Origin of the sequence: Comamonas sp. B-9, from assembly GCF_000410635.1 — a bacterium.
In the GTDB taxonomy this organism is placed as follows: domain Bacteria; phylum Pseudomonadota; class Gammaproteobacteria; order Burkholderiales; family Burkholderiaceae_C; genus Comamonas.
Genome location: NZ_APCR01000324.1, coordinates 1 through 57,544 on the forward strand (window position 1 = coordinate 1; position 57,544 = coordinate 57,544).

49 protein-coding genes and 1 riboswitch (1 of these 50 cut by a window edge) are annotated in these 57,544 nt (G+C 63.8%); of the genes, 18 read left to right on the plus strand and 31 right to left on the minus strand.

What is annotated here, in order from left to right; genetic code table 11:
- From H928_RS0103130 to H928_RS0103140, 3 genes are all read left to right on the plus strand, one after another.
- On the plus strand, nt 1-1,198 hold a 1,198-nt coding region (locus tag H928_RS0103130), incomplete at its 5' end, for a thioredoxin family protein (RefSeq protein WP_021025202.1).
- Nucleotides 1,199-1,316: 118 nt separating this feature from the next.
- Nucleotides 1,317-1,694, plus strand: coding sequence for a DUF4440 domain-containing protein (locus H928_RS0103135; RefSeq protein WP_021025203.1), 378 nt, complete (start codon nt 1,317-1,319; stop codon nt 1,692-1,694).
- A gap of 163 nt (nt 1,695-1,857) precedes the next feature.
- Entirely contained in the window at nt 1,858-2,484 is a 627-nt protein-coding gene (locus H928_RS0103140) for a LysE family translocator (RefSeq protein WP_021025204.1), read from the plus strand.
- Nucleotides 2,485-2,565: 81 nt separating this feature from the next.
- Here H928_RS0103140 and H928_RS0103145 read toward each other — a convergent pair whose 3' ends face one another.
- Nucleotides 2,566-3,474 carry a LysR family transcriptional regulator gene (locus H928_RS0103145; RefSeq protein WP_021025205.1) on the minus strand — a complete coding sequence of 303 codons (909 nt, stop codon included), beginning with the start codon at nt 3,472-3,474 and terminating at the stop codon, nt 2,566-2,568.
- 128 nt (nt 3,475-3,602) lie between these two features.
- Here H928_RS0103145 and H928_RS0103150 point away from each other — a divergent pair, with 128 nt between their 5' ends.
- Nucleotides 3,603-4,784 carry a M20 aminoacylase family protein gene (locus tag H928_RS0103150; RefSeq protein WP_021025206.1) on the plus strand — a complete coding sequence of 394 codons (1,182 nt, stop codon included), beginning with the start codon at nt 3,603-3,605 and terminating at the stop codon, nt 4,782-4,784.
- 21 nt (nt 4,785-4,805) lie between these two features.
- The gene (locus H928_RS0103155; protein WP_021025207.1) at nt 4,806-5,813 is read left to right on the plus strand and encodes a tripartite tricarboxylate transporter substrate binding protein; all 1,008 of its coding nucleotides are present in this window, start codon (nt 4,806-4,808) and stop codon (nt 5,811-5,813) included.
- 915 nt (nt 5,814-6,728) lie between these two features.
- Here H928_RS0103155 and H928_RS29960 read toward each other — a convergent pair.
- Both H928_RS29960 and H928_RS0103165 read right to left on the minus strand, forming a co-directional pair.
- Nucleotides 6,729-8,321 (minus strand): hypothetical protein, encoded by a 1,593-nt coding sequence (locus tag H928_RS29960; RefSeq protein ID WP_021025208.1) that lies wholly within the window; start codon nt 8,319-8,321, stop codon nt 6,729-6,731.
- 418 nt (nt 8,322-8,739) lie between these two features.
- Nucleotides 8,740-9,603, minus strand: coding sequence for a transglutaminase family protein (locus H928_RS0103165; RefSeq protein WP_027010494.1), 864 nt, complete (start codon nt 9,601-9,603; stop codon nt 8,740-8,742).
- A gap of 297 nt (nt 9,604-9,900) precedes the next feature.
- Between H928_RS0103165 and H928_RS0103170 the strand changes: the two genes are divergently transcribed.
- On the plus strand, nt 9,901-10,389 hold the full coding sequence (locus H928_RS0103170; RefSeq protein ID WP_021025210.1) for a hypothetical protein: 489 nt from the start codon (nt 9,901-9,903) through the stop codon (nt 10,387-10,389).
- Between the two features lie 62 nt (nt 10,390-10,451).
- On the opposite strand, the gene H928_RS0103175 is transcribed toward H928_RS0103170, so the two are convergent.
- From H928_RS0103175 to H928_RS0103215, 9 genes are all read right to left on the minus strand, one after another.
- The gene (locus H928_RS0103175) at nt 10,452-10,784 is read right to left on the minus strand and encodes a DUF3325 family protein (protein ID WP_021025211.1); all 333 of its coding nucleotides are present in this window, start codon (nt 10,782-10,784) and stop codon (nt 10,452-10,454) included.
- Nucleotides 10,781-12,505 carry a PepSY domain-containing protein gene (locus H928_RS0103180; RefSeq protein ID WP_021025212.1) on the minus strand — a complete coding sequence of 575 codons (1,725 nt, stop codon included), beginning with the start codon at nt 12,503-12,505 and terminating at the stop codon, nt 10,781-10,783. The genes H928_RS0103175 and H928_RS0103180 overlap by 4 nt, the downstream gene beginning before the upstream one ends.
- Entirely contained in the window at nt 12,502-12,828 is a 327-nt protein-coding gene (locus H928_RS0103185; RefSeq protein ID WP_043338446.1) for a DUF3649 domain-containing protein, read from the minus strand. The genes H928_RS0103180 and H928_RS0103185 overlap by 4 nt, the downstream gene beginning before the upstream one ends.
- 263 nt (nt 12,829-13,091) lie before the next feature.
- Nucleotides 13,092-14,315, minus strand: coding sequence for an MFS transporter (locus H928_RS0103190; protein WP_021025214.1), 1,224 nt, complete (start codon nt 14,313-14,315; stop codon nt 13,092-13,094).
- Entirely contained in the window at nt 14,299-14,841 is a 543-nt protein-coding gene (locus H928_RS0103195) for a Chromate resistance protein ChrB (protein ID WP_027010497.1), read from the minus strand. Before H928_RS0103195 ends, H928_RS0103190 begins: the two co-directional genes overlap by 17 nt.
- Before the next feature lie 162 nt (nt 14,842-15,003).
- Nucleotides 15,004-15,258, minus strand: coding sequence for a hypothetical protein (locus tag H928_RS0103200; RefSeq protein WP_148293016.1), 255 nt, complete (start codon nt 15,256-15,258; stop codon nt 15,004-15,006).
- A 398-nt stretch (nt 15,259-15,656) separates the two neighbouring features.
- Nucleotides 15,657-16,688 (minus strand): NAD(P)-dependent oxidoreductase, encoded by a 1,032-nt coding sequence (locus tag H928_RS0103205; RefSeq protein ID WP_043338442.1) that lies wholly within the window; start codon nt 16,686-16,688, stop codon nt 15,657-15,659.
- A 158-nt stretch (nt 16,689-16,846) separates the two neighbouring features.
- The gene (locus H928_RS0103210; protein ID WP_021025218.1) at nt 16,847-17,425 is read right to left on the minus strand and encodes a TetR/AcrR family transcriptional regulator; all 579 of its coding nucleotides are present in this window, start codon (nt 17,423-17,425) and stop codon (nt 16,847-16,849) included.
- 517 nt (nt 17,426-17,942) lie between these two features.
- Entirely contained in the window at nt 17,943-19,829 is a 1,887-nt protein-coding gene (locus H928_RS0103215; protein WP_148293017.1) for an Ig-like domain-containing protein, read from the minus strand.
- Between the two features lie 429 nt (nt 19,830-20,258).
- On the opposite strand from H928_RS0103215, the gene H928_RS25875 reads away from it, so the two are divergent.
- Genes H928_RS25875 through H928_RS0103230 form a run of 3 tightly spaced genes read left to right on the plus strand, consistent with a single transcriptional unit; the run spans nt 20,259 to nt 22,578 of the window.
- A complete protein-coding gene (locus H928_RS25875; protein WP_021025220.1) occupies nt 20,259-20,912 on the plus strand; it encodes a TetR/AcrR family transcriptional regulator in 654 nt (217 codons plus the stop codon).
- Nucleotides 20,909-21,589, plus strand: coding sequence for a type 1 glutamine amidotransferase domain-containing protein (locus H928_RS0103225; protein ID WP_021025221.1), 681 nt, complete (start codon nt 20,909-20,911; stop codon nt 21,587-21,589). Before H928_RS25875 ends, H928_RS0103225 begins: the two co-directional genes overlap by 4 nt.
- Before the next feature lie 11 nt (nt 21,590-21,600).
- Nucleotides 21,601-22,578, plus strand: coding sequence for a zinc-binding dehydrogenase (locus tag H928_RS0103230; protein ID WP_021025222.1), 978 nt, complete (start codon nt 21,601-21,603; stop codon nt 22,576-22,578).
- Nucleotides 22,579-22,593: 15 nt separating this feature from the next.
- Here the strand turns inward: H928_RS0103230 and H928_RS0103235 are convergent, their stop codons facing one another.
- From H928_RS0103235 to H928_RS25880, 5 genes are read right to left on the minus strand one after another with little or no spacing between them, the layout of a single operon-like run.
- Complete coding sequence (locus H928_RS0103235) at nt 22,594-23,358, minus strand: DeoR/GlpR family DNA-binding transcription regulator (protein ID WP_021025223.1); 765 nt, start codon at nt 23,356-23,358, stop codon at nt 22,594-22,596.
- 47 nt (nt 23,359-23,405) lie between these two features.
- The gene (locus H928_RS0103240) at nt 23,406-24,302 is read right to left on the minus strand and encodes a dihydrodipicolinate synthase family protein (protein ID WP_021025224.1); all 897 of its coding nucleotides are present in this window, start codon (nt 24,300-24,302) and stop codon (nt 23,406-23,408) included.
- A 9-nt stretch (nt 24,303-24,311) separates the two neighbouring features.
- The gene (locus tag H928_RS0103245; protein WP_021025225.1) at nt 24,312-25,448 is read right to left on the minus strand and encodes an iron-containing alcohol dehydrogenase; all 1,137 of its coding nucleotides are present in this window, start codon (nt 25,446-25,448) and stop codon (nt 24,312-24,314) included.
- A gap of 20 nt (nt 25,449-25,468) precedes the next feature.
- Nucleotides 25,469-26,467 carry a 4-hydroxythreonine-4-phosphate dehydrogenase PdxA gene (gene pdxA, locus H928_RS0103250; RefSeq protein ID WP_021025226.1) on the minus strand — a complete coding sequence of 333 codons (999 nt, stop codon included), beginning with the start codon at nt 26,465-26,467 and terminating at the stop codon, nt 25,469-25,471.
- Nucleotides 26,464-27,819 (minus strand): four-carbon acid sugar kinase family protein, encoded by a 1,356-nt coding sequence (locus tag H928_RS25880; RefSeq protein ID WP_021025227.1) that lies wholly within the window; start codon nt 27,817-27,819, stop codon nt 26,464-26,466. The genes pdxA and H928_RS25880 overlap by 4 nt, the downstream gene beginning before the upstream one ends.
- 384 nt (nt 27,820-28,203) lie before the next feature.
- On the opposite strand from H928_RS25880, the gene H928_RS25885 reads away from it, so the two are divergent.
- Nucleotides 28,204-29,202, plus strand: a complete 999-nt coding sequence (locus tag H928_RS25885; RefSeq protein WP_021025228.1) for a tripartite tricarboxylate transporter substrate binding protein — start codon at nt 28,204-28,206, stop codon at nt 29,200-29,202.
- A gap of 166 nt (nt 29,203-29,368) precedes the next feature.
- Here H928_RS25885 and H928_RS0103265 read toward each other — a convergent pair whose 3' ends face one another.
- From H928_RS0103265 to H928_RS0103300, 8 genes are all read right to left on the minus strand, one after another.
- Nucleotides 29,369-30,580, minus strand: a complete 1,212-nt coding sequence (locus H928_RS0103265; protein WP_021025229.1) for a S41 family peptidase — start codon at nt 30,578-30,580, stop codon at nt 29,369-29,371.
- 35 nt (nt 30,581-30,615) lie between these two features.
- Nucleotides 30,616-32,073 (minus strand): deoxyribodipyrimidine photo-lyase, encoded by a 1,458-nt coding sequence (locus H928_RS0103270; protein WP_021025230.1) that lies wholly within the window; start codon nt 32,071-32,073, stop codon nt 30,616-30,618.
- A 75-nt stretch (nt 32,074-32,148) separates the two neighbouring features.
- On the minus strand, nt 32,149-32,901 hold the full coding sequence (locus H928_RS0103275) for an ABC transporter ATP-binding protein (protein ID WP_021025231.1): 753 nt from the start codon (nt 32,899-32,901) through the stop codon (nt 32,149-32,151).
- 30 nt (nt 32,902-32,931) lie between these two features.
- Entirely contained in the window at nt 32,932-33,765 is an 834-nt protein-coding gene (locus H928_RS0103280) for an ABC transporter permease (RefSeq protein ID WP_158400442.1), read from the minus strand.
- Between the two features lie 14 nt (nt 33,766-33,779).
- Nucleotides 33,780-36,368: a phytanoyl-CoA dioxygenase family protein gene (locus H928_RS29965; RefSeq protein ID WP_021025233.1), complete on the minus strand. Its 2,589-nt coding sequence runs from the start codon at nt 36,366-36,368 to the stop codon at nt 33,780-33,782.
- Entirely contained in the window at nt 36,365-38,767 is a 2,403-nt protein-coding gene (locus tag H928_RS0103290) for a glycosyltransferase (protein ID WP_158400444.1), read from the minus strand. The genes H928_RS29965 and H928_RS0103290 overlap by 4 nt, the downstream gene beginning before the upstream one ends.
- 315 nt (nt 38,768-39,082) lie before the next feature.
- Nucleotides 39,083-40,018 (minus strand): UbiA family prenyltransferase, encoded by a 936-nt coding sequence (locus tag H928_RS0103295; protein ID WP_158400446.1) that lies wholly within the window; start codon nt 40,016-40,018, stop codon nt 39,083-39,085.
- A complete protein-coding gene (locus tag H928_RS0103300; protein ID WP_021025236.1) occupies nt 40,011-42,992 on the minus strand; it encodes a hypothetical protein in 2,982 nt (993 codons plus the stop codon). The genes H928_RS0103295 and H928_RS0103300 overlap by 8 nt, the downstream gene beginning before the upstream one ends.
- Before the next feature lie 391 nt (nt 42,993-43,383).
- On the opposite strand from H928_RS0103300, the gene H928_RS25895 reads away from it, so the two are divergent.
- The 3 genes from H928_RS25895 to H928_RS0103315 are packed head-to-tail and all read left to right on the plus strand — an operon-like array spanning nt 43,384 to nt 45,889.
- Entirely contained in the window at nt 43,384-44,442 is a 1,059-nt protein-coding gene (locus tag H928_RS25895) for a UDP-glucuronic acid decarboxylase family protein (RefSeq protein ID WP_021025237.1), read from the plus strand.
- Nucleotides 44,372-45,286, plus strand: a complete 915-nt coding sequence (locus H928_RS25900; RefSeq protein ID WP_158400448.1) for a glycosyltransferase — start codon at nt 44,372-44,374, stop codon at nt 45,284-45,286. Before H928_RS25895 ends, H928_RS25900 begins: the two co-directional genes overlap by 71 nt.
- Nucleotides 45,287-45,889, plus strand: a complete 603-nt coding sequence (locus H928_RS0103315; RefSeq protein WP_021025239.1) for a hypothetical protein — start codon at nt 45,287-45,289, stop codon at nt 45,887-45,889. It begins immediately after the preceding gene.
- A 33-nt stretch (nt 45,890-45,922) separates the two neighbouring features.
- Here the strand turns inward: H928_RS0103315 and H928_RS0103320 are convergent, their stop codons facing one another.
- Genes H928_RS0103320 through H928_RS0103345 form a run of 6 tightly spaced genes read right to left on the minus strand, consistent with a single transcriptional unit; the run spans nt 45,923 to nt 51,912 of the window.
- Nucleotides 45,923-46,708: an SDR family oxidoreductase gene (locus H928_RS0103320; protein WP_021025240.1), complete on the minus strand. Its 786-nt coding sequence runs from the start codon at nt 46,706-46,708 to the stop codon at nt 45,923-45,925.
- A gap of 1 nt (nt 46,709) precedes the next feature.
- Entirely contained in the window at nt 46,710-47,747 is a 1,038-nt protein-coding gene (locus H928_RS0103325; RefSeq protein WP_021025241.1) for an ABC transporter substrate-binding protein, read from the minus strand.
- A gap of 40 nt (nt 47,748-47,787) precedes the next feature.
- Nucleotides 47,788-48,573 carry an ABC transporter permease gene (locus tag H928_RS0103330; RefSeq protein WP_021025242.1) on the minus strand — a complete coding sequence of 262 codons (786 nt, stop codon included), beginning with the start codon at nt 48,571-48,573 and terminating at the stop codon, nt 47,788-47,790.
- Nucleotides 48,570-49,316: an ABC transporter ATP-binding protein gene (locus H928_RS0103335; RefSeq protein ID WP_021025243.1), complete on the minus strand. Its 747-nt coding sequence runs from the start codon at nt 49,314-49,316 to the stop codon at nt 48,570-48,572. The genes H928_RS0103330 and H928_RS0103335 overlap by 4 nt, the downstream gene beginning before the upstream one ends.
- An 11-nt stretch (nt 49,317-49,327) precedes the next feature.
- Nucleotides 49,328-50,830 carry an acyl-CoA reductase gene (locus tag H928_RS0103340; protein WP_021025244.1) on the minus strand — a complete coding sequence of 501 codons (1,503 nt, stop codon included), beginning with the start codon at nt 50,828-50,830 and terminating at the stop codon, nt 49,328-49,330.
- The gene (locus H928_RS0103345) at nt 50,830-51,912 is read right to left on the minus strand and encodes a long-chain-fatty-acid--CoA ligase (protein ID WP_021025245.1); all 1,083 of its coding nucleotides are present in this window, start codon (nt 51,910-51,912) and stop codon (nt 50,830-50,832) included. Before H928_RS0103345 ends, H928_RS0103340 begins: the two co-directional genes overlap by 1 nt.
- A gap of 64 nt (nt 51,913-51,976) precedes the next feature.
- Nucleotides 51,977-52,068: riboswitch (TPP riboswitch) on the minus strand.
- A 375-nt stretch (nt 52,069-52,443) separates the two neighbouring features.
- On the opposite strand from H928_RS0103345, the gene H928_RS0103350 reads away from it, so the two are divergent.
- The 5 genes from H928_RS0103350 to H928_RS25910 all read left to right on the plus strand — a co-directional run.
- Complete coding sequence (locus H928_RS0103350) at nt 52,444-53,256, plus strand: class II aldolase/adducin family protein (RefSeq protein ID WP_148293018.1); 813 nt, start codon at nt 52,444-52,446, stop codon at nt 53,254-53,256.
- Between the two features lie 99 nt (nt 53,257-53,355).
- A complete protein-coding gene (locus H928_RS0103355) occupies nt 53,356-54,918 on the plus strand; it encodes an ABC transporter substrate-binding protein (protein ID WP_027010502.1) in 1,563 nt (520 codons plus the stop codon).
- A 118-nt stretch (nt 54,919-55,036) separates the two neighbouring features.
- Nucleotides 55,037-56,011: an ABC transporter permease gene (locus tag H928_RS0103360; protein ID WP_021025248.1), complete on the plus strand. Its 975-nt coding sequence runs from the start codon at nt 55,037-55,039 to the stop codon at nt 56,009-56,011.
- Nucleotides 56,012-56,025: 14 nt separating this feature from the next.
- Nucleotides 56,026-56,925 carry an ABC transporter permease gene (locus H928_RS25905; protein WP_021025249.1) on the plus strand — a complete coding sequence of 300 codons (900 nt, stop codon included), beginning with the start codon at nt 56,026-56,028 and terminating at the stop codon, nt 56,923-56,925.
- Nucleotides 56,926-56,951: 26 nt separating this feature from the next.
- On the plus strand, nt 56,952-57,544 hold the start of the coding sequence (locus H928_RS25910; protein ID WP_043338468.1) for an ABC transporter ATP-binding protein. 1,078 nt of this gene lie beyond the right edge of the window; only the first 593 of its 1,671 coding nucleotides appear in the window; its start codon is at nt 56,952-56,954; its stop codon lies off the right edge, out of view.

The window sequence follows — 57,544 nt, forward strand, 5'->3', positions numbered from 1 at the left end:
CGGCCGGCGCGCCGCAGGCGCCGCGATGCTGGCCGCCGTGCTGGCCGTGGCCACCGGGCTGGACAGCCGCCTGCTCGCACAATCAGGCGCATTGAACGGCTTGGGCAGCAATGGGCTGGAAAGCAGCCTGCTGCAAGCGGCCATGCCTTCGGCCCAAGCGGCCGAGCGGGCGGGCAGTACCGCAGCACAGCTGGGTGATGGCGCCCCTTACACCAGCTCCCTGCCGGTGGAATCGACCCGCCCCAGCCTGGACGGCGGCACGCAATGGCTGAACGCCGAGCCGCAGTCCATCCCCGCGCTGCGTGGCAAGGTGGTGCTGGTCAATTTCTGGACCTACTCCTGCGTCAACTGCCTGCGCACGCTGCCGTATGTCAAAGCCTGGGCGCAAAAGTATGCCGATCGCGGCCTGGTCGTGGTGGGGGTGCATGCGCCCGAGTTCGCTTTCGAGAAGGACCGCAGCAATGTCGAAAAGGCCTTGCAGCAGCTCAAGATCAGCTACCCCGTCGTGCAGGACAACGGGTTTCGCATCTGGCGCGCCTTTAACAACCAGTACTGGCCGGCCCTCTACCTGGTGGATGCCCAAGGGCGGGTGCGCCACCACCAGTTTGGCGAAGGCGGCTATGCGGCCACCGAGCGTGCGCTCAACGAGCTGCTGCGCGAAGCCCAGGCGCCATCGGCGGCAACGGCACCTGCGTCTACTGCCAACACGGTCCCCGACACCCAGGGCTTGGGCATGGCCGCCGACACCGCCAGCCTGCGCAGCCCGGAGCTCTACCTGGGCTATGACAAAGGCGGCAGCCTGCGCCTGGCAGGCCGCCCCGTCCCCGACAAGGCAGCGGACTACCAGGCCGCGTCGCTGCGCCTCAACACCTGGACCTTGCAGGGCAACTGGACCTTGATGCCCGAATTGGTGCAAGCCAATGAGGCGGGCGGGCGCTTGGCGCTGCGCTTTGAGGCCCGCGATGCCAACCTGGTGCTGGGCGCTGCCGGTGCTGGCCCCTTGCGGTTTAGGATCACCATCGATGGCCAGCCCCCGGGCAGCCACCACGGCAGCGATGTCGATGCCCAGGGCTACGGCCAGGTCGATGCCACGCGGCTCTACCAGCTGGTGCGCCAGCAGGGCCCAGTGAAGCAACGCACAGTGGAGATCGAGTTTCTGGATGCGGGTGCACAGGGCTATGCGTTTACGTTTGGCTAGTGCTGGCCCTCGTGCAAGTGCTCGTGCTGGTGCTGGTGGGTTGGCATGGCGCGCCTGCTAGGATGCCTGTTGCCCCTCGCGGGCAACCAGCACCAACAACACCTACAGGCACGCGCGCATGGACCCCACACTCACCCAGCAGCTTTCACAACGGGAAGCCCTGCTCCACCGCCCGGAGATCCGCAACCAGCCCTGGCGCGTGTCGCAGCTGCTGCACCCGGCCTTTGAAGAGACAGGCCGCTCCGGCCAGCGCTATACCCGAGAGCGGGTACTGGAGGCGCTGCGCAATGAATTGGACGCCGCCGAGATCGTGGCAGACGGCTATGCGGCTACCGAGCTGGCACCCGGCGTGGCGCTGCTCACCTACCGCAGCGCGCAGCGCGATGCGCAGGGCCTGCGCAGCAAGCACACGCTGCGCTCGTCGATCTGGTTGCTGACAGATGGCCATTGGCAGCTGCGCTACCACCAGGGCACACCAGCCCAAGATATTTGGTAGTGGATGGCTGGTCGCGCAGGCAGCGACGCACGACAGACAGCGCCCGGGGGCGATTCGCCGTACCATGGCACAGCGCCAGGGCCCGCTCACCAACATAGTCGCCAGTACCCGGCGCGTGACTCCCGCCCGATCCCCCTTTGCCCCGCCGCCACCAGGAGCCTCCATGCCGATCGAACTGTGGTTTGCCTTTGTCGCAGCATCTGCCGTGCTGCTCATCATTCCGGGACCGACAATTCTCACGGTCATCAGCTATTCGATGGCTCAGGGGCGCCGCGCCAATGTACCGCTGGTCGCAGCAGTGGCGCTGGGCGATTCGACGGCGCTGGTGGTGTCGCTGTTGGGGCTGGGGGCGCTCTTGGCAGCGTCGGCCTGGTGGTTCACCGTCGTCAAATGGGCAGGCGGCCTCTACCTGCTCTACCTGGGCATCAAGCTCTTGCGCGCTGGCATCTCGCCGTCCGAGCTGGCTGCCGCGCCTGCCTCCAGCTCCCGCTGGAAGCTATTTGCCAATACCTACCTGGTCACGGCGCTCAACCCCAAAGGCATTGTGTTCTTCGTGGCATTTCTGCCGCAGTTCATCAGCGCCGAGGCACCGCTTGGGCGCCAGCTCTGGATTCTGGCCCTGACCTTTGTCGTGATGGCCACCCTCAACGCCACGCTCTATGCCGCCTTTGCATCGTCTGCCAGAAAGCTGCTGTCCTCACCCAGGTCGTTGCGCTGGTTCAACATGGCAGGGGGTGGCCTGCTGTCGGCCGCCGGGGTCTGGGCGCTCTTGGCGCGGCGGCCAGGCTAAGGCTCAGAGCCGAGGCTTGCGGCCGGTAGGCCGCCCGCTTGCGCTGCCCCGTTGCACCGCCCGTCCCGTCGCGGCGCCACATCAAGCCGCCGAAAACGCCGCCAGCATATGGCGCAGCAATTGCGACGCCACCGGCGACAGCGGCCGGCCGCTGCGGGTGACCACATGCAGCTGGCTGTGGTTGAGCACCGGGCTGGCCAGCGGCAGCGACACCAGCGTATCCAGCGCCACCCCTTGGAGCGGAATGGAGCGCGGCGTCATGATGTAGCCCAGACCCATCACCGCAAAATCCCACAGCACCTTGAAGGAGTTGGTGGTCAGCATCGGCTGCAGGCGGATGTTCTCCTCCAGCTCGGCGGCCTGGATGTGCTTGCGCACGCCAAAGGATTCCTCCAGCGCCGCGCCCGGGTAAGGCGCCAGATCGGCCAGGCTCAGCGGGCCCTGGTGGCTGGCCAGCGGGTGGCCCTTGCGCACATGCACCCGCACGGGGGCCAACCGGGCATGGTGGGAGCGCAGGCGCGCATCGGCCGGCGGCTGGAACACGATGCCGATATGTGCCCGGTCCTCCAGAATGCACTGCACGGCCTCTTCGGTGCCCGCCACCTTGATGTGGTAGCGCACATCGCCATGGGCTTTGATAAATGGCTGCAGCACCGGCGCCATCACCATATCCAGCGTACCCTCGCCCAGCACCAGGTCCAGATGGCCGGATTGGGCGTTCTTGAGGCTGTTGACCTCGGCGACAAAGGTGTCGTGCAGGTCCTGCTGGCGGCGGGCAAACAGCGCCAGCATGCGCCCGGCATCAGTCACCACCACGCCCCGGCCGCGCCGCTCCAGCAGCACCAGGCCGGTGTCCTGCTCCAGCCGGGCCACCGTGCGGCTGACCATCGACGGGTCGACCGCCAGCACCTCAGCGGCGCCGCGCACCGAGCCGGTTTCCATGATCTGCAGCAGGCACAGCGCCCGCTTGCGGTCCAGCACATCGTCCATCCCCAGGTTCAACATCGCTTGCCTCCGCCCATTGTTGCGATTGTTGCAACGTTTGATTGCCGGCGTTGTCATGGACGCGACGGATGGCAGTTTCGATAATGGTTTGACTTTTTTGTGACGGCCCCACCATGAACGCACCCATCAAACCCTCCTTGCTATCTGCCGTACAGGCTCTTGCGCCTGAGTTTGTCGGCATCCGCCACCAGATCCATGCTTTCCCCGAGCTGGCGTTTGAAGAGCTGCGCACCAGCGACCTGGTGGCCGAGCGCCTGCAGTCCTGGGGCTATGAAGTACACCGGGGCCTGGGCAGCACCGGCGTCGTGGGCCGCCTCAAAAAAGGCCAGGGCAGCCGCAGCATCGGCATTCGCGCCGACATGGATGCGCTGCCGATCCAGGAAAAAACCGGCCTGCCCTACGCCAGCACCCTGAGCGGCAAGATGCATGCCTGCGGCCACGATGGCCACACGGCCATCTTGCTGTGCGCGGCGCGCTACCTGGCCGAATCGGTGGACTACAGCGGCACCCTGAACCTGATTTTTCAGCCAGCGGAAGAGAACGAAGGCGGCGCCTTGCGCATGGTCGATGACGGCCTGTTCGAGCAGTTCCCCTGCGATGAAATCTATGCGCTGCACAACACGCCAGGCCTGCCGGTGGGCCAGATCGGCATGATCACCGGCCCGGCGATGGCCTCGTTTGACCGCGCCACCGTCACCCTGACTGGGCGCTCGGCGCACGGCGCCATGCCCCACCATGGCATCGATGTGATGCAGGCGGCTGCCAGCATCGTGCTGGGCCTGCAGTCGCTGGTCAGCCGCGAGGTCGATGCCCTCAAATCGGCCGTCATCACCGTGGGCTCGATCCAGGCGGGCGCCACCTACAACATCGTGCCCGAGAGCGCGACGATCAAGATCGGCATCCGCGCGCTCAACCCCGAGGTGCGCAACCAGATCGAAACCCGGCTGCGCGACTTTGTCAGCGCCCAGGCGCAGAGCTACCAGCTCAAGGCCGATCTGCTGTACGAGCGCAAGTACCCGGTGCTGGTCAACCATGCCGCGCAAACGGAGCGTGCCCGCGAAGTGGCCGCAAAACTGCTGGGCGCCGACAACGTGGTCACGCGCGGCCCGGTCATGGGCAGCGAGGACTTTGCCTACATGCTGGAGCACCGCCCCGGCGCCTATGTGCGGCTGGGCAATGGCCTGGGGCAGGACGGCGGCTGCATGGTGCACAACCCGCTGTATGACTTCAATGACAAGGCCCTGCCCATCGGCGCGGCCTTCTGGGCCAGCCTGGCACACAGCTATCTGCAATAACCCCCACCTAGCGAGAGCACCATGACCGCAACCCATCGCCGCCAGTTCCTTCAATACGCCAGCCTGCTGGCAGGCGCCCCGTGGCTGGCCACACAACCGGCCTGGGCCGCCGATGGCTACCCCAGCAAGCCCTTGTCGCTGGTGGTGCCCTACCCAGCAGGCGGCGCCAGCGATACCGCCGCCCGCATCTTTGGCGAATCCATTGGCAAGACGCTCAAGCAGCAGGTCGTGGTCGAGAACTACGGCGGCGGCACCGGCCTCATCGGCGCCAACAAGGTCTTGAGCGCGCAGGCCGATGCCTATACGTTCTTCCATGGCTCGATCAACGAGGTGTTTCTGGCGCCCATGCTCAACCCCTCGGCCCGCTACGCACCCAAGGATTTCAGCCTGGTCGCGCCGATCAGCGAAGCGCATATCGTGCTGCTGGCCCGCAATGGCCTGCAGGCCGATTCGCTGGACAAGGTGATTGCGCTGGCCAAGCAAAGCAGCGCCAAGCCGCTCACCTACGCCACCGTGGGCATTGATTCCATCTACCACCTGATGGGCGAGGCCTTGGCAACGCGTGTGGGCGCGCCCTTGCTGCATGTGCCCTACAAGGGCGGTGCCCCCGCCTTGCAAGGTGTCGCCGGTGGCGAGGTGGACCTGGCTATCCTCCCCTACCAGACCAGCTTTGATGCGATGCAGGCCCAGGGCCGGCTCAAGGTGGTCACCAGCTTCTCCAAGGAACTGCCCTCCCCCCTGGCCCATATCCCGCTGATCAGCCAAAGCCAGCAGTTGCCTGACTTTGCCTACACCATCAGCGGCGGCTACTTTGTCAAGCAAGGCTGCCCGGCCGAGCGGGTCAGCCTGTTGCGCAATGCCATTGGCGCGGCACTGCAAAACCCCGAGATTCGCGCCCGCCTGGAGGCCGAAGGCCGCACCGTTGCCCAGCCCACCGACAGCCAGGCTGCTGCCAACCAGGCCTTTGACCAGTACATGCTGCGCGTGGGTGAGCTGATCCGCACGGTGGGCCGCAAGCCGGTGGCCTAAGAACTTGGTCAACGACACAATCTGCCTTTGACGCCAGCCCTCTCGTAAAGAAGGGTTGGCCTGCTTCGCCGGCCCTCATACCCCGTTAAGCCCGCCCCGCCGCACCAACGCGCTTCTTCATGCTGTCAGGCGCTCGGCAAGCTGCGGCTTTTCGCTATCAAAATTAGTACATAATATTGCACGGTCAACAATCAGTTGCGCCCAGTGCATGCTAAACAGCAATGCACCTGGTAACGATTGATACCAACTAGCGGCGCGTACAACCTGCTGATTCGACGCCGCTGTTTGTGGAAAATCGGGCTGCCATACAGGCAACCACTGCAGTATTTATCAATTTGACAGATTGATAGCATTTAGCATTAAATTAGTGAATTTCTGCTTGAAATTCTCTAGCTTTCAAGAAGCTGACATTTGTTGAATTTATGATTATCAGCTAGTCATAGTTTTGACATATGATCTCGATTCCTCTGGAGGGAGGTAGAAGTAGAAGAAAAGGAAAACGACCTTGGAGCCCGCAGTCATGCGGGCTCTTTTTTTTGTCAATTGCTGACGATTGCGCCATGCGTTAGCCCATTGAGCCGCGATAGCCGTCCTAGAATTTGACCATCGCTTTCGCCGAGTTCATGCGTACCCTCCCTCCCTCTCTTGATTTGCATGGACACCCTGTTTTTCAGGATCGGCTTTCTTCTTGAATGCACTGCCGCCCCACTGGGGCGGCATTTTTTTGGGCTACGCAGTTGCCAAGCGCAATGGCGAGTCTTTGTGCTGCATCAACAAAGCAGCATCGCGCAATCTCGCCACCAACAGGTGCTTGCACCTGCCGCAAGCGGGCCGCGGGGAAGCCATGCGGTTTGGCTGGGCTTGCGCAAGCTTGCACTTGCAGTGCAGGCTCGCACCCACAGCGGCCCGTGCAGATCAGCGCTGGCTGCGCCTACGGTGCACCGCCACCAAGCCCAGAGCCACCAACAGACCGCTGATCAGTGATTGGCTCCACAGTGAAAGCGTTGGCACCGGGGTTGCTGCAACAGGAACTGGATCTGGATCGGGCGCTGGCACACCAATGGTCACGCTGGCATTTGCCGTGCTGGAGCCGCCTGTGCCTTGCACTGCAAATACGCTGTCCTGGCTAGCAGTGCCGCTGACTTGGCAGACCACAGACTGCCCCTCAGGAATCACACCGGGAGAGGACCAGGCAGCACCATGGAGGGTGCAGGCGCCGACCTGCACGCCTTCGGGCAAACCGGTCACGGTGCAGGCAGCATCGGCCATCTCCGCCGTGCCGCTGTTCGTGCATTGGAAGCTACCGCTATAGGCGCTGCCTACCGTGCCCGACAGGGGCAGCCCACCCAAGTCGATCGCCACATCCGGAGCGGTGGTGAACAACAAAGTCGCAGTGTTGTTGGCGGTGACCGTCTCGCCATTGGGAGCGGCGTCAACCACGGCCGAGCTCGAAGCCGGTGCAGCGCCAACGGCGCGCTGCAATGCTACGCTATAGCGTGCCTGGCCATTTAGCGCAGCCAATGGGCCTACGGTACACGCAAAGCCATTTTGCGGTGCAGCCAGTGCTGCGCAAGCGCTTGGCAACTGCTGGGCCGAATAGCCCGAAGGTAGTGTCACCGTCACTGTCGTATTCGCGGTGCTGGCCGTCGCACCCAGGTTCTTCACGTCCAGGGTATAGGCTTGCGGCACAGCGCCCAGCGCCGCTGGGCCGTCAAAGCTGACGGCCAAATCGACATCCGGCACCGCCTGCTTGCAAGCACCATCCTCATCCAACGCCGCCTTCGCAAACGCATCAATGATCCGATTTGCGCGTGCCTGGTTAGCACCGCTGTCTGTACCAAATGGTGATGCATCGGCCGTGAGGAAAGTGCAGCTGCCACCGTTCATCGCGGTCTTCGGCGCGAAAAAGCCGTAAGCCGAGGTACGTGCAGCGGCCACCGGAATGCTGGCCCCCTGAGGTAGATACAGCGCATTGGCTGTTGGAACGTTCTGAATCGTGCGATAGGCGGAGCCCTGGAGCGGGTTCAAGCCGTTAAAGCTTGCCTGGTAGGGCGACGCTGTGTTGAGCGGCGAGGCAATGGCGCCGCCAGTCTGCGTAGAAGCAATGCTGATACCCCAGTTAGTCGCGTCATTCAGAATGGACGCAATCGGGGCAAGATTGCGATCCGCTTGGCAACAGCCATCCGCAAATATCACAAAAGCCGTGTCTGGACGGGTGGTGATTGCGGTCTTGAGCACATCGATCTGGTTGAGATTCAGCGGCTCAAATACCGTCGTCACCACAACCAGTTTCTTGCCGTCAAATATCGCCGGATCCAGCGGGGTAGCCCTGGATAGCCAACCACGGCCATCTACCCAGCCAGTGCCAGCCGGGCCAAAGCGGTTGGTCAATCCACCGGCGGTGAACGTCAAAATGCCGTAGTTATCGGGAGTGGCGTTATCAGGTGTGAGGTAGAGCACATCCTGCGCCAAAACGGTGCCTGGCAGCACAGCAACAAACGCCAGCATGGCAGCGGCAATAGCGCGCCTCGCCGCACCACATCGCTTAAACAACTCTTCAAATAGATGCATACATTTTCCAATGGGTAAGATTCGCGCAAGAATTGTCACAGCAATAACAATTCACTTACCCTTGGAAACCTAAAATCAGACTTTTCAGCGCCGGAATGTTGCTAAATTTATACAAATCAACGCATGCATTTCAAACAACCGCTGCCCTTTAAGGAGTAGAAGCAGAAAATTAGGCGTGCCTAGCAAAAAAACACGCAAAATTCAGTACGAATTTTCTGTTTCTCCTCTACAAAGAAATGAAAATGTCAATTGGCACTCACTTACATTGACAACCCGCTTTGGTAGCGAGCCAGATTCAATGGCTCCTTTCATTTGCCAAATGAGCTAGTCGTTACCTCCATGCATGGACAACAGCTCAGACCAGCGCCGTCGACAGCCCCTGCCGGGTGTGCACTGGCAGCTGCCACTGCCCGCCATCGTGCTCAGCCACCACCTCGATGCGCGGCGCCTCGCTGGTCACGCCACCAAAGATGGTCGCAAATGCTGCATCGGCGGCATCCCGGCCGGTCGCGAGCCGCATCATGCCCATGGGAATGGCGGTGCCCGAAGGGTCAAACAGGTACCAGCGCCCGCCCAGGTAAACCTCCACATAGGCATGGAAATCCGGTGGTCCCAGGGCGGGGTCGGCGCCATAGTCAGTGCCTGTCACAAAGCGGGCCGGCAGGTTGATGGCGCGGCACATGGCGATCATCAGGTGCGCAAAATCGCGGCAAACGCCGACGCACTCGACCAAGGTATCGACAGCCGAGGTGGTGCCGCTGCTGCTGTTGGAGCGGAACTTCACATGCTGCTGCACCCAGTCGCACACGGCCTGGGCACGCGCATAACCGGGGGCCTGTTGCCCAAACAAATCGTAGGCATAGGCGGCAAGCCGGTCGGACTGGCAGTAGCGGCTGGGGTAGATATAGCGCAGCGCTTCCAGCGGCAACTGGTAGAGCGGCACCTCGGCAATGCTCTCGGGGTCGTCGCAGTAGTGGCGCATCTCGACGGTGGCCTGGTAGTTGAGCTGGAGCGGGCCGGTTTGCGCTTGCAGCCGCAGGCTGCGCTGGCCATCGGCATCTTGCTGCAACTGCCAGGTGGCACCGGCCTGGTTGACGCTCAGGTGCTCCTGCACCACCGACTGCTGCGGGGTGAAGGCGGGGTGGAAGTTGAAGAAAAAGTCGGCGCTGGGGGTCAGCACCGTATAGGCAAGCTCCAAAGAGAACTGCAGTCGAATCATGGCGTGGGCTTCTGGGCCATCGTTGAGGAAGATTCCTGGCTGGTGGCAGACCCAGCCCGCATCCATTGGCAAACGGCTGCGCTGCAACCAGTGTGCGGCCAGATGCAGACGCCGTCTGTCAGGCAAACGCCCTGCTCCCTTGTGGTCCCCCACTACCTGGCTGCAAGGCGGGGGTGACAGACCTGCACAGGCCCGTCGTACCAGCGCTGCTGCGCTTGTCCTACGGCCCGGGCGCGGTCAGCGCCGCACCATGGAGGCACCAGGACCCAAGTCCTCCACCGAACCCAGGAGCACAGCATGACCCATCCCCATGACCCCAAACTCAACCCCGATCCGATCACCGATGAGCCCGGCGCCCACCCCATTGGCACGGGCATTGGCGCCGCTGGTGGCGCGCTGACCGGCGCGGCCGCAGGCTCGGTCGCAGGGCCCGTCGGCACCGCCGTGGGCGGTGTCGTTGGCGCCGTGATTGGCGGCCTTGCCGGCAAGGGCGCTGCCGAAGCCGTCAACCCCACCGCTGAAGATGCCTACTGGTCGGACGCCTACCAGCGCGAGCCCTACTTTGCCGACGGCTATACCTATGACGACTACGCGCCCGCCTACCGCGCCGGTTACCAGTCGGTGCGCGATGGCCTGGTCGATTGGGACGATGCGCGCAGCGACTGGGAACGCCGCTGGCAGGCAGAGCGTGCGCAAAGCCGCCTGGGCTGGCCAGAGGCTGAGCCCGCCGTAAAGGCCGCTTGGGAACGCGCCAACCGCGCTTACAAGCAGACCAACCAGGGCTAAAACAGACTGCCTTTGAGACAATAACGCCGCGTCAGGTCATTGCCTGGCGCGGCGTTCTGCGTTCAGTAGGCGAGGGCCGCTGCCAGCAGCCCCGAGGCAGCGGCAGCCAGGGCCAAGCGACGCGCGCGCTCGGGCGCATAGGTCAGCACCAGGCCCCAGGCCATCGCCGCCAACGTCAACAGGCCCAGCCAAGCAGCGATGCCGACCGAGGCGTTCCAGCGCTGCAAGCAGGCCAGCAGCGATAGCAAAAGCAAGGCGCTGCCGCCCGCTTGCCAGCCATGGCGCTTTGTGGTGGCGAGCGCGGCGGTAGCCAGTTGTTCCTCATGGCGGTCCATGGCGGCCGCCAGCGCCGCAAAACCGGCAAAGGCCCACAGCAGACTTGCGATAGCGATCATCGTTGCTGCTCCATCGCGCTGGCTACAGCTGCATGCGGCGCCAGCAAACCGGCATCAGCGGCTGCAGGCTTGGCAGCGGCTGCGGGTTTGCGCGCAGCGGGCGTCGCAGTTTGCCTGCTGCGTGCCAGCCACCACACGACCCAGCCATGCAAGGCCGCCAACGCCAGCATCATCAAATCAAAACCGGCAATGCTCCACTGCGCATCAGCGATGCTTTGGGGCAGCCATGCACCGCCGCTCAGGCCATTGAGCAGCGGCAACAAGGCCAGCAGCACGGTGGCCAGCAGCATCTGCTCGCGCCAGGCCTGGCGGTGCGGGCGCAGCATGGGGTGCAGCAGGCACAGCGCCCACACCGTAAAGAAGCCGCGAATCTCCCAATCGCTGCGGCCAACCAGATCGGCAGGCAATAAGCGGTTGAACCAGAAGAACGAGGCCGTGGCGACCGACAGGCCAGCGATCGCGCCCACATTGAGCACTTCCACCAGGCGGTGGCCATGGGGCGTGCGGCCGAGCTTGCGCCGCTCGGGCAGGCGCTTGACGACCCAGAGCACCATGCCGGTCGCCGCCATGGTGGTGCCGACGACGCCACTCAAGAACAGCAGCCAGCGCACCAGCGGCTCGGCAAAGCGGCCCAGGTGCAGGCTCGATACCACATTGCTGGTCGCACGTGGCCAGGAGATGGCTGCGGCCTCGGGCGCCTGGCGCGGCTCGCCACTCACGCCGTCAAACAGCAAGCTCGATGCCGCACCCCGGTTGACCAGGCTGGAGCCCCCACCCTCGCGCAGTTCCACAGTCGCGCGGGCGGTGCCCGGTGCGTTGACGGTGATGCTGCCCACGCCATGCGCTGGCCACTGCCGCAAGGCTGCCTCCACCATCGGGCCCACAGGTGCCATCGCGACGGGCGTGTTGGCATCGGCACTGGCCTCGCGGCTGGCGCGGCCACCTTCTCGCGGGCCATTACCGTTGTTGCCATTGGCTGCGCCGGGCTGCGCCTGGCGGTTGCCCCGCAGCTCGGAGAAATAGGCATTGCTGTCGCCGCTGTAGGCGGTCTGTACGCCCCAGGGCATCAGCATGTTCATCAGCAGCACCAGGCCGCTGAAGGTGATCACCAGGTGAAAAGGCAGCGCCAGCACGGCCGTTGCATTGTGCGCATCGAGCCAGGAACGCTGGCCCTTGCGCGGGCGGAAGGTGAAGAAGTCACTGAAGATCTTCTTGTGCGTGATGACGCCGCTGATGATCGCCACCAGCATCAGCATCGTCGCAAAGCCCACAATCCAGCGGCCCCAGATGCGCGGCATCGCATAGAGCTCGAAATGGAAACGGTACAAGAAGCTGCCGCCCCGCGTCTCGCGCGGCTGCAGCTGCTCGCCGGTGCCGGCATCCAGGGTCGTGCGCTGGGTCCCAGCCCGGCCAGCCGCAGCACCGGGCTCGCGCCAGGAGACCTCGATGGCCGTCTGGCGCTCATTGGGCAGAGACAAGGTCCAGGTGCTGGCCTTGGGCGCAATGGCCTGCATGGCATCCAGCCCGCGCTGGGCGGTGCCCGCATCGGGTACCGACTGGTGAAGTTCGGGCCGCATCCAGTCGGTGATCTCGCTGCGGAAAAAGCTCAAGGTGCCGGTAAAGAACACCGCATACAGCAGCCAGCCCAGCAGCAGCCCGCTCCAGGTATGCAGCCAGGCCATCGACTGGCGCAGACCCTCGGGTTTGCCATCGACCCTCATGCCGCAGCTCCCGGAGCCAGCACCCAGGCGATCAGCGCCAGGGCCCCCGCCGGCAGCGCAATGCCCAGCCAGGCGCGCAGTGCCGTTGCGCAGCCAAAGGCCCACATCGCCGCGATCGCGTAGACCACAAAGGCCAGCATCGTGGCCGCCATCGTTGCATCCACCCGGGCCATGCCCAACTCTTGAAAGCCCGCGGCCCCCGCTGCGGCAGAAGCCGCTGCCAAGGCATAACCGCCGCCGATGGCGGCGATGGCCCGCGACGCGACACGCGTGCGGTAGCCCAGCAGGCTGGGTGCTGGTGGGGGGTTGGGGACTGTTTGCATCTTGACCATCCTGTGAGCAGGGCCCGCCACTGCGGCATGGCCCGGGGCGCCAGAGCATGCCTGTCATACCGCAGGCCTGCCAGCGCCGCGCGGTATTTTAAATGAGAATGAGTCTTGATAAATATTTGAACACCGATAATGCTGCGGCCCAGCGCCATGAGAGCCGCAATGGAGGAGCCAGCGCAATGCCTACGCTGCAAACGGCCCCGTCAAAAACGGCCCCGAAGGGCCGTTTGAAACCAACGCGGGGCCAGCCGGGCGGCTCAACCCCGCCGGCGCTGCAGCAGCACCCCCAGCGCCGCCAGCAGCGCAAAGCCCGCGCCGCAGACAAAGGTGCCCTGGTAGCCAATGGCGTCCCAGAGCAGCCCGGCAATCACGCTGGCCAGCAGCAAGGCCACACCGGTGAGCAAATGGAAAATGCCAAACGCCGTGCCACGCAGCTCGGCCGACGCGCTGTCGGCAATCATCGCGTTGAACAGGCCCTGGCTAAAACCCATGTGCAGGCCCCACAGCGCCACGCCCAGCCCCAGGCCCAGCACACCTGGCACAAAGGCCAGCACCAGATCGGCGGCCACCAGCAAGCCCAGGCCGGCGAGCAGCACATCCTGCCGGGGGCGGCGGTCCGACAGCACCCCGGCCGGATAGGCCGACAGCGCGTAGGCCAGGCCCATGACGACCAGCACCGCAGGCGCCCACATCGGAGGCAGGCCAGCCGACTGCGCGCGCAGAATTAAAAACGCCTCGCTGAACCGCGCCAAGGTGAACACCAGGCCCAGGCCCACGACCATCCAGTAAGCCCGGGGCAAACGCTGCAGTTCGCTCTTGCGCAAGGGCAGCTGGCGCGGCTGTTTGGCGACAGGAGATGCGGGCTCTTTCACAAAAAACACCAGCACCGCCACTGCCGCAAACGCGGGCAGCACTGCGAGCCAGAACACCAGCTGGTAGTTATCCGCCGTCCACCACATCAGGCCGATGGCCAGCAAGGGGCCGGTAAAGGCACCGATGGTGTCCAGGGTCTGGCGCAGGCCGTAGGCGGTGCCGCGCAAATGCGGCGGGGTCACATCGGCCACCAGCGCATCACGGGGCGCGCCGCGAATGCCTTTGCCCACCCGGTCGACAAAGCGCGCGCCCACCAGCCATTCCAGGCCGCCCGCCAGCGGAAACACCGGCTTGGTCAGCGCGCCCAGGCCATAGCCCAGCACGGCCAGCAGCTTGCGCTTGCCAAAACGGTCGCTGATCGCGCCGGAGAACACCTTGACGATGGAAGCCGTGGCCTCGGCAATGCCCTCGATCAGGCCCACCGCCAGCACCGAGGTGCCCAGTACTGCCACCATGTAGATCGGCAAGAGCGCATGCACCATCTCGGACGAGATATCCATCAGCATCGAGACAAAGCCCAGCGCCCAGACGCTGCGCGGCACTGCGCGTGCGCCGCGCTGCAACGCGCTGTCGCCTGCGGGTTGTTGGGGTTCAACGGTTTTCTTCATGCGCGTCGTACACCCGTTGGGCGTAGGCCTCCAGCAAGGATTCGCAGTGCTGCAGGCGCTCGGCCGCCGTCACTGCCAGTGGCGCGTCGTAGAAGTCCAGCTTGCGGATCTTCTCGTACCAGGCCTGCAGTTTTTTCAGGTCGGTCTCTTCTTCATCCAGCTCGGCATAAGTGAACTTCTCGATCGCGATCTCCTTGGCGATCTCGGCCTCGAAATCCTGGCAGCGGCCCAGCAGTTCGCGGTACTGGTCGTCGCGGTCGGCCTTGAAGCGGGTGATGACCTTGTCCTCCTGCAGCCGGTCGAGCGCAATGGTCTCCAGCAGCACGCAGTCCCCATCCATCGCGGCAATGTCGTTCTCCAGCACCTTGAGCCGGCGCACATGGTCATCGGTCTTGGGCAACAAACACACACCGTTTTGCAGGTATATGGCCCCGAGAGCCTTGAGGCGCCGCCACAGCGCCATGCGTTTGGCCGTGGGCTCGGCCGGGACTTTATAGGTCAGCAGCAACCATTTAACAGCATCCATTGCTCATCCGTTTTTGTGACGACCGTTTCATTTTAAAGTTAACGAACAACTTTCAACAGCTGTATCAGATGAATTTTTTATGACCCTGAACCCAGACCTGCCCTCGCTACGGGCGTAAAAAAAGCCCCGCAGGCGGGGCTGGCTGGGCGCAGCAAGGGGGCGCTAGGTATCGGATTCGGGTGCCAGATGGCAGGGCCCGACCGAGAGGCAATCGTCTTCAAAAGAGGCTACCGCCTCGTCCAAGGCCTGCGTAATACGCTCGGCCACCTCGTCACTGGCGACCAGTTCACTGTCGGCATCAAAAATGGCTGCCGCATCGGTAATGCCTGCCAGATAAGCCATCTTGAACAGCTTGATCTGGTCGGGGGTGACCACGGTGATTTGCAATTCCGACAAAGACTTTGCACGGGATCTCATACGGCCTCCTCTTCGGGCGCATCGCAATGAAAAATCAGGTCTGCAACACACAACCCTCCGACCGGTCGCGTGTTGTCATCCTGCGGCTGTCACAAACATAGCATAGGAGTACCGGCTTGTTTCATATGCAGCACCCAAGAACAGTCACTTGCGGCAATGGCTGACAACAGACCCGCCCTCCCCAGCCAAACATGGAGCACCTGCCATAGAGACTTTCCCGATGTCCAGCCTCTGCTCCCAGCGACGCTGGCCATGCCGGCCCGCTTGTTGCCCAAGAAGGCGGCGCCGGGCCCAAGCACAATTGGCGGGCACCCGCTCCCGATGCAGGCCAGGCTTTCGGCAGGTGTCGGCAATTGCTGGCACTGCAGAGCGCCAAGCGGTAGCGGTTCGGGCTCCAGCTAAGCGGCCTCGCTGGCGTTTCCATCCTTGCGCTGCGCTTGGGCTTTGCGCAGCTGCCGCAGCTCCTCCAAACCATCAGCCCGGCTTACCACTGGGGCATAACCCAGGCTGTTGGGGGCCTTGTCGATATTCAGACTGACCTCGACGGCCGAGGTGGCCAGCGCCTGCCGCGTCACCGGTGGCTGCCAACGCCCGCCCAACCACGGCGCAATACCTTCGCAGACCGAGGCCAACCTATACACCAACCACCGAGGCACCGACTTGCCGGACGCGCACCGCCCTTGGGTGGCCAGGAGGTCGCTGATGAATGTCCGAAATTCGACCACATCCGCATCAGCAATGAAATAGCACTGCCCGGCCTCGCCCGCCAGCAAGGCCCGCTCTATGCCATGCACCAGGTTCCCAATGTGGGTGGTCGAGGTACGGTACCGCCCCGTACCAACCCAGGCAAACTTGCCGGCGTCGACCGCTTGCAGCAACTGCGGCAGGGCTGTCGTGTCATCCCGCCCCCAGACAAAGCGCGGGCGCAGCACACAAACATGCAAGCCCTGCTGCGCTGCGGCCAAGGCGATCTGTTCCGCCTCTATCTTGCTGGCCGAATAGCCTCCGGCTGGCCGCAGAGGATAGGGATGGCTTTCGTCGGCATGGACCAGCGCCCGGCCATCGAGCAACACCGACTCCGTGCTGATGTGCACCACACGCGCGACCTGTGCCTGGGCTGCTGCAGCCAGCACCCGGCGAGTCCCTTCGACATTGACGAGATGCTGGCCCCGGCTCGCCAGGCCATGCTGGGTGTCCGCCGCTGCATGCACCAGCGCATCGCAGCCTTGCATGGCCAGTGGCAGTTGCGCAGAAAACAGGTCTGCCTCGACAGGCTTGGCACCCAGCGCATGCAAGCATTGACCCGCCTGGGCACTGCGCGCCAACGCGTGTACCTCAACGCCTTGCGCTACAAAATGCCGCACGACATTGCGGCCCACATAGCCGCTGCCACCGGTGATAAAAAGCCTGCGCAGGCGCGGTTCAGACATGGCGTGCGAAGCTGTCAAAGGAAGTGAAGAATCAAACATGGGCTGGCAATGAGCAATGAAAAGGGGGCGGCCACAGGCTGCGCATGCAGCCCGTCGGGCTCGTCGAGAAGGGAGCGCCGGCGCGACCCGCGCTAGCGACGCCAGGAGACCTATGGGAGTTAGTCCGCCGCAGCTACCGGTGCGGCTGCAGAAGCAGCGCCCAACAGCGCTTCGATGTCCGCAAGCAGGCGCTGTCTGTCAGCGGCAGCGAAGGAGTGGAAGTCCAGGCTTTCCAGAAGCTTCAAGCCCTCGAGCGCCAAATAGGCCACCAGGGCCGCGCGCGGCTGGGCGGCGTCGGCCTGCAGGGCCGCGATGACCATGGCCTGGTTGGCCTGCATCAGCGCGCGCAGCTCCCCATCCTGCGCCAGGGCCGCGCACAGATTCAAGGCCACGGCGCGCTGAGGTGGCGGAAGCGGATGGGCCGCTGCCGCAATGCGCCCCCGCACCGTCTGAGCGTCGCCACCATTGAACTGCCGGGCGGCGGCCTGGTTGAATGCGTTATCACGCTCCAGGGCCCTGTGGACCAGGGCCTTGATCAGACCCTGTTTGGTCTTGTGGTCGTAGGTGACGCTGGCCTTGCTGACACCCGCCTGGGCCGCAACCCCATCGAGCGTAAGCTTGGCCGCACCGTCTCGCGCGATGACCGCTTCGGCGGCATCCAGCAGTTGATCTTGGTCGATGACTCTTGAGCGTCCCATGGCAGCAATATTTATTTCCGACCGGATGGATATTAATTATACAGACGCAAGCTGTCAAGCCATCATCTGCTGCCTGCGACAGTGCAAAGGCTTTTCATTGCCTGCATCAGCCTGCCGAAATGCGGATTGGCACAAGCCAAGGAGCAAGGTTGCCGCCCAGCCAGGGCGGTCGCCTGCATGGCCCTTGCCCAATCGAAGGGATGCGGATCTGGAGGTGACACAAGGCGGTATTTACAGCCGAGCTGTCGCTATGGCCAAGGAAAACAACGCAGCCGATCGCCTGACAGCGCGCTCAGACCACGGCAGGGAGTTTGGCAGAGGATCCCTGACATGGGTAAGGCAAAGCAGCCACCAGAGTGATCCGGCCTAACCCCGGCCAAGCCAAGCCAGGCCAGGCCAAGGCAGGCCGGGACAGCCTACTGGCAGAGACGTCGCCAGTGCCCGCTTGCACTGCCAGGCACCGCAGCGGCAGTCGGCTGCGCCATCAAAAGCCCCCTACCCGTCACCGCTGCAGCGATCAACGCAAGCGATAGCGACGCGCTGCCAGACCGACCAAGCCCATCGATACCAGCCACAGCACCCAAGGGCTATCGACCGGCACCGCCTGTACAGGACCAGCACCCGACGGTGTTTGCACGGGACTCACCACCACCGTGACCATCGCCGTCTGGCACACCGGCTGCGGATACGGGCCTTGCAGGCTGCAGATCTGGTATGTGAAGGTATCCGTTCCCGAGAATCCCGATGCGGGCGTGTAGCTGGCGGAGCCATCGGCGTTGTAGGCCACCGCACCATGCGCTGGCGCAGACACGCCTGTCGCCATCCCCCCCAGTGGCGCGCTGGTTGTGTCGCTGGAGGCATCATTGTCCAAAATGCGGATCGTCACGGGGGTATTGATCGCGGTGCTGGCTGAATCCGCCGTGGCAGTCACGCCCAATACCCTCACGGTCACGACTGCGGGCTTGCACTCAGAAGGTGCCGCCTCCAGACAGACCTGGTAGTCGAAGCTATCGGTGCCAGAAAAACCGGCATCGGGCGTGTAGACCATGTTGCCCGAGCCATCGATGCTCACGCTGCCATGGGATGGCTGCTGGCTGATGGATGGCACACCGATGCTCTGCGCCGCCGGCACCGTGGTGTCATTGGCGCGAACGTCGATACTGACAGGCTGCCCCTGTGTGGTGTAGGCCAGATCATTCACTGCACTCAACTCCGTCGGCCCGCTGACCGTCACGGTCGCTGTTGCTTTCGCGCAGTTATCAGGCTTGCTGATCTGGCAGTACTGGTAGTCCAAGGAATAGGTTCCCGGCGGAGTTGCGGGGCTCAGGCTCACGCTGCCGGTATTGGTATCCAGGACCATGGGAAAGCCCGCAGGGGACGTATTGGTCCCCGGCAGTTCCGCCATTGTCACCACGGATCCAAGCGTCGGCACCACCTGCCCATGCAAACCACCTGGATTCATATCATCGTTGACCAGCACATTGCTGATGGCAATCCCTCCGGCCGCATCCATCGTGCCGGAGTCCTCCTGCGCAGCCAGCGGGGCTCGGCAGGCTGATGGAGCCAGCAAAAACGCCTGCAGGTTCTTGATGACCTGCATGTTCGCATCGGTTTGGTTCGCTCCCCCTAGATTGCCGCCATCACCAAAATAAGTGATGCGTCCGGCATTGCCGTTCATATCTGCTTCGCCAAAGGCAGCCACACTGATCGGTGCCGCAGGATCGCTCAACGACATTTGGTAAGCCAGCCGATTCTGCGCAGGAATCGGGCCCAGCAACACACCGCCGTTATCAAACATGACCGAAGCACCTAGCGAAAACGGAAAGGCATCGATATTCCCAATAGCCGCGCTGTTCACTGTCCAGGCACCACCATAAACCGAATTAGGCCCGGTTGCTATACTTCCACCGCCAGAGCCAGAGGCCACTCTGGCATTCATGACATCTACAGCCCATTCATTATAAAAATTATTGCCATAATCTTGGGTAAAGTGCACCCGGCCACCCCCGCCCAGGTAGGCGACCAATGCAGCGGCGTCCGCAACAGAAGGAATACCCGCCGAAGAATAGGTTGCGTTATACCAATGCAGCCAGATGGCATCATACTGCGGCAAATTGGCGCTGGGGCCAGACAAGAAATTTGAAATAGCGGACGGCGAATTGGTGGGCACCACATTCACGCCATTGAGAATCAACGACTGCGCTGCAGGGTAGGTATCCAGACCATTGAACAATACCCGGCAAGCGGCAGCCTCTGCTTTACCCATGCCAGCCACGGCAACCAGCAAGAGTGCAGCAGCACCTGTAAATTTTGTCGCATTATTTTTGTACATCATCGTGGGCAAAGCCGTGTATTGATAATAAATAGCCCCACCAAGAGCATTCACGACATCTTGCCCATACATCAAAAATCACACAGGCCACCAGCAAGCAGACATCACCATCCGCCAGGAATAGGGTGATAGGAATATATCCACTCTTCAATCATTATCAAAAAATAGCCTCTTGATTCAGAAGAATGTCATTCCCGGCATGGAAAATTCAGTGGTAAAAAATAGCAGGAAGTCGCGTCCATCCATCTTAGCGGTGACAACTATAAAAATATTAATTAAAAAATCCAAAGGAAGATTTGTTAACAATTGTTTACATTACTATCCATTTGAAACATCAGGCAGATTTGTAGCGGTTTCTGCAGGATTCGGCTCAGACCAGCGTACGGTTGGGGCGCCGCAATTCGGGCGGATCACCAACGGTGAGCGCCCTAGGTTCAGGAACACAGGAACCAACACCCCGCCTTGTAGACGACCGGTCTATTTTTTACTACAATCGAGCCCATGACCTTGACCCCGAAAGCGCAAGCCACCCGCCAGCACATCCTCGACACCGGGCACCAGCTCGTGTTGCGCAAAGGTTTTGCGGCTGTGGGTCTGCAGGAAATTCTCAAGTCCTGCAACGTGCCCAAGGGCTCGTTCTACCACTACTTCCCGTCGAAAGAGGCCTTTGGCTGCGCGTTGCTGCAGCAGTATGTCGATGGCTATGGCCGCAAGGTGGATAGCCTGCTGGCAGCGGACGGCACCGGCAATGAACGCCTGATGCGCTACTGGGACGCCTGGATTGCGGCGCCCGGTGATGCGCACTGCGGCTGGGCCGAAGAATGCCTGGTGGTCAAGCTCGCGGCCGAGGTTGCTGACCTGTCCGAAGAAATGCGCCAGGTGCTCGATGGCGGCGTGCAGCGGCTGCTGGCCAGGATCGCTGCCGTCATTGACGAGGCGCGTGGCGATGGCTCGCTGCCCGCAGGCCCGCCGTCGCTCGTGGTCGCGCGCGTGCTCTACCAGATGTGGCTGGGCGCGGCGCTGCTGGCCAAGCTGAGCCAGGACCGATCGTCTCTGCTGCAAGCGCGGGCGGCCACGGTGCACCTGCTGACCTGCAGCGCATCGGCACCCTCCTCACCCCAACCCCTCCACCCATCCCTCAAGGAGTCCCCATGAAAGTTCTATTGGTACTGACCTCGCACGACCGTCTTGGCGACACAGGCCGCAAGACCGGTTTCTGGCTGGAAGAATTTGCCGCGCCCTACTATGCCTTCCAGGACGCAGGCGCCGACATCACACTCGCATCCCCGCTGGGCGGCCAGCCGCCGCTGGACCCCAAGAGCGATGAGCCCGATGCCCAGACCGCCGCAACCGAGCGCTTCCGCAAGGACCCGCAGGCACAGGCCGCGTTGGCAGCGACCACGCCACTGGCCCAGATCCAGGCCGATGACTTTGATGCCGTCTTCTATCCCGGTGGCCATGGCCCGCTGTGGGATCTCGCCAATGACGCCAAATCGATTGCACTGCTGGAGGCCTTTGAGCGCGCAGGCAAGCCGCTGGGCCTGGTCTGCCATGCGCCGGGCGCCCTCATCCATGTCAAGGCCGCCGATGGCCAGCCACTGGTGGCAGGCCGCCGCGTGACGGGGTTTACGAACAGCGAAGAAAACGCAGTTGGCCTCACCGCCGTGGTGCCCTTTTTGATTGAAGATGAATTCAGCCGCTTGGGCGCTGACTACCAGAAGGGCCCGGATTGGCAGGTGCATGTCGAGGTCGACGGGTGCCTGGTCACCGGCCAGAACCCCGCCAGCAGCGAAGCGGTGGCCCAGGCCCTGCTGTCCATGCTCCCAAAATAAGGACAGTCACCATGCGCAGTGCCATTCACACCAGCTTCGGCGAGCCCGCCGAGGTCCTGAGCCTGGGCGAGCAGCCCATGCCCCAGCCGGCGGCTGGCGAGGTTCGTATCAAGACCTTGCTCACCCCCATCCACAACCATGACCTCTGGACCATCCGGGGCCGCTACGGCTACAAGCCCGAGCTGCCCGCCATTGGCGGCAGCGAGGCCGTGGGCCTGGTCGATGCGCTCGGCGCTGGCGTCGAAGGCGTCACGCTGGGGCAGCGCGTCGCGGTGGCCGGCGTCCACGGCACCTGGGCCGAGCACTTTCTGGCGCCCGCGCGCCTGCTGGTGCCTGTGCCCGAGGCCATCCCCGATGAAGTGGCCGCCCAGCTCATCGCGATGCCGCTCAGCGCCTTGATGCTGCTGGAGTTTTTGAACGTGCAAGCCGGGCAATGGATTGCGCAGAACACGGCCAATGGCGCCGTCGGCAAGACCCTGGCCATGCTGGCCAGTGCGCGGGGTGTGCAGGTGCTCAACCTGGTGCGCCGCGATGCGGGTGTCGAGGAGCTCAGCGACCTGGGCATTGCCAATGTCCTGTCCACCGCGCAAGCGGACTGGAAGCAAAGCGCCAGCGCACTGCTTGGCCCCCAAGGTGCTTACGCCGCCGTCGATTCCATTGGCGGCGCATCCAGCGCAGCGCTATTGGCCTTGCTGGGCGAAGGCGGCACCCTGGTGTCGTTTGGCACCATGGCCGGCGAACCGATGCAGATTGACTCGGGCGCGATGATCTTCAAACAGGCCACCGTCAAAGGCTTTTGGGGCAGCAAGGTGAGCGAGGCCCTGTCCGCCCAGGACAAACGCCGCCTGATCACTGAGCTGATCCAACGCATTGTGGGTGGTGCGCTGAAGCTGCCGACCGAGGCCATCTATGACCTGGGCGACGCCGCCCAAGCGGCCGCAGCCAGCCTGCAGCCGGGCCGCAAAGGCAAGGTGCTGCTCAGGCCTTGACGGGGGTCCATGCCCTCAGGCGACCGGCAGCACCGTCACAAAGGGGTGGTTGCCAAAGGCCTGCACGGCATGGCTTTCGGGTGCGGCATCGGTGATCAGGGTCCACTGGCGGTGGATGGGCGACCAGTTCATCTGCGACTTGCGACCCAGCTTTTCTGCGGTGGCCAGCATATAGACCTCGCGCGTGCGGCGGAACAGCTTTTCCTTGAACCAGGCCTGCTCGATCGAGCCTTCGCAGACGCCAAACTCGGCATCGATGCCATCGGCGCTGCAAAACACCTTGTCAAAAGTCAGGCGCTCGAGCGCCATGTCGGCGAGTGACCCGTACACACTCATGCTGCCCCGGCGCAGGTCGCCGCCGATCAGGGTGACGGGAATATCACGGGCGCTCAGGGTGTTCAGCGCCAGCAGGTTGTTGGTGATGATGCGCAGCGAATCGTCCTTGGGCAGCAGGCGCGCGAGCGCATCGGTGGTGGTGCCACCATCGATAAAGAGGGTGTCGCCCGGCTCGATCAGGCTGATGGCCTTGCGCGCAATCGCGGCTTTGGCCTCGCCGTCATGCACCTTGCGCAGCTCCAGCGATTCTTCGGGCTCATGCCGAATCGGCGCCGCCACGGCGCCACCGTAGACGCGCAGCAGCCGCCCGTCCTGCTGCAGCGCCTGCAGGTCACGGCGCACGGTGGCCTCGGAGATGGCAAACCTCGCGCACAGCGCGGCCACATCGGTCATGCCCGAATTCACGGCATGCAAAATGGACTCTCTACGGTTGGCGACCTTCATGGGATGGGTGGGCTGGCTACAGCGCAATAGCGATAACGGCTCAGAGCTTAACCCGAGATGCCATGGGCCTTGAGGATTTCGCGCATCTGCGCCTCCTGCTCGGCGCTGATGCGCACGGGGTACTTGCTGTTGCCCACGTGGTAGCCCAGCAGTTGCACCGCGCGCTTGACGGCGGCCGGCGCAAAGCAGACCTTGTAGAGCGTCTCGCGCAGGCTGGTGACGGTCTCCTGCTGTTGGCGCGAGCCGGCAATGTCACCCGCGGCAAAGCGCGTCCAGATCGCATTGATCTCGCGCGGCGCGGCATTGGCCAGGCCCGATACGGCGCCGGCGCAGCCTTCGACAAAGCCCTGGTGGATCAGGCTGTCGGGCCCGTTGAACACGACAAAATCAGGCACTTCCTTAGCGACCTTCAGAAAGCCGCTCAGGCTTTCATGGCTGCCGGCGCTGTCCTTGATGCCGGCGATATTGGGGTGCGCGGCCAGGCGCTTGGCGGTCTCTGGCGCAATGGTGTTGCCGGTGCGCGCGGGGATGTTGTACAGATAGACGGGCACCTCCAGCGCATCGGCAATCGCGCTGAAATGCCCATGCAGCTCATCCTGCGACAGCGGCACAAACCAGGGCGTGATGGCGGCAACCGCATCCACGCCCAGGCGGGCAATCTCACGGCCGGCGCGGATGCATTCGGCCGTGGAGACCTCGCCCACATGGCCGACCACGCTGGCACGCCCAGCGACTTGCTCCATCGCCACCTCGGCCACGCGGCGCTTTTCGCCCTCGGTCAGCGCAAAGAATTCGCCATTCGTGCCGCCGCAGAAAATGCCGTTGCCGGCCCGGATCTGGCGGTCGATCTGCTCGCGGAACGGTGCCTCGGCAAAACGGTCCTCCGCGTCCATGGGGGTGATGATGGCCGTCAGAATGCCTTGGAGTTTTTGCGTGTTTGCCATGGTGTTGTCTCAGTTGAACAGCTTCAGGTAGACCTTTTCGATATCGGCGCCCGTGACGGCCCCGGGCACATTCTTGATGAGGCGCTGCACATCGAGCGCGGCCTTCACCAGATCGGGCAGGTGGTCGCGGCCAATGCCCAGCTCTTGCAGGCTGGCCGGCAGGCGCAGGCGCTTGACCAGATCGGCAAAGTAGGCCACCAGCGCATGCGATTTGCCCTCGTCGTCCAGTGCCAGATTGGCACCGGGCACCAGCTCGTAAGCGCGTGCCAGCTTGGCAACGCACAGCGGGCGCAGCCACTCAAAGCAAGGCGCGAGCAAGATGGCATTGGCAACGCCATGGGGGATGTGGTACTTGCCGCCCAGCGGGTAGGACATGGCATGGACCAGGTGGGTGCCGGCATGGGCAATGCAGGCGCCGCCGTAGTACGAGGCCCAGAGCATATTGAGCTTGGCTTCGAGGTTGTCGGGCTCGGCGACAGACAGCTCGATGTTTTCGAACAGCTTTTTCAAGCCGATCATCGCGTAGTTGTCGGCGACCGGGTTGGCAATGCTGGCGGTAAAGCACTCGATCAGGTGGCAGAGCGCATCGACACCGGTCGAGGCCGCAATCTTGTGCGGCATGGTCACCGTCAACTCCGGCGCCAGCGCCACATAGTCCGGCAGCAGCACCGGCGAGATGATGCCCTGCTTGGTCTCGCGCGCAGGGATCGCCAGGATCGCATTGGGCGTGGCTTCCGAGCCCGTCCCCGCCGTCGTTGGCACCATCAGCGCCTTGACCCGCTGCGTGACCTTGGTGCCCGCGAGCAGCTCGGCCAGGCTGGGCGATTCGGCATGCGCCAGCGCCGACAGCAGCTTGGCCACATCCAGCACACTGCCGCCGCCTACGCCCACGACAAAATCCACGCCGCGCAGATCGCGCTCCTGCAGAATGCGCTCCACATCGGCATCGGATGGCTCGGGCGGCACATCGTCGACCACCAGCACCTCGGTGGCTGCGCGCCGCAGCTGGGCCAGCAGCGCCTGCACACCGGCAATACCGATGATGTTCTGGTCGCTGACAAACAGCAGTTTGTGTTTGCCGTTCACCAGGTAGGCGATGTCGTCAAGGACCTTGTGGCCGCTCAGGACGGTGCTATGGATATGCATGTCTTTGTCTCCTGGATTTTTTAGCTGCGTGTTGCGAGTTCTGCGCCCTGGCGCAAGGCTTCCAGCAGGCTGCGCTCATCGGCAATGCCCTTGCCGGCAATGTCAAATGCCGTGCCGTGGTCCACCGAGGTGCGGATCACATCCAGCCCCACGGTGATGTTCACGCCCGCCTCCAGGCCCAGCACCTTGACGGGGCCATGGCCCTGGTCGTGGTACATAGCCACCACCAGGTCGAAATCACCACGCCCGGCGCGGAAGAACAGCGTGTCGGCCGGCAGAGGGCCTTCTATGTCCATGCCCCTCTCGCGCAGCTTCTGCACGGCGGGGATGATCTTTTCTTCTTCCTCGCCATAGCCAAACAAGCCGTTCTCACCAGCATGCGGGTTGATGCCGCACACTGCAATCCGTGGGTTGGCGATGCTCGCCTTGCGCAAGGTGTCGTAGCCGCGCTGGATGGTGCGCTCGACCAGGCCCGGCTCGATCTTGCGGATGGCATCGAGCAAGCCGATATGTGTGGTCACATGGATCACCCGCAGATTGGGCGCAACCAGCATCATCGAGACCTCTTCCACGCCCGTCAGGTGCGCCAGCATCTCCGTGTGGCCGGGAAACTTGTGGCCACCGGCATGCAGTGCCTCCTTGTTCAGCGGCGCGGTGCAGATCGCATCGATCTTTCGGGCCTTGGCCAGCTCCACCGCGCGCTCGATAAAGCGGAACGCGGCATCACCGGCCACGGGCGAGAGCTTGCCAAAGGCCAGGTCATCGGGGATCAGCTGCAAATCAATGCAGTCGATGACGCCCCGCTCAAAGGCGGCATCGGCAATGTCCTCTATGGCCCGCACACGCACCTGGGTGTCCAGCAGCGCATTGGCCTTCTGCAGCCGCTTGGCATCGCCAATGACCACGGCTTTGGCCAGGCTGTACAGGCTGTCGTTCGCAAAGCTCTTGACAATGATTTCAGGGCCCACGCCAGCAGCGTCTCCCATGGTGATTCCGATGACGGGCAGAGAATGGCTCATCTTTGCTTGCTTTCTGTAGGGGCTGTGTCGGTGCGGCCGCCCGGGGTTTGGGCGGCCAGCAATGAATGGATGGCGCGGCTTGCGCGCTGCAGCGATGCGGGATGGCCAAAGGCTCCCGCCTTGGTGGCAATCCACTGGCGCCGGGTGTCTTGTTCGATATCCTGGTTCTCGGTGATGCACAGCACCACGCCGGGTTCGCTCTCGGAATGCACGCGCAGGCTGCGCAGTTGCAGTTCTTCCAGTACTGCCCGGGCCGTCTCTCCACCGGTGATGACGAGGCCTGCTGCGCCGGCCATGGGTGCGTGCAGCAAGCGTGCCAGCTGCCGGGCCAGCATCGGGCCTTCGGCCGGGTCCGTCTGCGCGTCTGCTCCGAGGCTGACCACGACATCCAGGCCCTGGGCCACTTCGTCGCTGATGGTCTGTACCAGCGTCTGCACCAGCGGCTGCACCAGGGTCTGGCCTTGGGTCGTCTGCACGTCGCTGCGCAAGCAGCCAGGTGGCACCACATGCAGCCGCGTTTGTGGCTGCTCGGCCAAATACGCCAGCTGCTGCTGCGCAATCGCCGACATGCTGCCAACGACGGTGACCACGCTGGGCAAACGCCCGGCGGCATGCGGTACATCCAGCGATGCAGCCAAGGCAGATACTGGCTGCACCTGCTGCGCCAGCGCATGCGAGAGGCCCGCTGAGCAGACGCAAAAAGCCTGCTCTATCTGCAAGCTGGCCTGGGCCAGCGTCTGCAGATGCTGGTCATGGAGCACATCCAACACCAGCGCCTGCACGCCCTGTTCGCGTGCATTGGCAATTGCTTGCGCGGTGGCTTCTGGGCCGGCATCGAGCAGGCTGGCGGGCAGGTTGTCGCAGCGCAGTCCGGCGGCCTGCAGCTGCTGCGCCGCGCGGTCATCGCGGTCCGCATGCTCCAGCTGCCAGGTCGCGGTATCGGCCAGGCGCACGCCGTGCACATACACCACACCGCCCTGCATCGTGCGGCCCATCTGCGGGAAGGCCGGAGCCACCAGCGCAATGGCATGGAGCGCGCTTTGCAGCACCGCCACCTCCTGCGCCCAGCCGCCCCGCAGGGTGGAATCGATTTTCTTGAGCACCCGGCGGCCCTGCGATGCCGGCGCAGCCAGCACCGCCTGCAGCTTGGCAGCAGCCTCAGCCGCCGTATCGCGCCGGCTGTTGGTGTCTACCGTGAGCACCGCCACATCACCCTGGGCACCAGCGCTGGCTTGCGCATCCAGCAGCACGCTGGTGGAGAGGCCAGCGCTCGCAAACCCCGCAGCGCAGTCGGCTGCGCCGGAGAGGTCGTCGGCGACAACCAGGTAGTGCGGGAGGGAACGCGGGCTCATGCGGGGCTTTCGGTCGACTCAGTCATCACGCCAAGCCTTAAAATTGATTGATTCAATCATAATTCATTCAAAGCGGGATAAAACAAGGGTTAACCCTTGATTCAACGCATCGAAAATGATCGATTTGATCGTTGAAGCAGTGAAATCAGGCTGAAACCGTAGCATCAGGCCCGCGCACGCACCGCCAATGTGCAGCAATTCCGCACCATGGTGCATGCACCAACTCGGGGAAAGTCCTGATTGGAGACTTTGGTAAAAAGAGTTCTGATCGAAGCGTTCAAAAAATTATCAATTTTGATTGTTTTGATCAAATAACTACCAAGAACCATTCCGTCTTCAGCCCTGAAGTCATTTCTGAACCACCAGCCCTTGAGGTGTCCCACCATGTTCGCTTCCAACCCCGCTTCTGCCGCCACGCGCCGCCGCTTCCTTCTCGCCAGCAGCCTGCTGCTGGGCCTCGCCCCGCTGGCCAGCCAGGCGGCAGATGCCGCCTATCCTGCCAAGCCCATCACCTTGATCGTGCCCTACCCGGCCGGCGGTGCCAACGATGCGGTGGGCCGCATCGTGGGCCAGAAGATGGGGGAGATCCTCAAGCAGTCCGTCATCGTTGACAACCGTGGCGGCGCAGGCACCACCATTGGCACCGCGCTGGCGGCCAAGGCGCCCGGTGACGGCTACACCCTGGTGCTGGGCTCCCTCTCCAGCCATGCGATCAGCCCGCACCTGTACCGCCAGCCCGGCTATGACGCGATCAAGGATTTCGCCCCGGTCGGCATGATCGGCGAAGCCCCCATCGTGCTGGAAGTCGCCACCAACTCGCCATTCAAGGATGTCAAGCAGGTCGTGGAACAGGCCAAAAAGACGCCGGCCACCCTCACCTACGGCTCGGCCGGCAATGGCTCGCCGCTGCATTTGAGTGCCGAGCTGTTCAAGCGCGCCGCCAATGTGGACATGACCCATGTACCCTACAAGGGCGGCAATGCCCACACCATGGACCTGATGGGCGGCCGCATCGACATGATCTTTGACACGCTGACGAGCGCCACGCCACTGATCACCTCTGGCAAAGTGCGGCCCCTAGCCGTTGCCAGCACCGAGCGCCTGCCCGAGCTGCCCAATGTGCCCACCTTTGCCGAGAGCGGCTACCCCAACTTTGTCGTGAACGCCTGGTACGCCCTCTACGCCCCCGCCAAAACCAGCCCCGAGGTGCTGGCCAAACTCCACCAGGCGCTGAACGAAGCCCTGGCCGATGCCGACGCCAAGGACCGCCTGACCAAGCTGGGCGCGCAGCAAGGCCAGCACCCAGGACGAGCTGGCCAAGTTCACCAAGGCCGAGCTGGACCGCTATGGCTCCGTGATCAGCGCGATTGGCTTGAAGATTGATTGATGGTTGAGTGGTTTTGTGTGGATCCCACCGGCATGGCGGGCTCTGCACGTCTATTCCGTTCGGGTTTTATGGCATTTAGACATGGTCATTGACTGGTTGATGGTTATATCGAACCCTTGCTGGGTGAGAAGGACCTGTAACTCTGAACCCCTGCAAACCGAATCATTCTTTCCCTTGCTTTAGTTCTCTCAGTGCAACACGCATTGTGTCGGGTGCAGATGCATCTTCGACAATGTGGTCAGGGATTACTCCGACGCCCTGTATCTTGCGACCACTAGGCGGAAAGTAGTATGAACTGGTGAACTTGATACCGCCAATTTGCAAAGGCTGCACAGTTTCAATGCTGGCCCGCCCGAAAGTCGGACGTCCAATGATCACCGCCCTGTTGTGATCCTGCAGCGCGGCTGTCACTATCTCTGCACCGGATGACGTGGCGTTGTCGACCAACACTGCGACGGGCATGGTATGGACCTCTGTAGGCAAGCCAACCAACGGATCGGGGCTCCCTTTTCTTAGGTAGAACGCGGGAGCTGCCAGATAGGTGATGTTTGACTCAGTGCTAGCGCCTGCCGTCCGCACCACCATGGCATCTTTTGGCAAGAACATGGCAGCAAACCCCACCGAGGAGTCAAGGAGACCACCCGGACATCCGCGCAAATCGAGAACGATCGCCTGAAACGGCTCAGTTTGCCAAGCTGCCTTTAGAGCATCAGCTGCTTCCTGCAGGGAGGAAGCTGTGAAATGGGCAACGCGCAGGTGTACTACATTTGCCGCCAAGCGGGAAAGCTGGGCGCCTCGCACGGTAAAAGCTTTGCGCTCTACCTGGAAAGTGTGCACGGAAAGCGTGGATTCACGAAAAACGGTGAGCGCAACAGTGGTTCCAGGAGGTCCTGCTAGCTTCTCTGCCACCAGAGACGCATCGAGCCCCTTGATCCGAACACCATCAATTGCATACAGCTGGTCCGGGAACACAATTCCTGCCTGAGCCGCTGGACTACCCTCCAACGGTGCAAGAAGATATCGGCCATCTCGAAATTTGACTTCCGCACCAATTGACTCTAGGTTCGCTCGCCTAGGCTGACGATACGCTTCAAACTCGTCCGCGGTAAAGTATTCACCCGAATCCGGGTCAGTACCCCGAAGCATGCCCTTTGTGGCCGCGACAATCAGCGCGCGATCGTCTGGCTTCACCACCAGGGAGCGCTGGAGCACACCATATGCGGCAGAGAGAACCAGTAACTCTTCTTTCGGAAGAGGTCCAGCAGGCTGAGCGAAAGAACTTGCGGCTGCGAGTGTCCACAGCAGGGACCCTACTATCGAAGCTCGAAATGCAATCTTCAAAGTAACCACCTCTTTATCGTTGAATAGCTTCATTTAGTTAAAGGTGATGCTGCCAACCAGCAGCTCCCTCAATCCGGATTCTTCATAAAGTGAAACCGCATCAAGGTCCGCTCGCGCGCCCGGCCGTGGTCCACCACCGGCTGCGGGTAGTCGCGCCCCAGCTGCAGACCGCAGGCTTGTTGCTCCAGCGGCTTCATCGCAGCGGGAAAGTGGATATACCGGCCGGGCACCTTGGCGAGTTCTGGCAGATAGCGGCGGATGAACTTGCCATCTGGGTCAAAGCGCTCGGACTGGGTGATGGGGTTGAAGATGCGGAACCAGGGCTGGGCGTCGCAGCCGGTCGACGCCGCCCACTGCCAGCCGCCATTGTTCGATGACAGGTCATAGTCATTGAGGTGCTGGGCAAAAAAGCGCTCGCCCGCGCGCCAGTCAATGCCCAGGTCCTTGGTCAAAAAGCTGGCGACGACCATGCGCAGGCGGTTGTGCATATAGCCGGTCTGCAGCAGCTGGCGCATGGCGGCATCGACCAGCGGGTAGCCGGTGCGTGCCTCGCACCAGGCCTGCCACAGCTCGGGCGCATCGTCCCACTGCACCTTGTCGTAGATGGGGCGGAACGACTGGGTCACCACCTGCGGGTGGTGCCAGAGAATCATCGCGTAGAAGTCGCGCCAGGCCAGCTCCGACAGCCAGGTCTGCGCGCCCTCGCAGCCCGTGCGTGCCTGCGCAACGGCCAGGGCGGCCAGTTGGCGGATCGACACGGTGCCAAAACGCAGATGCACCGACAGGTAGGAGACGCCCTTGACCGCCGGAAAATCCCGCGCGTCTTGGTAAGCGGCCATGCGCGGCAAAAAATCCTGCAGCAGTTGCTGCGCGCCCCGGCTGCCGGTAGGGATCTTGAGCGACGCCAGATTGCTGGGCTGAAAGCCCAGATCGGCCAGCGACGGAATCGCTTCGCCCTTGGGCAATGCCGCCAGATGCCCGGCATAGCACGCCACCGGGTAGGCTTTGCACTGGAAGGCATCGAGCTTTTGCAGCCAGGCGCGCTTGTAGGGCGTGAACACGCTGTAGGGATGGCCTTGCTGGGTCAGCACCTCATCGCGGTCCAGCAGCACCTGGTCCTTGTAATCGCTAAAGGCAATGCCGGCCGCTTGCAAATCACCGGCCACGCGCGCATCGCGGGCAATGGCCTCGGGTTCGTAGTCGCGGTTGGTCAGCACCTCTTGCACGCCCAGCGCCTGCGCCAGCTGCACCACCTCCTGCGCAGCCGACCCATGGCGCACCAGCAGGCCCGCGCCATGCGTACCGCTGCCCGCTGCCAACTGGCGCAGGTCCTCGTCCAGCGCGAGCACACTGGCATGGATAAAGTCCACCCGCCGGTCCTCGCGCGTGGGCAACAGGTCCAGGATGTCGGTATCAAAAACGAAGACGCAATACACCTGCTCGAAGCGGCGCAAGGCATGGAAGAGAGCGGCATGGTCGTCGCAGCGCAAATCGCGACGCATCCATACCAGGGCGCGGCTGGCCATGGTGATCGGTTTCCTTGTCTGGCTATTTATTCGGAAGTAGGACAGCCGCAGCGTACAGCTAGCGCCGTCTACCACTCAGGAGTTTGCATGGTAGAAATCCAGGCACTCGTCGACGGTCCCCCGGTGCACTATTGTGCCTTGGTGCAGCACCAGCGCATGCGAGCAAAAGGACCTGAGCAGCTGTTCGTTGTGACTGGCCACCACCAGAATACTCACCCGAGACATCAGGTCATGCAGGCGCTTTTGCGCCCGCTCTTGAAACTTGGCGTCTCCAGCCCCGACAATTTCATCCATCAGCAAGATATCAGGCGTAATGGCGGTGGCCACAGCAAACGCCAACTTGAGCAGCATGCCGGTAGAGTAGGTGCGCACCGGCATATACAGCCGCTCGCTCAGCTCGGTAAAGGCGCCCATCTCTTCTACCCAGTCACCCGCTTGCCGTTTGGACAGCCCCATGACTATGCCGCGGGTGATGATGAAATCCAGGCCCGAGGCCTCGGGATCCATGCCCAGCATGATGTCGGTCAGGGCCGAGACGCTGCCGTGCTGGCGTACCTCACCCCGCACCGGCTCGTACACCCCGGAGAGCACCCGCAGCAAGGTGGATTTGCCCGCGCCGTTGTGGCCGATCAAACCGATGCGGTCGCCCGGCTGGAGCGACAGGTTAATGCCATGCAAGGCCTGCACCGAGCGCATCGGCGCAGGGCCCGCAGCGCGCCTGCCATGCAGGCCACTAAAGCGCACCAAGGTATTGATGAGGCCCAGGCTTTGGGCATCAAACACCGGGAACGCAATGTCGACATCACGGAGCTGGATAAAGGGTTGCATGCTGCCTTAGCTTGGGTTGTCTGGCAGGGCTTAGAGCCAGTAATTGATTCGCCGACGCGCAAACAGGTAGGTGAGACTGCACATCACCAGCAACAGCGCCAACACCAGCCCGGCCGCCAGCCAGGTACTGGGCGCTGGCGCAGCTCCCAGCAGCGGTTGGCGCATCAGATCCAGCCAGACGGCCAGCGGGTTGAGGGTCGTCAGCAGCTGTGCCCGGTCGCTGCTCAGTTGGCTGGCATGCCACATCACCGGGGTCACAAAAAACGCAATCTGCAGCACACTGGCCACGACCATGGGCACATCACGGTAGCGGGTGGCCAGCGCCGCCAGCACGGCCAGCACCAAGGTGGCACTGAGCACCGTAAGCGCCAGGCCCGCCAGCCAGACCAGCCACAGCGCTCCACCCAGGTAACCGCCATACCAGAGCACCACCACGATCAGCGGCAGTTGGTGCAGCAGCATCAGCAAGCTGCGCCACATCACCCGAAACACAAAGCTGAACTTGGGGTAAGCGGCTTGCTTGAGGAAGGCCGCTGCCTCGATGTAGGTGCGGCAACCCTCATTGAACATCGTCGTCAGAAAGCCGAAGAACACGTTGCCCAGACAGAAGTAAGGCACATAGGTTCTGGGATTTTGGTTGAAGAGCTGTGAACCGATCCAGCCAAAGGCTGCGGTGAATATCGCCATGTTGATGGCAATCCAGGCCGGCCCCAGAAAAGACCGGCGGTACTGCCGCAGCAAATCCTGCCAGCCCAGATGCATCCACAGCGGCCACTGCCGCAGCGACTGGGACAGGTCCTGCAGCAGCAACTGAGCCTGACGCTGCCAACGGCCATCGGGGGCCTGGCGCTCTGTGGGGGGCATGCTGTGGGGGGCCATCAGCGTTCCGAGCGCAGTATCAGGCGCTCATACAAGCGGCGCAGTGGCGCGGTGATGCGCCAGGAGGCCGATTGGTGCAGCGCCTCGATGCTGGCATTCAGATCAGCGACCTGCTGGCGCAAGCGCGCCACTTCCTGGCCGCCTCCACCGCCCTGCTCATATGCGGTTTTGAGGGCGTTGTTCAAATCCAGAATCTCCTGGCGCATCTGCACCACCGCAGAACCTGCGCGCCGCCCCTCTTGCGCTGCGCCGCCGCCTTGCTGCCAACGCGCCAGCTCGGCCTCCAGGCTACGTGCGTACTGCGTCGCCTCATCGATCATCGCCTGGCGCTTGTCATTGGTCGCCAACAGGTCCTGGGCATAGCGCTCCGCATTGCCAAATCGCTCGGTCTGCGCGGCAAGGTCCGCCTGCAGTTGCTGCACATAGGCATCGGGCACGCTGGGCTGCGAGCCGTACACCACCGGAAACTGCGCCCCGGTCAGCAGGTTGCGCGTGCGGGCATCCATGCAGCACATGGTGAAGGCGCGCCGGGGCGTGGGCGAGGTGTTGAGGCCCGAGCGGTGGATCAGCCAGTTGTGCATCAGCAGCGCATGCCCGGCTTTCACTTCCAACGGCACGGTCAGTTCGGGCGGGCAATGCGCACGCACCGCGTCTTCGGTCAAGGTGCTGCCCTGTGTGCTGAGCAGACCCAGCCGGTGCGAGCCCCGGATCGCATCCATGCAGCCATTGGCGGTATTGGCATCGTCCAGCGCCACCCAGATGGTGACCAAGGGATCGCGGTCCAGCTGCCAGACGGCGCCGCCATCCTGGTGCCAGGGCAGCAAGGTGCCGTGGCCGGCAGGCTTGTTCATCACCATCGCCCGAAAAATCGATACCGCCGCATGCGCGCCATACATGCCCGCGCAGATAGTCTTGAAGACCGGCTGGGCGATCAGCTGTGCATACAGCGGGTCATGCTCCAGGCCCTGGATTTTGCGGTAGCGCAGCGTGCCCTCCTCAAAGCGCTCGACGGCCCCGGGCAGCTCCTCGTAGGCGCCCCCGGTATCGAGCTGCATCTGCACCGCCGGGTTGTACACCTCCCCCAGCGCCAGCGCATCGGCACGCTGCCGCAATGCCTCCAGCGCCTCTGGGGCAAGCACCTGGCCCAGGTGCAGATAACCGTCTTGGGCGAATTGTTGCCAGTCGGCCTCGGTGACCATGGAAGACCTCCTTCGGAAAGCATTGGGAGACAGGAGCCGCGAGCTGGGCGTCTCCGAAGCGGGCTTGTCGACTGCAGCAGCCGGGGCCTGGCCAGCCTGGATGGCAGAAATCGGTACCTCGGGCATCTGCCCCGTTATCAGCAATGTCGCAAGCGCCTGTTGCCTGCGCGCTTCGTCGTCGACCAGCATCCGGCCCTGCGCGGCCAGGTAGGCCTGCCAAGCTTGGCGCCCCTGCCATAGCGCTGCGATGCGGCGGCTCAGCCGACCTTCGCGTACTTCCTGCACGCCACAGGCGGCATGGGCGCTTCCATGGTGCGCCAGCGCCCCTTGCATTTTGGTGCGGGTGTAGTGATCGCTCCAGATGCCCAGACAAGGCTTGGCTGCCGCCAGCCCAAACACCAGCGGGTGGTAGCGCGAGCTGACCACCAGATGAGCCTGGGCCGTGAGCCATGCCACCTGCTCGGGCAGCATCACCGGCAGCAAAACCACAGGGGTATGGCGCATGCGCGCCGCCACAGCTCGGCCCATGTCAGCATCTGACCAGGGCGCGCCATGTGCACCATCTGCCCTGGCATGCGGGATGAATACAGGCGCGCAGCCCGTCAGCTGCGCCACCTGCTCCAACTGCTGGGCCAGGCTGTCGAGCAAGGGATCGCTGCCATTCGGATCGCATAAAGGATGAAAGCTCAGCGCCATCCAGGGCTGGTCCATCGCAAACGGCATAGGCAAATAGGACTCGCGACTGGGCTGCTGCCCGAGGCCATGGGCATCGTCGAGCTGCAGAGACAGCCGGCTGGCATCCACACCCAGCGCCAGCGCCAACTGGTAGCTGCGCTGCTCTCGCATCCCGACCCATGTGGCCATCGCGAGCAGCTCGGCCAGCATGGCGCGGTGGCGGTCAGTCAACTCCGGGCCCAGGGTCTGGCCCAGGATCGCGACGGGTGCACCCAGGCGCTGTGCCTGGCGCGCCAAGGCCAGGCGTTCGTACAAAAATGCCGGCCAGATGCTGCGCAGATTGCCACCACCTGAGATGAGCAGGCCATCGTGCGCATCGCGCAAGGCCTCCATCGCCGCAGGCCTGCGCTGCGTCCAATGGGCATGTGACGGAGCGCAGAGCTGCGCCAACAGCGCTTCGCGCTCGGCCTCATTCGCGCAATCGGCAAAGCCCAGGCGCGGCACGGCCGCGATGCCGTAGGTGGCTGCCGTGAATGCCGGGTCCCGCGAGACGGCCACGCGCTGCGCTTGCGGGCACAGGCGCTGCAGCAGTTGCAGATTCGCAGCAAACATGGCCTCGTCACCGACATGGAACTGCGCCGCGCCGCCGATATCGCCAACGACCAGCCAGCGCCGCATGCCGGTAGCTGCTGTGGCGCTGGCCTGCTCCGTCATGCCGCCTCTCCCAGCCGCTCACCACCGGCCAACAACGCAGCGAGCCGGCGGCGCAGCCGCTGGGAGGTGGCATCTGCGCCAAATTCCGCCTCCAGCCGCGCACGCGCATGGCTGGCACGGCGCGCGGCCTCGGCCCGGTGCAGGTAGACCTGCCGCATCTGCCAGGCGGCATGCACCACATCCGGCTCGGCCCAGACCTGCCCCTGGTGGTACGGATAAGCACCTTCCGGTACGGGGACCAGCTTGCAGGCCACCGGCCATCCGGTGGAGGGAGAAACAAGTTCGGTGGTGGCCGAATAGTCAGTCGCGACCACGGGCAGCCCCAGCTGCATGGCCTCTGCCACCAACAGGCCCAGTCCCTCGCTGCGGTGCAGCGACACCACGGCGTCACAGCAGGCCATCAGCTGCAGGCTCTGAACCCGACCCAGCAGTTGGTCGACCAGCACCACGCAGGGATCGCGCTGCAGCGCTTCCAGCAAAGCCTGGCTGTGCGCGCCGGCCCGGTGGCCGTTGAGCGTCTTGATCACCAGGCAAACTTCTGCAGCGCCTTTAGATGGAAAGGCCTCGCGGAACGCGCGCAGCAAGGCCAGTGGATTTTTACGCTCGACAAAGGACAGAAAATCAAACGCAAAGAAAAACACAAAGGCCTGCTCAGGCACGGCCCACTGCGCGCGCGGTGCCGGCGGCGGCGGCACAAAGCTCAGTTGCGGCGGCATGTAAAGCACCGGCTTGTTCAAGCGGTTGACCAGCATTTTCTGCACATAGCGTGTCGGCGCCCACACCTCGTCCACCAGGTCGAAGGCCGGCATCCAGTCATCGGGAAAATGCTCCAGCTCCCAAAACGGCACCACCGACCGCCAGCTTTTGCGTGGCAAGCGCCCTCCCAGGTCGCGGATCACTGCGGGCAACTGGTCGGCATTGACGTTGAAGATCTGCACCTGGGCGGCCTGCTCCTCACTGATCCAAGGCGCCAGCTCCGCGTCGACTGCCTCGGGCAAGGAAGGCGGACGGATCGCCAGGCCCTGCGCGCGAAAACCCGCATGCACCGCGGCCCGCAGCGTCTGCCGCCCGGCCTCCCCAACGCCCGATGCCACCTGCAGGTAGCCCACCACGGTCAGCTGTGCCTCACCAGGCGCAGCCGGCGCTGGCAAGCGCGCTGGCGGCAGCGCATCAGACACGCGCGCCGCCCGCAGCTGCACCGGCTCCACCAGGCGTGCATCGCCCAGCTGGCTGCGGGCATGCAAACAGAACCAATCAATATAGGCAGCGACCCCTTGCGTCGAGCGCAGGTCAAAGGTCTGCTGCAACCAGGCCTCGCGCGCATGCAACTCGGCCATCAGCCGCGTGACATAGCCCCTGCCACTCAGGGGACTGCTGGGGCTGGGCAGTTGCAGGTAGGCCTCATAGGCCTCAAAAGGATCGCCGCCTGACCAGCAGCGATGCCCATCCCGGAACATGCGCCGCACAACCTCTGGAATCAGCGTGCCCGAGGCAAACCGCCCATAGACATAGCTGGCCGCCGGCACGCGGCCATGGCCATGAGCCAGCACCTGCCGGGCATAGCGCCGCATCAGGGCCGCCAAGGGCGGCGAGATGGCACCGAGGCCAAAGGCCGTGGTGTATTTGGAGAGCTGCCGCAGATCGGCCGGGTCAATGCCGCTGAAGTGGAAAAACCGCAGCGGCTCGCCATCCACCGTCCAGCCGTCGCCCTGCATCTGCAGGTCACGCTGGTGCAAGTTCCAGTACGCCAGGTTGTAGCCCGGCTCGCGCAGAATGCGCGCATCGGCGGCAAAGCCAGGTACCAGGTCCATGAACTTCTGGTCGACAAAGATGCCGCGCTCGGGCTCGTTCACACACTGGTACTGCAGCCGCCCACCCCACCAGGCGATGATACGCTCGGCCTCCGGGCATGCGCCCACCGCCAGAAAGCCCAGGTTAAAGACCCCCGCACGCATGATGCCCACATCGTCCGGAAAGGCGTCCCGCTCCGCGGGCTGGGTCAGGTGCGGGGTCAGCACCAGAGAAGCGCCATCGTCCAGCAAGGCAAAGACATGGTCCAGCGGCGCCAGCACCTCGATATCCGGATCGAGGTAGACCATCTGGGCATAGCCCTGCGCCATCAGGTGGCGGAACATGAACGGCTTGACCGCCGTGTTGAACTCCATGATCCCGTAGCGGAACGCGAACTCCTGAAAGTCGGGAATGCCCAGCGCGTCTGCAGTGACGACCCTGAAGTCGCCCGCATAGAAATCTGGTTCGTCGAGCAATGCATCGGCCAGGCAGAGATAGATATCCGCCTCGGGGTGCTGTTGGCCTGCACTTTGTAGCAACACCCTGGCCATGGGCAGGTAGTTGTTCGAGCAGATGGTAAAGATGGCAGGTGCGCTGGACGGAATCATGAAAGAGCCAGAGGATGCCTTGGCAAACACACCCAGCATCGCGCCCCTGCGACCGTGCCAGCATCAGCTGTTTACCAGATTCACTTTGTGAAACATCGTGAATTATCGTACAGGATGCTGGATCGGAGGGTGTTGGAAATGGGGAGATCGCGAAGTGTTGTGCTCAACATGAAGTGATCTGGACCCAGACGCACAAGCCAGCCCCCTTCCACTCCTTTGAACGCAAAACTATGCTTGTACAAGAGGGTAGTGGATGCAGAGTTGGCATGGCTGGCGTGCCCTTCCTACTTCCAAGTCCCAGGGCGACTGAAGGAGTCACCATGCAAGCCGCTCCCACAGCACCGCCCCAAAAATCAACACCCCCGTCAGTGCATACATCGCCCGGTAGCACTTTTGCAGACGCAGCAGGCTGGGGTAGCTCAGTTGCTGCTGGTAAGCCTGCCAGGTTGCCCAGACATGCAGGGGGTAGAGACAGACCGCCAGCAGCAGCGCTCTGGGCAGCAGCTGCAGCAGGCACAGAACCGCCAGCAATAGGTAGGCAGCGCTGAACAGTACAAAGGCGGCTACAAAGCAGCGCTTGGCGCCAAAGCGAACGGCATTGGTCTGGATGCCATTGAGCCGGTCGCCCTCCAGGCCCCGGGCCTCATGCACCAGGTGGCCGGCTGCAAACACCAGGCCAAAAAACACGCTGATGGCGAGACTCGTGCCATGGATGGGCACAAATGCCACCCAGCCCAGCAGAAAGTGCAGGCTGCCACCCAGCAAATGCATCAGCGAGTTCCACAGCGGCCGGCCCTTCAGCTGCCAAGGAGGCAGCGAGTACAGTGCGCTGACGGCGCAGAGCGCCAGCCCCAACAGCAGCGCCGGAGCACCCAGCGGAAGCAGCGCCAGCATGGCGCCTATAAACAGGCCCACACCCAGCCATCCAAATGGGCACCGCCCCACGCCCTGGTTCACAAAGGTATGGCCACGGCGTTGGGGATCGCGCAGGTCCGCGTCGATGCCGGCCCAGTCGTTGGCGACAAATACATGCGCCACAAACAGCAGGTTGGCGACCACCAGCCACAGGCCTTGCCAGCCTACGGCCCAGAAATGCCATTGCGCCAGGCTGCCCAGCGCCAGGATGGCGCCCATCAGCGGGGTGCCTTGCAACACCAGCACCTCCCCCAGCCTAATGCTGGCCAGCAGGCGCAGCCATCTTGGCCGCAAAGGCCGGCGGTTTTCAGCGACTGGGTGGTGCGCCTCAGCCATGGAGCCCGCCTTGGTCTTCGTTGCCAGAGCGTACTGCGCCGGTTTGCGCCTGCCCCAGGATCTCGTAGTAGAGCCGCAGCCATAGCGCATAGGCCATCTCTTGCGACCAGTAATAACGGCTGACCGTGGCAGTCAGGTCGTTGTGGTAGAAGAGCACCGGGTCTTGGCGCAGCGCCGCAAAGCCATCGGCGGCCAGGCTGGCCAGCAGCTGCGTATCGGCGGCGCGTTGCGCTGGCGAAGGCTGCGAGCGCTGCGCTGGGCTCTGATGGATGCGATCGATAAGCTCCAGCCAGCGCTGCTGGCCGGGGACTGAGGTTCTCAGGGATGCCTCAGGCAATGGCAGCGGGCAGCCGGAGCGCTGCAAGCCATCCCGCGACCAGCGCACCACCGCCGGTGCCCGCCGGTAGTACACCCACAGGCCGACATCTCCCGCCCGCTGCTGCAGTGCCTGGCACAGGGCCTGGGCGGCAGGCGACTGCACCTGGTACAGCCAGCGCAGCACATTGATCTGGATGCCGATATCGACCGGATTGGGGTCCTTGCCCGGGTCAATGCACTCGTAGTCTTCGCGCCGGGCCAACCAGGTTTGGTAGAGGCCATCGCTGCGGCGGAACTGGCGCAGCGTCGCCAGGGCCTTATCCTGCAGCGCGGAATCGTCCAATGGCGCCAGGCGCCAGACCAGGGCTGTGTCATCGGCATCCGGCGTGATCTTGCAGCCCAAGCTGCCATGGGTCGGCAGCGCGGGGTTGCCGTGGTAGCGCACCAGGCCGGTGCTTTCAATCTGCTGCTGCAAAAAATAGCGCGTGCGCTCCAGCATTGGCTGCATGGCAGCTGCCGCCGCCACGGGCGCCAGAATGTCGATGACCTGCGCATTGGCAAAGATATTCAGCTCTGGCGCGGGCTGGCTGAACACGGCAGCCTGCGTGTGCTCGGTCAGCCAATAGCCACCCTCTTGCTGCCGGTAGGCCAGCATCTGGGCCGCGTAGCGCGCCGCTTCAGACAATGGGCTACCCTTGGGAGGCGCCACAGGAGCCGGCCGGGTCACCTCAAATTCTGCACTGGCCGCCAGATAAGTCGGTGCGCCCGATACCGGCGTCACCAGCGCACGCAGCCGGTGCTTGCCCGCTGCCAAGGCACCCACCGGAAAACTCAGGCGCCAGCCTGCTGCATTCAAGGTGCCCAGCGACTGCACCACATCCGGGCGCGTGAAAAACGCCGAGCTGCTTGCCTGCACCTGGCCGCTGTCGAGCAATACCTCGACCTGCGCGGGGGTCTGCGCATCCACTAAAGCCCAGCCCGCCACATCGACGACATCGCCTGCGATCACCCGGGCCGTGTCAATCGAGCCATGCGTTCCCGGCAACATGACAACAGCCTGCGGTGTTGCGGACAGGCTGTGCACAGCGGTGGGCAACACCCGAGGTTGGGTATCTGCGCTGGCCCGCACCAGGGCGCTGAACGCGTGCTCGCCCACTGCCAAGCTGCCGCGCGGAAAGGTCAGCAACCAGCGACTCGCAGGCGCCCGGCCTGGCTCCGTATCTTGCCCCTTGGGCGGTACAAACTGGGACGTGGCAGCAGGCCAGGCCTGGCCATCGACGAGCAGGTGCAAGTCATACGGTGTGTGACCCCCAGCCAATGCCCAGCCTTCCACCACCACCTGGTCGTCATTGCTGAGGCGCACCTGCTCCACCCCACCTTGCAGCAGCCAGCCCAGATCATGCACCCACTTCGGGCGGCCGAGAAACGGCGAGTTCTGCAGCTGCCAGGCCGCACGCTTTTGCGCGGCAAAACTCTCGGCCACGGTGCTTGCACCCTGGCGTTCGATATAGGCCGCATGAGCCTGCCCGGTGTAGCCAAAGGCCCCGATGGCTTCGGCGACGACCGCTGCCGCCACCGCTAGCGTGAATGCCCTCCTGCCCCAGCCAGACAGACCCAGCAACGCGGGAGGCAGCAACCAGACCAGGATGGGCAGCATGTCGGTCAAAAAACGGCTGCCCCAGCTGATGCCCTGGATCCAGTGCGCAGCGGCATAGAACAGGATCTGCAGTACCACGGCCACCACCAGCACCATGGCCAGCAGCGGCCAGCGGCTCTCGCGCCAAATGGCCAACCCACGCAGCGGCAGCAGCAGCAAAAATGGCGAAAACACCAACAGGCCATAGACAGGACTGAACAGCAAGGCGAGCACTCCTTCGGGCAGGCCCAGCCAGGAGGCATCCGTGCTGTGGTTGACCACATAGACGTAGTAGCCGCCCATGTATGAGCCCACCCACCACAGGTTGTAGGCCAGGGTCAGCAGCGCCGGCGGCAAGGCGCCGGCCAGAAACAGCCGGTAGTGCCCCCGGGCCCATACCAGCGCATAGGCAGCAAAGCCCAGCGCAAGCCAAGTGTCGGGCTGGCGGTTGCAGGCGATCAGGCCGCATACCAATCCGTAGGCCCAGGCCCGCCTGGGGGTGCAACGCTCGCTGGTGGCAATCCACAGCGCACAAGTCACCAGCAGCTGGGCCACGCCATGCATCCACAGTGCCTGGCTGCTGATCACCCAGGTGCTGGTGCCAAAAGCATAGGCCAACGCCAGCCCCAGTGCCAAGCGGTCACTGCACTGGCGCAGCAGCAACAGGTACATCAGCATCACCGAGGCCGATGCGACGAGCGCCGCCACGAGCTTTTCCATGATGCGGGCCACCGAATCCACATGCGCAGGGGCCCAGTCCCGGTGCGACAAATACAGCGCAGCGGGCAGGTACAGGGGCGCTACCAGCAGGGGTGTGACGATGGGGTAGAGCGAGACCAGATGTCCTTGCGTGCCCCGCACCACCCAGCCAGCTTCGCCAATCTCGCCGGGCTTGCTGGGCAGCCTGCGCCCTTGTGCCACCAGGTCAGCAACGGGGTTCAGGTCCAGGCTGGCGTTTTTCCACAGCGACAGCGGCAGATAGCGGGCTGGATAGTTGTCACCAGCGCCGATTGAGCGCATATTGGCGTTGTAAACCCCAAAACAGAGCAGACCGAGCAATGCACAAACCCACATCTGCTGACCTGAGACTGGCCGGGGCTGAAGACTGGGAACAGCTAGCGGTGCCAGGGCTGCCAGTGCCTTCGCAATCAAGGTGCGAATGGAGTCAATACGCATACATGGCCGCCGCTTTAAATGCTACTACACGTTACTTTTTGCAAGCATAATTCTACGCATGAACGTCAGTGTGCACCCACTGTGATCGGCAAATCATAGAAGAAGATAGCTTAATACCGCACACTGAACTTCAAACCATTGAGATTATTCAGTTTAATTATTCATTTACCAACTGGTTAGTTTTATTTTTTAACTCTGCGCTTTCTTGGCCCACCTCCTCCACTTGCGTCCGCCCATGACAACCACGCCATCCCCCAAGCGCATTCTGGTCACCGGAGGCGCAGGTTTTTTGGGCTCCCACCTGTGCGAACGCTTGCTGGCTGAAGGCCAACAAGTGGTTTGTCTGGACAATTTCTCCAGCGGATCGCCGCACAATATTGCTGCCCTGCTTGGCCACCCCGCGTTCAGCCTGCTGCAGCAGGATGTGGTGGACCCCATTGGGCTGCTGCAGGTCGACCAGATCTACAACCTGGCCTGTACTGCCTCGCCGCAGCTCTACCAGCGCAACCCGGTGCAGACCCTCAAGACCAATGTGCTGGGCGCCATGCAGGTGCTTGATCTGGCGTTGCGCTGCCACGCCAGGGTGCTGCAGGCCTCCACCAGCGAGGTCTATGGCGATCCGCTGGTGCATCCGCAACCCGAGGGCTATCTCGGCAATGTGAACCCGATTGGCCCACGCGCCTGCTATGACGAAGGAAAGCGCTGCGCAGAGACCCTGTTTGCCGACTACCATCGTCAGCACGGCCTGTCCATCAAGATCGTGCGCATCTTCAACACCTACGGGCCGCGCATGCTCCCCGGTGATGGCCGGGTTATCAGCAGCTTCTTTGCGCACGCGCAGCAAGGCACGGGCATGGCCATTTATGGCGATGGCAGTCAAACACGCAGCTTCTGCTATGTGAGCGACATGGTTGACGGTTTGCTGCGCATGATGAACAGTGATGTCACCATCACCGGCCCGCTGAACCTCGGCAACCCCGAGGAGATCGATGTGCTCAGCCTGGCCCGAAAGATTGCCGCGCTGGCGGGAAGCGCTGCAGCGCCGGTTTTTAGCCCCCGTCAGCCGGACGACCCGCGCCAGCGCAAACCCGATATCTCCCTGGCCTGGCAGCAGCTGGGCTGGGCCCCCCAGGTCTCGCTTGACCACGGACTCAGCCAAACCTATGCCCAGTTGCAGCGCACAGCCGCCCCTGCCACCGATACCGGCCCAGACCCTGGTGCTGATGCCCTACTACGAGGACACCCTGGCCTGCCAATTTTTGCTGAGAGCGCTGCAAGCACAGCTCGGGCCTGACTGCTTTGTGCTCTTGGTCGATGACTGCTCGCTGCAACAGCCGCTGACCGCCAGCGTACTCTCTGGCGCAGGACTGCCCGGCCGCATTCTGCGCTTGCGCCACAACGCCGGCCACCAATATGCACTGGCGCTGGGCTTGCAGTATCTGGCCCCAGGCCTGCGGCCCCAGCAGCAGCTGGTGCTGATGGATTCGGACGGCGAGGACGCGCCAGAGGCTATTGCCGGTCTGCTAGCCCAACTCTCACAAGGGGCCGGCGCCATCGATGCTGTCGTCGCTGCACGGGGAAAACGCCGCGAGCGCTGGACCTTTGTCGTCTTCTACCGCGCCTACCAGCTGCTCTTTCGCCTCAGCACCGGGCGGGTGCTGGATTTTGGCAACTTCATGGTGCTGTCTGCGTCCGGCGCGCAGGCCCTCGCCACCCGCCCCAGCTTGCCCCTGCATATTGCCGCCAGCCTGCTCGCCAGCGATCTGCGCCTGGGCCGCCAAACCGTGGACCGGGCCAAGCGCTATGCCGGTGCGTCCAAGATGAACCTGTCTGCGCTAGTGGGCCATGGGCTGCGCGCCATCCGGGTGTTCAAGACCCGCCTGCTGCAGCGCCTGTGCCATGCAGCGCTGCTGCTGGCAGGCTTGGCAGCAGTATTGGCCTGGCTCAGCACCGGGCTGGCAGGCTCAGGCCTGGCGCTGTTTGGAGCCTGGGTCTGCACGGCGATGGTCCTGCTCTGCGCGTTGCTGTATGGGCTGCTGGCATCGAAGCTGGGAAACAGCTACCCCCAAGCCGACATGGCCATGGTCGCCGCCGCCATTGACGTGCCAGCACCTGATTGCAAGGCACCGGAGGCCTGAATGAAAAAGCTGTGGTTCGCGCTCCTGTCCTTGCTGGCCTACCCGCTGCTGGCAGCCCTCAGTTATCTGCTCTACATCCGGCTGCTGGCGGTCGATGTGGTGCTTTACGCCGCTCTGGCGGCTGCAGCAGTTGCGCTGGTGCTGCAGGCACTGCTGCTGTACTGCTTTCCGGCCTGGAGGGCCTTCAGCAGCCTGGAGAAATGCCAGCATCTGCTGGTTTGCGCGCTGATGGGCTACACGCTGGCCCTCAGCGTGCCCACGGTGATTGACCGCTCGTTGTCGTTCTACATTCTGGAGAAACTGCAGCAGCGAGGCGGCGGCATCGCGCGCAGCCAGATGGATCTGGTCTTCAAAGACGAATACATGCGTGAGCACCGCCTGATCGACATCCGGCTCACCGAGCAACTGGTATCGGGCACGATACGCATCGATCACCAAGGCTGCGTGCTGTTGACGCCCCGGGGCGAGCGCCTGGCGCATTTCAGCCGACTGTTCCGCCACTATGCTCTGCCGCGCCAGCGCCTGATTGCGGGCAGCTACTCTGCCGATCTGGTCGACCCTTTTGCCCACAGCCAGGCAGCGCCCGACTACCGCTGCCATTGAGTGGATTAAGCGGCTTGGGTTGCCCTCGACCGGTCAGCGCATGACCAAACCCCCATCCACCAACAACACCTGCCCCGTCATAAACCGGCTCAAATCCGATGCCAAGAACAGCACCGGCCCGGCCACATCCTCGGGGCTCGCCAGGCGGCGCAACGGGGTGGCGGCCATCAGCGATTCGCGGAAGGACTCGCGGGTTTGTGCGCTGCCCTGGGTGGGGTAGACGAGGCCTGGTGCGACGCAGTTGACGCGTATGCCAAAAGGCCCCAGCTCACTGGCCAGGTTGCGGCTAAAGCCCACGAGCGACGCCTTGGCCGTGCTGTAGTCGTGGTAGGCGACGACAGGGTGCTCGACCAGATTGCTACTGATATTGACGATGCTGCCCCGGGCGCGCTGGCGCATCTGCGGCAGCACCGCGCGGCAGACATGGAAGGCACCACCCACGGCTGCATCGAACTGCGCCTGGTAGTCGCTCCAGGCCAGTGCATCCAGCGGCTGGCGGCGTTCGGGGTCAAACGCATAGGGGCGCAAGGCGTTGTTCACGACGATGTCGATAGGCCCGGCCTCTTGCGCAATGGCCTGGGCCATCGCGTCCACCGCGGCCGGATTGCCCACATCGGCCTGCACGGCCCAGGCATCACCCCCGGCGGCCTGGCAGGCGGCCACGGTCTGGGCGGCGGCTGCCTCATTGGCCAGGTAGTTCACTGCCACCGTGGCGCCTTCGCGCGCAAAGGCCTGGGCGATGGCCGCTCCAATGCCCCGGCTGGCGCCAGTTACCAACACCACCTTGCCGCGCAGATTCAAAGCACTGCTTGGCTGCATCTCAGGCCCCTGGCAGCCAACGGCTGTCCACCACATCGGCCACCTTAATGGGCTGCTGCACCATGCCCAGCGCATGGTAGGTGTCAGCGCCCTTTTGCAGCGCAGCCAGGTCAAAGCTGCCCAGCGGCGCGGCCTTGCCCTGCACCCGCAGGGTGGGCTGGGCCGAGGCATTGCGCAGCGCAATCACATCGAGGTTGATATCGCGCTGGGTGCCGTCTATCGCGCGCTTCGTGGCCAGGGTCGCGGCCTCTTCGGGTTGGGCGATCATCCAGGCTGCGCTGTCGCGGTAGCCGCGCAAAAAGGCCTGCAGCAATGCCGGCTGCTGCTCCAGCGTCTGCCGGCGCACCACAAACATATCGCTGGAGATATTGAGATAGTCGCGCACGGGCATCACCTGCACGTCGCCCATGCCCTTGCGCAGGCCCACGGCCAGGCCGGTGTCGGTGGCGGCCGTGGCGTCGACCTGGCCTTGCATCAGCGGTGCAAAGTTCAAGAGGCCGGTCACCACAATACGCACATCCGATTCCTTGAGCCCCGCCTGGTGCAGCATCACCAGCAGGTTCTGGCGCGTGCCGCTGGCCAGGCTATAGACGCCAATGGTCTTGCCCTTCAGGTCAGCGGGGCTGCGGATGCCGCTCGAGCGCAGCGACACGACATTGAACACGTTTTGTGGATAGATATCGTAGATGGCGACCAGCTTCTCGCCCTTGTCCAGCGCCATAAAGAACGAGCCCGGGTCGGTAAAGGCCACATCGCCCTGACCGCTCAAAATGTTGCGGATCGCGTCGCCACCGCCCGCACCCGGCAGGTAGGTCAGGTCCACGCCCTGGGCTTTAAAAAAGCCCTTGTCCGGCTCGGCCAGGATATTGGTGATTTCGCTGATCGGCTTGCTCCAGCCGGCCAGGCGGACCTTGCCGCTGACGGGACTTGCAGCGCCCGCTGCGATGCCGGTGCCCGCCAGGCCCAGGCCGAGCAGGCCGGCCGAGGCGCCCAGCCAGCGGCGGCGGGATACGGGATAGGTCAGAAAAGGTGCAGACATCAGCGGTCCTTAAAAAAGCAATCGAGCAAATACCAAAAAATCAACGATGTGGGCCTGCCGGGTTGGCCGCGACCGCATGGCCGCGCAGCAACCAGCGCTCCAGCAGCAAGCAGGCCTGGTACAGCAGCAGGCCCAGCGCCGCAATCAGCAGCAGCGCGGCAAACATCAAGCTGGTGTCCATCATTCCCTGGGAGGAAATCACCACCGCGCCCAGGCCCTGGCTGGCACCCATGAACTCTGCGACGACCGCACCCACCAGCGCCAGCACCACGGCCACGCGCAGGCCCGCCAGAATGGCGGGCAAGCCTGTGGGCAGCTTGAGCCGCACCAACGTCTGCAGCCGGCTCGCCCCCAGCATGCGAAACAGCTGCAGCCGCTGCGCATCGACCTGGCGCAAGCCCGTCAAGGTGTTTTCCATCAGCGGAAAAAAGCAGATCAGCGCCGTGATCAGCACCGTGGGCAGCATGCCAAAACCAAACCACAGCACAAACAGCGGCGCCAGCGCCAGCTTGGGCACCACCTGGCTGACGACCACATAGGGCTTGAGCACGCGCTCCAGCAACACCGACTCGGCCAAGGCCATGCCCGCCAGCAGCCCAAAGGATGCGCCCGCAGCCAGGCCTAGCAGCACGGCCTGCACGGTGGCTGCCACATGCGGCCAAAAGTAGCCTGACGCAAGCCCCGTCCACAAGGCCTGTAGCACCGCCGACGGCACCGGCAGCACTAAGGCGGAAATACCACCCAGGCGCCCTGCGCCCTCCCACACGGCCAGCAGCAGCACCAACAGCGCGGCGGCCCAGAGCCGGGCTTTGAGGATCGGGTTCATGCGCTGGCCCCGTCCATCGCGGCGCGCACCTGGGCCGCATAGGCGTTAAAGGCTGCGCCATGGCGCATGGCCTGGGTGCGCGGTGTTGGCAGATCAATGGCGATATCGGCGACCAGGCGCCCGCCATGCATCAGCGCCACCCGGTCGCCCAGGTACACGGCCTCGTTGATGTCATGGGTGACAAAGAGCACGGTGGTGCCCCTCGCGCGGCAGCTGCGCAGCAGCTCATCCTGCAGCTCGGCGCGGGTGATGGCGTCGAGCGCGGCAAAAGGCTCGTCGAGCAGCAGCAAAGCCGGCTCGCAAATCAGTGCACGCGCCAGCGCCACCCGGCTTTGTTGTCCGCCAGACAACTGGCCCGGATGTTGGTGAATTAACGCAGCCAGCCCCAGCTGGGCCAGCAGCTGCTCGGCCGCCTGGCGGTCCCGCGCGGTGGGCTTGCGCTGCAGCGACAGCGGCAGCAGCACATTGTCCAGCACCGTCAGCCAGTCCAGCAAGGTGGGCGACTGGAACATCACCCCCAGCTGCGGGCCGGGTGCTACCAGGCTACCGCCAGCCCGCACAATGCGGCCCGCCTGGGGCTGCAGCAGGCCGGCGACCAGCTGCAGCAAGCTGGTCTTGCCGCAACCACTGCGGCCCAGCAGGCAGTGGAACGCGCCTTGCGCCATCTGCCAGCGCACGCCATCCACGACCGGGGCCTGGCCCGGGTAGGCAAAGCTGAGGTCCTCGATATCAATCCATGCCATCGCGCCGCCCTTCAGTCTGCGTAACGCGCCAGCGGCTGCGCAGCGGCCTCGGCAGCGGCATCGATCTCGGTCATCCGCACCAAGTCGAGCAGGCTAAAGCGCCCGTCATGGTGCCAACCGGCCTCGGGCACGCCCATGGCACCCAAGGCGCTGATGCGGGTAACGCCGGCGGCGCCCAGCAAGCCCGCCAAACGGTACAAATCCTCAGGGCCCACGGCCAGGCCGGCGGTCTGCAGGTAGTCGCGCGGGGCTGCCACCAAGGGCAGCACCTGCTCCAGGCTGTCCACCCCCACCACCACAATGCTGCGGTAGAGCGCCGTGGGCGCCAGCGGCTCCAGGCTGTCGCTATAGGCCACGCTCCAGGGCGCATCGGCCGGGCCAATCAGCTGGGGGGCGGCGCCATCATCGGCCGGCGCGCGCCACTCCAGCGACTGCTGCCAGCGCGCCATGCCGGCGCCCTCTTCCAGATCAAGCGGGCGGCGCGCAAAGCGCTGCTGCAGATTGGCCAGCTCGGCGGCCAGGTAATCGGCAAAGGCGCGGGGTGAGACCGTGGCGCCCCGCTCTACATAAAACACATGGGGCGAGTAGCAGCCCTGCTGGTCATAGCGCATGACATCCCAGGCGGCCAACCGCGCATGGGCTGGCGCTTTGACGGCATCCAGCGCCGCCCTACCCACCATGCCAAAACCCAGCTTGTGGCCATGGGGCAAAAATCGTGTCGTTACCGGCAACTGCTGGCGCAGCGCGGCCAGGGTCTGGTTGCTGCCATAGGCCATCACCGTATCGGCCTCGGCATACAGCACTTGCGCGCCCTCTGCGCTGTCGCCCGTCTGCGCGCCGCCGGGCCACCAGACCACGGCCAGGCAGTCGGCCAATGGGGGATGTACTTCCGCCAGCAAGCGCGCAAACCAGCCGGCAAACAGCGGCTCGGCACTGGCCAGCTTGCCCAGGCTGGGCGCTTTGACGAGCAGGCCGCAGACGAGGCTCCACAGCGACAGCGCCGGCACATTGCCGGCCCAGCTGTGCAGCAGCAGGCCCGGGCCATAAGCGCGCACGGCCCCGCCTTTGGTGGCAGGCACAAAGCCATCAAGTACACCAGGGTTGGCAAAATCCTCGCCGATAAAGCGCCACAGCTGGGGTGCCCTGAAAGTCTTGAACAGGCCGTTGAGCCCCAGGCGCACCATCGCCGCGTCATAACCGCAGACCAGCGGCAGGCAGGCGTCGATCTGGCGGCGATAGGGGTCGGCGGGGTCCAGCAGGCGGGCGATGGCGCGGTCAATCGCCGCCACAATCTCGGCCAGTGGCATCGGCTGCAGCTGGCGCTGCGCGGCGGCGCGCACCCGCTCGGTGAGGGCCTGCATCTGCGCGCCGGTCAGCACCGGCACCTCGACCTCCAGCTGGGCGCCCGCGCGCTCAAACACCAACACCTGCCAGCGCACCTGGTTGTCATCCAGGCCCGGCAGGTAGCCGGCCCGTAGGCGCCCGGCCATGCGCTCAGAGGCTTGCGGCTCCATCATGCACGCGCCGCTTGTACAAACTCATCCACAGCCAGCGAGCAGCCCTTGGCAGCAGCCCCTTCGGCCCGGCCCAGCAGCAAAAAGCCGTCACCGGCCCAGAGGCCCACGTCTTCGGTCAGGATGGTGCTGACCGCGTTGTAGTTGGCCAGGTCGCAGTGCACCAGAATGCCGCGCTCACCCGGCGCCACGCTGCGGCCGCTGACGGGCTCGACCAGGCGCGAGCGAATCCAGTGCGGGCCGGATTTGACCGAGGGCAGCGTGGCATTGCCGTTGTCGTAGAACTGGGTGCTCAGCTCGGTCATGCCATACATGTTGATGCACAGCTCGGGCGGCACGCCCAGCAGCTCGGTGAGGCCCGCATAAAAATCGGCCAAGGGCAGCTCACGCGACTGGCCCTTGTAGCCGCCGGTGTCCAAGATGCGGCTGCCGGCCGGCAACTGAAAGCGGCGGCCCTGGGCGCGCAGCGCATCCATCACATGCACGAGGCTGAAGCTGGCGCCCAGCAGCGCATAGGGCTGGCCGCTGCGCTCAGCTTCTTCCAGCACGGCGCAGAGCCCGGCCATATCCAGGCCCTCCGGCCCCAGAAAGTAGCGGCTCTCCGGCGTACCAAAGCTCGACTTGGCCAGCGCCAGGTAATGCGCCAGCGAGGAGTTGGGCATGGCCGCCTCATCAGGGAACAGGATGCCCATCGGCATGCGCGCGGTGCCCTGCATGAAGCGGGTGGCGAAGTGCTGCTGCATCGACAGGTCATACACCTGCAGGGCAGGATGAAAATGCCGGCCCCGTGCGGCGCGGCCGGTGGTGCCGCTGGTCATGAAGACGCGTTCGGTCGGCGATGGCGCCTCGCTGCGCAGCTCCAGCGCCTTGAAGGCATCGATGGGCACGGCCGGGATATCGCTCCAGGTCTTGACCGTGCGCGGGCTCGCGCCACGGCGCTGGCAAAAGCTGCGGAACGGCGTATTGGATGCGTATTGGTAGGCAAAAAGACGCAGCGCGAGCTGGTCAAACTGGTCATCGGTGCAGCCATCCATTGCGATGAATGCAAGCAGGTCTGCGACCAGCGTATCGGCCTTGTCCATGGAATTCCTTCGAGAGCGGTGAGGTCATGCTCCGAAGGCTCCCCCCATGCGCGCAAGGCGCCCCTGGCAGGGAGTTGGCTCTTCTTCCGCCGGAATGACCCGGTTCAAGTTCTCGGGTGTAGATCTCAGCACTGGCGTGCACCCCGGAGCAGGCGCCATCTTACCCCAGGGCTGCTGGGTTACCGCCATCCACACTGTCAAGCCAAGGCCTGCACCACGGTCAATCCAGCCACCGGCGCCAAGCCCAAACCAGGGAAAACACCAGGGCCACCGCGATGGTGCAAGCCGCCGACGGCGCAGTCGCGCATGCACCAAGCCAAGGCATTCTTTGCGGATTCCTGCACCATATCCAGGCAACGCGATAGCCACGTAACCCATTGTGGTGCTTTGCAAATTTTCTGCGCCAGGTCAAAGCGCGCATGCTGGAAATCACCTAGTCCACAACCCTTTCCATCGGCGATTCAGTCTGTTAACTTATGTCCTGTCGACAGACGACTGTCGCTAGACGACATAAATTTAACGAGGACAACAATGCTTGCAATGGCTGATGCCGACGTCCAATCCGGCTACGACAAACCGCATACCGAGAGCGAACAGCGCGTTCGCGAAGACCTGGCCGCCGCCTACCGCCTGATGGCGCATTTCGGGATGGACGACAGCATCTACACGCACATCTCGGCGCGGGTGCCAGGCCGCACGGACCAGTTCCTCATCAACCCCTTTGGCACCCTGTTCAAGGACATCACGGCCAGCTCGCTGGTCAAGATCGATGCCGAAGGCCGCATCGTCGAAGACACGCCCTACGAGGTGAACCCCGCCGGCTTTGTGATCCACAGCGCCGTGCATGCCGCGCGGCATGACGCCGCCTGCGTCGTGCACTCCCACACCGAAGCGGGCGTGGCGGTCTCTTCACTGCAATGCGGCCTGCAGCCGAGCAACCAGTGGGCGCTGCAGTTCTACAACCGCGTGGCTTATCACACGTTTGAAGGCATCGCGCTGGATCTGCACGAGCGCGAGCGCCTGGTCGCCGACCTGGGCAGCACGGCCAAGGCCATGGTGCTGCGCAACCACGGTCTGCTCACCTTGGGCCACAGCGTGGCCGAGGCCTTCATCCTGATGCTCAACCTCGACCGCGCCTGCCGCGTGCAGCTGGCCATCCAGTCCAGCGGCCAGGCCATCAACCCCGTGCCGCCCGAGGTCTGCGAGCTGACCGCCCGCCAGTACGAAAGCGGCGACACCGATGTGATGCCCGGCCAGCCCAAGCGCGCCGACCCGCATGAGCGCGAATGGCAGGGCCTGCTGGGCTTTTTGCAGCCGCCCGGCCGCAGCCACTACCGCGACTGAGGACCTCTCGACCCTTGCATGCCGCCGCCTTTGCGGCCCCACCGCCGCAAGCCCGCCCGGCCCAGGCACCCCTCGATACCAAGACAGGAAGCAACCATGATCAATCGGCGTGAACTCATCTCCTACAGCCTGGCGGGAGCCGGCCTCAGCATCGCGGGCGTGCCCATGGCGGCCTTGGCGCAGCAAACCAAGGGAACGATCAATGTGATGGTGCAGCCCGAGCCCTCGGGCCTGATGCTGGGCATCGTGCAAAACGGCCCCACCCAGCTGGTCTCCGGCTATATCTACGAAGGCCTGCTGCGCTACGACGAGAAGCTGGAGCCGCACGGCCTGCTGGCGACGGCATGGAACCGCTCGGACGACGGCCTGACCTACACCTTCAAGCTCAAGTCCGGCGTCAAGTGGCACGACGGCAAACCCTTCTCTGCCGATGATGTGGTGTTCTCGGTCGATAAGTTTCTGCGCAAGACCCATGCCCGCCTGCGCGCATCGCTGGAGCCGCTGGAGAGCGTGCGCGCCATTGATGCCAACACGGTGGAGTTCAAGCTCAAGTACCCGTTTGGCCCATTCATCAGCCTGTTCGACACCGGCTCGATGCCGATGATCCCCAAGCACATCTACGAGAACACCGACTACGCCACCAACCCGGCCAATGCCAAGCCGATCGGCACCGGCCCCTTCAAGTACAAGGAATGGGTGCGCGGCTCCTATATCCAGCTGGTGGCCAATGAGCTCTACCACACCAAGGGCGAGCCCATGGTGGAGAACCTCTACTTCCATATCATCCCGGATGCGGCCTCGCGTGCTGCGGCATTTGAATCGGGCAAGGTCGATGTGGTGCCGGGCGGTGCGGTCGAGTTCTTTGATGTGGCGCGCCTGGCCAAGCTGCCTGGGGCTGCCGTCACCACCAAGGGCTGGGAGTTCTACTCGCCCCATTCCTGGCTGGTGCTCAACAACCGCAAGGCGCCCTTTGACAACCCCAAGTTCCGCCAGGCCGTCATGTATGCGATGGACCGCGAGGCCATGGTCAAGGTTGCCTGGCAGGGTTTTGCCAAAACGGCGGCCGGCCCCTTCAACCAGCATGTGAAGTTCGCCTCTGACGATGTCACCAAGTACCCGCGTGATCTGAACAAGGCCAAGGCCTTGCTCAAGGAAGCCGGCTACAAGGGCGAAACCGTCAAGCTGCTGCCGCTGCCTTATGGCGAATCCTGGCAGCGCCTGGCCGAGATGATCCGCCAGAACCTGATCCAGGCCGGCATCAAGGTGGAGACCACCGGCACCGATGTGGCCGGCTGGAACCAGCGCACCGCCGAGTGGGACTTTGACATGGCCATCATCTATGTCTACCAGTACCCCGATCCAGCATTGGGCGTGGCCCGGACCTACACCAGCCACACGATCGCCAAGGGTTCGCCCTTCAACAACATCGAAGGCTATGTCAACCCCAAGGTGGATGCACTGTTTGATGCTGGCGCCAAGGCGCTGACCGATGCCGACCGCGCCAAGGCCTATGCCGAGGTGCAGAAGATCCTGACCGAAGAGGTGCCGGTGGCCTGGTTGCATGAGATCAACTTCCCCACGCTCTACCGCACCAAGATCAAGAACCCGATCAGCTCCGGCGTGGGCTTAAACGACAGCCTGAGCCGTGCCTCCATAGGCTAAGCATTGCTTGCGGCCCCGGCCGCAGCGCCTCTCTTCTTGCTGAACTCTGCACGCAGCCAGCCCCCACTGGCGCGTGCGGGATGGCAGCGCTTTTGTCTCGCTCCAAGGTCTCCCCGCTATGAACCGCCTCCGCTACATGTCCGTCCGGGTGCTCCAGGGTCTGCTGGTACTCATGTGCATAGCCACCGTCAACTTCATGCTGATCCGGGCAGCGCCCGGCGACCCGGTCGCCGTCATTGCCGGTGAAGCCGGCGCCTCGGACCCGCAGTTTGTCGCCCAGCTGCGCGAGCAGTTTGGCCTGGACAAGCCCGTGACCACCCAGCTGGCCAACTACCTGGGCCACATCACGCAGCTGGACCTGGGCTTTTCCTACCGGCAGCAGCGCCCGGTGCTGGATCTGATTGCCGAGCGCCTGCCCGCCACCTTGCTGCTCACCGGCAGTGCCTTTGTGATGTCGCTGATCTTTGGCGTGGCCTTGGGGGCGACAGCCAGCCGCCATGTCGGCAAATGGGTGGACAGCGCCATCACCTTTGTGGCGCTGGTGTTCTATGCCACGCCGCTGTACTGGCTGGCGATGATGGCGGTGCTGGTGTTCTCGGTGCAGCTGAGCTGGCTGCCTGGTTTTGGCTACTTCACCGTGGGCAGCGACGCCACCGGCTTTGCCCGCGCCTGGGACATTGCCCAGCATCTGGTGCTGCCCTCGCTCACCCTGGCGCTCTTTTATATGGCGGTCTATGCCCGCATGACCCGGGCCTCGATGCTCGAAGTCGCGCAGATGGACTTTGTCAAAACCGCCCGCGCCAAGGGCGTGCGCATGGGCCGCATCCAGCGCCAGCACATTCTGCGCAATGCCTTGCTGCCCATCGTTACCTTGGCGGGCATCCAGGCCGGGGGCCTCATTGGGGGTGCGGTGCTGACCGAGACCGTGTTTGCCTGGCCCGGCATTGGCCGCCTGATGTTTGATGCCCTGCTGCAGCGCGACTACAACCTGCTGCTGGGCTGCTTCCTGGTTGCAGCCGCCGTAGCGGTGCTGTTCAACCTGATCACTGATTTTGTCTACACCCTGGTCGATCCCCGGATCGAGCTGGGCTGAAACGGAGCCTTGCGATGACTGCTATTTCCGAGCCGGCCCTGGCGGCCGCTACGCCCCCCGCCAAGAACAAGCACCGATCCACCTTCTGGAGCCGCTTTTGCCGCAACCGGGGCGCCCTCTTGGGCCTGGCCATCTTGCTGCTGGTGGCGCTCTTGGTCTGCTTTGGCCCGCTGCTGGCCGCGCACAACCCCTGGGACATGGTCGAGCAACCGTTCTTGCCGCCGATGGAGCGCGCAGGCTTTGCGATGGGCACCGACACCATGGGCCGCGACATTCTCTCGGGCCTGGTGCTGGGCGCCCGCATTTCGCTGCTGATTGCCGTGATCTCCACCCTGGTGTCCCTACTGATCGGCGTGGGGATTGGTGCGATCTCGGGCTACTTCGGTGGCTGGGTCGATGCCAGCCTGATGCGCTTTACCGAAATGTTCCAGTCCGTGCCGAGCTTTGCGCTGGCCTTGGTGCTGGTGGCCATTTTTGAGCCTTCGGTCAACTCCATCATCGTGGCCATTGCGCTCGTGTCCTGGCCGCCGGTGGCGCGCCTGGTGCGCGGCGAGTTCCTGACCCTGCGCCAGCGCGACTTTGTGGCCGCCGCCCAGCTGGCCGGCCAAAGCACGGCGCGCATCATCCTGGCGCAGATCCTGCCCAATGCGGCCTCGTCCATCGTGGTGATGGCCTCCTTGATGGTGGCCACCGCCATCCTGCTCGAATCGAGCCTGAGCTTTATGGGCCTGGGTGACCCCAACCTGATGAGCTGGGGTTACATGATTGGCTCGGCCCGCACCGTGCTGCGCCAGGCCTGGTGGATGGCGGTGTTCCCCGGCGTGGCCATTCTGCTGACCGTGCTGGCCTTCAACCTGGTGGGCGAGGGGCTGAACGACGGACTCAATGCGCGCCAGGACGGGAAGACACGATGAACGCCTATTCACACGAAGCCCTGCATATGCTTGCACAAACGCCTGACCAGCCCGCCACCCCAGAGCCGGTGCTGACCGTGCGCGGCCTGGACATCCGCCTGCCGCTGGGCGCCGACCGCGCCTTGGCCGTCACCCAGGCCAACCTGCAGATCCTGCCCGGCCAGACCCTGTGCGTGGTCGGTGAATCGGGCTCGGGCAAGTCGATGATCGCCAACGCCATCATGGGCCTGCTGCCCCGCCCCAAGGTCGAGCCCGTGGCCGGCGAGATCCTGTTTGATGGCAAAGACCTGCTGAGTTTGAGCGAAGACCAGCTGCGCGAGCTGCGTGGCAGCCGCATGGCGATGGTGTTCCAGGAGCCGATGACTGCGCTGAACCCGGTGATGCGCATTGGCGACCAGATGGCCGAGGCGCTCGATGCCCACCTGCAGCTGCCCGCTGCCGACAAGCGCCGCCGCATCATCGCCGCGCTCACTGATGTGGGCCTGCCCGAGCCCGAGCGCCTGATCGATGCCTATCCGTTCCGCCTGTCGGGCGGCCAGCGTCAGCGCGTGATGATCGCCATCGCGATGCTGCTCGAACCGAGCCTGCTGATTGCCGACGAGCCCACCACCGCGCTGGA

Bases quoted from the DNA above. Each gene is read 5' to 3' on its own strand.
- H928_RS0103245 (WP_021025225.1), bottom strand. From the start codon at position 25,448: ATGCATATCCATAGCACCGTCCTGAGCGGCCACAAGGTCCTTGACGAC.
- H928_RS0103320 (WP_021025240.1), bottom strand. From the start codon at position 46,708: ATGCAGCCAAGCAGTGCTTTGAATCTGCGCGGCAAGGTGGTGTTGGTA.
- H928_RS0103155 (WP_021025207.1), top strand. From the start codon at position 4,806: ATGACCGCAACCCATCGCCGCCAGTTCCTTCAATACGCCAGCCTGCTG.
- H928_RS0103350 (WP_148293018.1), top strand. From the start codon at position 52,444: ATGCTTGCAATGGCTGATGCCGACGTCCAATCCGGCTACGACAAACCG.
- H928_RS0103290 (WP_158400444.1), bottom strand. From the start codon at position 38,767: ATGATTCCGTCCAGCGCACCTGCCATCTTTACCATCTGCTCGAACAAC.
- H928_RS0103330 (WP_021025242.1), bottom strand. From the start codon at position 48,573: ATGAACCCGATCCTCAAAGCCCGGCTCTGGGCCGCCGCGCTGTTGGTG.
- H928_RS0103360 (WP_021025248.1), top strand. From the start codon at position 55,037: ATGAACCGCCTCCGCTACATGTCCGTCCGGGTGCTCCAGGGTCTGCTG.
- H928_RS0103190 (WP_021025214.1), bottom strand. From the start codon at position 14,315: ATGAAGAAAACCGTTGAACCCCAACAACCCGCAGGCGACAGCGCGTTG.
- H928_RS0103340 (WP_021025244.1), bottom strand. From the start codon at position 50,830: ATGGAGCCGCAAGCCTCTGAGCGCATGGCCGGGCGCCTACGGGCCGGC.
- H928_RS29960 (WP_021025208.1), bottom strand. From the start codon at position 8,321: ATGCTGGCGTTTGTTGCTGTGCTGCCAGGCACCGTTTTGGCGCAGGAT.
- H928_RS29965 (WP_021025233.1), bottom strand. From the start codon at position 36,368: ATGACGGAGCAGGCCAGCGCCACAGCAGCTACCGGCATGCGGCGCTGG.
- H928_RS0103205 (WP_043338442.1), bottom strand. From the start codon at position 16,688: ATGTCTGAACCGCGCCTGCGCAGGCTTTTTATCACCGGTGGCAGCGGC.
- H928_RS0103195 (WP_027010497.1), bottom strand. From the start codon at position 14,841: ATGGATGCTGTTAAATGGTTGCTGCTGACCTATAAAGTCCCGGCCGAG.
- H928_RS25900 (WP_158400448.1), top strand. From the start codon at position 44,372: ATGCCCTACTACGAGGACACCCTGGCCTGCCAATTTTTGCTGAGAGCG.
- H928_RS0103180 (WP_021025212.1), bottom strand. From the start codon at position 12,505: ATGAGGGTCGATGGCAAACCCGAGGGTCTGCGCCAGTCGATGGCCTGG.
- H928_RS0103265 (WP_021025229.1), bottom strand. From the start codon at position 30,580: ATGAAGCTATTCAACGATAAAGAGGTGGTTACTTTGAAGATTGCATTT.
- pdxA (WP_021025226.1), bottom strand. From the start codon at position 26,467: ATGAGCCATTCTCTGCCCGTCATCGGAATCACCATGGGAGACGCTGCT.
- H928_RS0103215 (WP_148293017.1), bottom strand. From the start codon at position 19,829: ATGTATGGGCAAGATGTCGTGAATGCTCTTGGTGGGGCTATTTATTAT.
- H928_RS0103165 (WP_027010494.1), bottom strand. From the start codon at position 9,603: ATGATTCGACTGCAGTTCTCTTTGGAGCTTGCCTATACGGTGCTGACC.
- H928_RS0103345 (WP_021025245.1), bottom strand. From the start codon at position 51,912: ATGGACAAGGCCGATACGCTGGTCGCAGACCTGCTTGCATTCATCGCA.
- H928_RS25885 (WP_021025228.1), top strand. From the start codon at position 28,204: ATGTTCGCTTCCAACCCCGCTTCTGCCGCCACGCGCCGCCGCTTCCTT.
- H928_RS0103170 (WP_021025210.1), top strand. From the start codon at position 9,901: ATGACCCATCCCCATGACCCCAAACTCAACCCCGATCCGATCACCGAT.
- H928_RS0103270 (WP_021025230.1), bottom strand. From the start codon at position 32,073: ATGGCCAGCCGCGCCCTGGTATGGATGCGTCGCGATTTGCGCTGCGAC.
- H928_RS0103210 (WP_021025218.1), bottom strand. From the start codon at position 17,425: ATGGGACGCTCAAGAGTCATCGACCAAGATCAACTGCTGGATGCCGCC.
- H928_RS0103225 (WP_021025221.1), top strand. From the start codon at position 20,909: ATGAAAGTTCTATTGGTACTGACCTCGCACGACCGTCTTGGCGACACA.
- H928_RS0103300 (WP_021025236.1), bottom strand. From the start codon at position 42,992: ATGCGCTCAATCGGCGCTGGTGACAACTATCCAGCCCGCTATCTGCCG.
- H928_RS25905 (WP_021025249.1), top strand. From the start codon at position 56,026: ATGACTGCTATTTCCGAGCCGGCCCTGGCGGCCGCTACGCCCCCCGCC.
- H928_RS0103335 (WP_021025243.1), bottom strand. From the start codon at position 49,316: ATGGCATGGATTGATATCGAGGACCTCAGCTTTGCCTACCCGGGCCAG.
- H928_RS0103140 (WP_021025204.1), top strand. From the start codon at position 1,858: ATGCCGATCGAACTGTGGTTTGCCTTTGTCGCAGCATCTGCCGTGCTG.
- H928_RS0103325 (WP_021025241.1), bottom strand. From the start codon at position 47,747: ATGTCTGCACCTTTTCTGACCTATCCCGTATCCCGCCGCCGCTGGCTG.
- H928_RS0103145 (WP_021025205.1), bottom strand. From the start codon at position 3,474: ATGGACGATGTGCTGGACCGCAAGCGGGCGCTGTGCCTGCTGCAGATC.
- H928_RS0103235 (WP_021025223.1), bottom strand. From the start codon at position 23,358: ATGAAGGTCGCCAACCGTAGAGAGTCCATTTTGCATGCCGTGAATTCG.
- H928_RS25880 (WP_021025227.1), bottom strand. From the start codon at position 27,819: ATGAGCCCGCGTTCCCTCCCGCACTACCTGGTTGTCGCCGACGACCTC.
- H928_RS0103150 (WP_021025206.1), top strand. From the start codon at position 3,603: ATGAACGCACCCATCAAACCCTCCTTGCTATCTGCCGTACAGGCTCTT.
- H928_RS0103175 (WP_021025211.1), bottom strand. From the start codon at position 10,784: ATGATCGCTATCGCAAGTCTGCTGTGGGCCTTTGCCGGTTTTGCGGCG.
- H928_RS0103135 (WP_021025203.1), top strand. From the start codon at position 1,317: ATGGACCCCACACTCACCCAGCAGCTTTCACAACGGGAAGCCCTGCTC.
- H928_RS0103240 (WP_021025224.1), bottom strand. From the start codon at position 24,302: ATGGCAAACACGCAAAAACTCCAAGGCATTCTGACGGCCATCATCACC.
- H928_RS0103280 (WP_158400442.1), bottom strand. From the start codon at position 33,765: ATGCCCCCCACAGAGCGCCAGGCCCCCGATGGCCGTTGGCAGCGTCAG.
- H928_RS25895 (WP_021025237.1), top strand. From the start codon at position 43,384: ATGACAACCACGCCATCCCCCAAGCGCATTCTGGTCACCGGAGGCGCA.
- H928_RS0103275 (WP_021025231.1), bottom strand. From the start codon at position 32,901: ATGCAACCCTTTATCCAGCTCCGTGATGTCGACATTGCGTTCCCGGTG.
- H928_RS25875 (WP_021025220.1), top strand. From the start codon at position 20,259: ATGACCTTGACCCCGAAAGCGCAAGCCACCCGCCAGCACATCCTCGAC.
- H928_RS0103230 (WP_021025222.1), top strand. From the start codon at position 21,601: ATGCGCAGTGCCATTCACACCAGCTTCGGCGAGCCCGCCGAGGTCCTG.
- H928_RS0103295 (WP_158400446.1), bottom strand. From the start codon at position 40,018: ATGGCTGAGGCGCACCACCCAGTCGCTGAAAACCGCCGGCCTTTGCGG.
- H928_RS0103200 (WP_148293016.1), bottom strand. From the start codon at position 15,258: ATGAGATCCCGTGCAAAGTCTTTGTCGGAATTGCAAATCACCGTGGTC.
- H928_RS0103315 (WP_021025239.1), top strand. From the start codon at position 45,287: ATGAAAAAGCTGTGGTTCGCGCTCCTGTCCTTGCTGGCCTACCCGCTG.
- H928_RS0103185 (WP_043338446.1), bottom strand. From the start codon at position 12,828: ATGCAAACAGTCCCCAACCCCCCACCAGCACCCAGCCTGCTGGGCTAC.